Annotated in this window: 44 protein-coding genes and 1 pseudogene (1 of these 45 only partly in view); 26 read left to right on the forward strand and 19 right to left on the reverse strand. The window is 58.9% G+C overall.

Features of this window, described 5'->3' with window-relative positions; all coding sequences use genetic code 11:
* The 5 genes and pseudogenes from GSQ93_RS38380 to GSQ93_RS28330 form a co-directional block, all read right to left on the reverse strand.
* Positions 1–608: FAD-binding oxidoreductase (locus GSQ93_RS38380; RefSeq protein ID WP_254074110.1), on the reverse strand; the 608-nt coding region annotated here is incomplete at its 3' end.
* Positions 609–640: 32 nt separating this feature from the next.
* Entirely contained in the window at positions 641–1,939 is a 1,299-nt protein-coding gene (locus GSQ93_RS28320; protein ID WP_158938956.1) for an MFS transporter, read from the reverse strand.
* 96 nt (positions 1,940–2,035) lie between these two features.
* Complete coding sequence (locus tag GSQ93_RS28325; RefSeq protein ID WP_158938957.1) at positions 2,036–2,647, reverse strand: XRE family transcriptional regulator; 612 nt, start codon at positions 2,645–2,647, stop codon at positions 2,036–2,038.
* Between the two features lie 181 nt (positions 2,648–2,828).
* Positions 2,829–2,968 (reverse strand): annotated as a pseudogene (locus GSQ93_RS37660) (IS6 family transposase); the annotation flags it as partial.
* A gap of 116 nt (positions 2,969–3,084) precedes the next feature.
* On the reverse strand, positions 3,085–4,230 hold the full coding sequence (locus GSQ93_RS28330; RefSeq protein ID WP_158938958.1) for a porin: 1,146 nt from the start codon (positions 4,228–4,230) through the stop codon (positions 3,085–3,087).
* Positions 4,231–4,890: 660 nt separating this feature from the next.
* Between GSQ93_RS28330 and GSQ93_RS28335 the strand changes: the two genes are divergently transcribed.
* The 5 genes from GSQ93_RS28335 to GSQ93_RS28355 all read left to right on the forward strand — a co-directional run bounded on the left by GSQ93_RS28335 (position 4,891) and on the right by GSQ93_RS28355 (position 8,746).
* Entirely contained in the window at positions 4,891–5,202 is a 312-nt protein-coding gene (locus tag GSQ93_RS28335) for a DUF4148 domain-containing protein (protein WP_158938959.1), read from the forward strand.
* A gap of 279 nt (positions 5,203–5,481) precedes the next feature.
* Positions 5,482–5,694, forward strand: a complete 213-nt coding sequence (locus GSQ93_RS28340; protein ID WP_158938960.1) for a DUF4148 domain-containing protein — start codon at positions 5,482–5,484, stop codon at positions 5,692–5,694.
* A gap of 134 nt (positions 5,695–5,828) precedes the next feature.
* Positions 5,829–6,509 carry a response regulator transcription factor gene (locus GSQ93_RS28345; RefSeq protein ID WP_158938961.1) on the forward strand — a complete coding sequence of 227 codons (681 nt, stop codon included), beginning with the start codon at positions 5,829–5,831 and terminating at the stop codon, positions 6,507–6,509.
* Positions 6,510–6,566: 57 nt separating this feature from the next.
* Positions 6,567–7,946 carry a HAMP domain-containing sensor histidine kinase gene (locus GSQ93_RS28350; protein ID WP_158939058.1) on the forward strand — a complete coding sequence of 460 codons (1,380 nt, stop codon included), beginning with the start codon at positions 6,567–6,569 and terminating at the stop codon, positions 7,944–7,946.
* An 86-nt stretch (positions 7,947–8,032) separates the two neighbouring features.
* Complete coding sequence (locus GSQ93_RS28355; RefSeq protein ID WP_158938962.1) at positions 8,033–8,746, forward strand: response regulator transcription factor; 714 nt, start codon at positions 8,033–8,035, stop codon at positions 8,744–8,746.
* A gap of 431 nt (positions 8,747–9,177) precedes the next feature.
* Here GSQ93_RS28355 and GSQ93_RS28360 read toward each other — a convergent pair whose 3' ends face one another.
* On the reverse strand, positions 9,178–9,435 hold the full coding sequence (locus GSQ93_RS28360) for a DUF4148 domain-containing protein (RefSeq protein ID WP_158938963.1): 258 nt from the start codon (positions 9,433–9,435) through the stop codon (positions 9,178–9,180).
* A gap of 370 nt (positions 9,436–9,805) precedes the next feature.
* Here GSQ93_RS28360 and GSQ93_RS28365 point away from each other — a divergent pair, with 370 nt between their 5' ends.
* Positions 9,806–10,984 carry a porin gene (locus GSQ93_RS28365; RefSeq protein WP_158938964.1) on the forward strand — a complete coding sequence of 393 codons (1,179 nt, stop codon included), beginning with the start codon at positions 9,806–9,808 and terminating at the stop codon, positions 10,982–10,984.
* Between the two features lie 90 nt (positions 10,985–11,074).
* On the opposite strand, the gene GSQ93_RS28370 is transcribed toward GSQ93_RS28365, so the two are convergent.
* The 5 genes from GSQ93_RS28370 to GSQ93_RS28390 all read right to left on the reverse strand — a co-directional run bounded on the left by GSQ93_RS28370 (position 11,075) and on the right by GSQ93_RS28390 (position 18,809).
* Positions 11,075–12,490, reverse strand: a complete 1,416-nt coding sequence (locus GSQ93_RS28370; RefSeq protein WP_158938965.1) for an efflux transporter outer membrane subunit — start codon at positions 12,488–12,490, stop codon at positions 11,075–11,077.
* The gene (locus GSQ93_RS28375) at positions 12,483–13,682 is read right to left on the reverse strand and encodes an efflux RND transporter periplasmic adaptor subunit (RefSeq protein WP_158938966.1); all 1,200 of its coding nucleotides are present in this window, start codon (positions 13,680–13,682) and stop codon (positions 12,483–12,485) included. Before GSQ93_RS28375 ends, GSQ93_RS28370 begins: the two co-directional genes overlap by 8 nt.
* A complete protein-coding gene (locus GSQ93_RS28380) occupies positions 13,672–16,902 on the reverse strand; it encodes an efflux RND transporter permease subunit (RefSeq protein ID WP_158938967.1) in 3,231 nt (1,076 codons plus the stop codon). Before GSQ93_RS28380 ends, GSQ93_RS28375 begins: the two co-directional genes overlap by 11 nt.
* A gap of 269 nt (positions 16,903–17,171) precedes the next feature.
* Entirely contained in the window at positions 17,172–17,846 is a 675-nt protein-coding gene (locus GSQ93_RS28385) for a response regulator transcription factor (RefSeq protein WP_158938968.1), read from the reverse strand.
* Between the two features lie 39 nt (positions 17,847–17,885).
* Positions 17,886–18,809 carry a LysR family transcriptional regulator gene (locus GSQ93_RS28390; RefSeq protein ID WP_158938969.1) on the reverse strand — a complete coding sequence of 308 codons (924 nt, stop codon included), beginning with the start codon at positions 18,807–18,809 and terminating at the stop codon, positions 17,886–17,888.
* A gap of 444 nt (positions 18,810–19,253) precedes the next feature.
* Here GSQ93_RS28390 and GSQ93_RS28395 point away from each other — a divergent pair, with 444 nt between their 5' ends.
* Together GSQ93_RS28395 and GSQ93_RS28400 are read left to right on the forward strand one after the other, a co-directional pair.
* Positions 19,254–20,420 (forward strand): porin, encoded by a 1,167-nt coding sequence (locus GSQ93_RS28395; RefSeq protein WP_158938970.1) that lies wholly within the window; start codon positions 19,254–19,256, stop codon positions 20,418–20,420.
* Positions 20,421–20,560: 140 nt separating this feature from the next.
* Positions 20,561–20,800, forward strand: coding sequence for a hypothetical protein (locus GSQ93_RS28400; protein WP_158938971.1), 240 nt, complete (start codon positions 20,561–20,563; stop codon positions 20,798–20,800).
* 99 nt (positions 20,801–20,899) lie between these two features.
* On the opposite strand, the gene GSQ93_RS28405 is transcribed toward GSQ93_RS28400, so the two are convergent.
* On the reverse strand, positions 20,900–21,274 hold the full coding sequence (locus tag GSQ93_RS28405) for a hypothetical protein (RefSeq protein ID WP_158938972.1): 375 nt from the start codon (positions 21,272–21,274) through the stop codon (positions 20,900–20,902).
* Positions 21,275–22,022: 748 nt separating this feature from the next.
* Here GSQ93_RS28405 and GSQ93_RS28410 point away from each other — a divergent pair.
* From GSQ93_RS28410 to GSQ93_RS28425, 4 genes are all read left to right on the forward strand, one after another.
* Complete coding sequence (locus GSQ93_RS28410; protein WP_158938973.1) at positions 22,023–23,585, forward strand: NADH-quinone oxidoreductase subunit M; 1,563 nt, start codon at positions 22,023–22,025, stop codon at positions 23,583–23,585.
* A gap of 388 nt (positions 23,586–23,973) precedes the next feature.
* Complete coding sequence (locus tag GSQ93_RS28415) at positions 23,974–24,708, forward strand: gluconate 2-dehydrogenase subunit 3 family protein (RefSeq protein WP_158938974.1); 735 nt, start codon at positions 23,974–23,976, stop codon at positions 24,706–24,708.
* A complete protein-coding gene (locus GSQ93_RS28420) occupies positions 24,708–26,486 on the forward strand; it encodes a GMC family oxidoreductase (RefSeq protein ID WP_158938975.1) in 1,779 nt (592 codons plus the stop codon). Before GSQ93_RS28415 ends, GSQ93_RS28420 begins: the two co-directional genes overlap by 1 nt.
* Positions 26,483–27,862 (forward strand): cytochrome c, encoded by a 1,380-nt coding sequence (locus tag GSQ93_RS28425; RefSeq protein WP_158938976.1) that lies wholly within the window; start codon positions 26,483–26,485, stop codon positions 27,860–27,862. The genes GSQ93_RS28420 and GSQ93_RS28425 overlap by 4 nt, the downstream gene beginning before the upstream one ends.
* Positions 27,863–27,924: 62 nt before the next feature.
* On the opposite strand, the gene GSQ93_RS28430 is transcribed toward GSQ93_RS28425, so the two are convergent.
* The 4 genes from GSQ93_RS28430 to GSQ93_RS28445 all read right to left on the reverse strand — a co-directional run bounded on the left by GSQ93_RS28430 (position 27,925) and on the right by GSQ93_RS28445 (position 33,472).
* On the reverse strand, positions 27,925–29,805 hold the full coding sequence (locus tag GSQ93_RS28430) for an ABC transporter ATP-binding protein (protein WP_158938977.1): 1,881 nt from the start codon (positions 29,803–29,805) through the stop codon (positions 27,925–27,927).
* Between the two features lie 438 nt (positions 29,806–30,243).
* Positions 30,244–31,065, reverse strand: coding sequence for an oxaloacetate decarboxylase (locus tag GSQ93_RS28435; RefSeq protein WP_158938978.1), 822 nt, complete (start codon positions 31,063–31,065; stop codon positions 30,244–30,246).
* 218 nt (positions 31,066–31,283) lie between these two features.
* The gene (locus GSQ93_RS28440; protein ID WP_158938979.1) at positions 31,284–32,408 is read right to left on the reverse strand and encodes a PLP-dependent cysteine synthase family protein; all 1,125 of its coding nucleotides are present in this window, start codon (positions 32,406–32,408) and stop codon (positions 31,284–31,286) included.
* 218 nt (positions 32,409–32,626) lie between these two features.
* Positions 32,627–33,472, reverse strand: coding sequence for an oxidoreductase (locus tag GSQ93_RS28445; RefSeq protein WP_158938980.1), 846 nt, complete (start codon positions 33,470–33,472; stop codon positions 32,627–32,629).
* A 259-nt stretch (positions 33,473–33,731) separates the two neighbouring features.
* Here GSQ93_RS28445 and GSQ93_RS28450 point away from each other — a divergent pair, with 259 nt between their 5' ends.
* The 6 genes from GSQ93_RS28450 to GSQ93_RS28475 all read left to right on the forward strand — a co-directional run bounded on the left by GSQ93_RS28450 (position 33,732) and on the right by GSQ93_RS28475 (position 42,628).
* Positions 33,732–34,658, forward strand: a complete 927-nt coding sequence (locus GSQ93_RS28450) for an AraC family transcriptional regulator (protein ID WP_158938981.1) — start codon at positions 33,732–33,734, stop codon at positions 34,656–34,658.
* Between the two features lie 459 nt (positions 34,659–35,117).
* Complete coding sequence (locus GSQ93_RS28455; protein ID WP_158938982.1) at positions 35,118–36,179, forward strand: NAD(P)-dependent alcohol dehydrogenase; 1,062 nt, start codon at positions 35,118–35,120, stop codon at positions 36,177–36,179.
* 849 nt (positions 36,180–37,028) lie between these two features.
* Positions 37,029–38,711: a hypothetical protein gene (locus GSQ93_RS28460; RefSeq protein WP_158938983.1), complete on the forward strand. Its 1,683-nt coding sequence runs from the start codon at positions 37,029–37,031 to the stop codon at positions 38,709–38,711.
* Between the two features lie 58 nt (positions 38,712–38,769).
* Positions 38,770–39,393 carry a twin-arginine translocation signal domain-containing protein gene (locus GSQ93_RS28465; RefSeq protein WP_158938984.1) on the forward strand — a complete coding sequence of 208 codons (624 nt, stop codon included), beginning with the start codon at positions 38,770–38,772 and terminating at the stop codon, positions 39,391–39,393.
* An 85-nt stretch (positions 39,394–39,478) separates the two neighbouring features.
* Positions 39,479–41,260 carry a GMC oxidoreductase gene (locus GSQ93_RS28470; protein WP_216857688.1) on the forward strand — a complete coding sequence of 594 codons (1,782 nt, stop codon included), beginning with the start codon at positions 39,479–39,481 and terminating at the stop codon, positions 41,258–41,260.
* 123 nt (positions 41,261–41,383) lie between these two features.
* Complete coding sequence (locus GSQ93_RS28475; protein WP_158938986.1) at positions 41,384–42,628, forward strand: nucleoside deaminase; 1,245 nt, start codon at positions 41,384–41,386, stop codon at positions 42,626–42,628.
* 111 nt (positions 42,629–42,739) lie between these two features.
* On the opposite strand, the gene GSQ93_RS28480 is transcribed toward GSQ93_RS28475, so the two are convergent.
* Together GSQ93_RS28480 and GSQ93_RS28485 are read right to left on the reverse strand one after the other, a co-directional pair.
* The gene (locus GSQ93_RS28480) at positions 42,740–47,401 is read right to left on the reverse strand and encodes a molybdopterin cofactor-binding domain-containing protein (protein ID WP_158938987.1); all 4,662 of its coding nucleotides are present in this window, start codon (positions 47,399–47,401) and stop codon (positions 42,740–42,742) included.
* Between the two features lie 128 nt (positions 47,402–47,529).
* On the reverse strand, positions 47,530–48,651 hold the full coding sequence (locus GSQ93_RS28485; protein ID WP_158938988.1) for a porin: 1,122 nt from the start codon (positions 48,649–48,651) through the stop codon (positions 47,530–47,532).
* Positions 48,652–49,013: 362 nt separating this feature from the next.
* Here GSQ93_RS28485 and GSQ93_RS28490 point away from each other — a divergent pair, with 362 nt between their 5' ends.
* From GSQ93_RS28490 to GSQ93_RS28520, 7 genes are all read left to right on the forward strand, one after another.
* The gene (locus GSQ93_RS28490; protein ID WP_254074102.1) at positions 49,014–50,027 is read left to right on the forward strand and encodes an ABC transporter substrate-binding protein; all 1,014 of its coding nucleotides are present in this window, start codon (positions 49,014–49,016) and stop codon (positions 50,025–50,027) included.
* Positions 50,024–50,866: an ABC transporter ATP-binding protein gene (locus tag GSQ93_RS28495; RefSeq protein ID WP_254074103.1), complete on the forward strand. Its 843-nt coding sequence runs from the start codon at positions 50,024–50,026 to the stop codon at positions 50,864–50,866. Before GSQ93_RS28490 ends, GSQ93_RS28495 begins: the two co-directional genes overlap by 4 nt.
* Positions 50,866–51,699: an ABC transporter permease gene (locus tag GSQ93_RS28500; RefSeq protein ID WP_158938990.1), complete on the forward strand. Its 834-nt coding sequence runs from the start codon at positions 50,866–50,868 to the stop codon at positions 51,697–51,699. Before GSQ93_RS28495 ends, GSQ93_RS28500 begins: the two co-directional genes overlap by 1 nt.
* Positions 51,700–51,735: 36 nt before the next feature.
* Entirely contained in the window at positions 51,736–53,118 is a 1,383-nt protein-coding gene (locus GSQ93_RS28505; RefSeq protein WP_158938991.1) for an FAD-dependent oxidoreductase, read from the forward strand.
* Entirely contained in the window at positions 53,115–54,281 is a 1,167-nt protein-coding gene (locus GSQ93_RS28510) for a CaiB/BaiF CoA-transferase family protein (protein WP_158938992.1), read from the forward strand. Before GSQ93_RS28505 ends, GSQ93_RS28510 begins: the two co-directional genes overlap by 4 nt.
* A 13-nt stretch (positions 54,282–54,294) precedes the next feature.
* Entirely contained in the window at positions 54,295–55,068 is a 774-nt protein-coding gene (locus GSQ93_RS28515; protein ID WP_158938993.1) for an enoyl-CoA hydratase-related protein, read from the forward strand.
* Between the two features lie 180 nt (positions 55,069–55,248).
* On the forward strand, positions 55,249–56,166 hold the full coding sequence (locus GSQ93_RS28520; RefSeq protein ID WP_158938994.1) for a LysR family transcriptional regulator: 918 nt from the start codon (positions 55,249–55,251) through the stop codon (positions 56,164–56,166).
* On the opposite strand, the gene GSQ93_RS28525 is transcribed toward GSQ93_RS28520, so the two are convergent.
* Positions 56,163–56,507, reverse strand: a complete 345-nt coding sequence (locus GSQ93_RS28525) for a hypothetical protein (protein WP_158938995.1) — start codon at positions 56,505–56,507, stop codon at positions 56,163–56,165. The genes GSQ93_RS28520 and GSQ93_RS28525 overlap by 4 nt on opposite strands.
* Positions 56,508–56,592: 85 nt before the next feature.
* Between GSQ93_RS28525 and GSQ93_RS28530 the strand changes: the two genes are divergently transcribed.
* Positions 56,593–57,671 carry the 5' portion of a sigma-54 dependent transcriptional regulator gene (locus GSQ93_RS28530; protein WP_158938996.1) on the forward strand. Its footprint extends 328 nt past the window's final position, so only the first 1,079 of its 1,407 coding nucleotides appear in the window; it begins with the start codon at positions 56,593–56,595; the stop codon falls past the right edge of the window.

Genomic DNA, 57,671 nt, shown 5'->3' on the forward strand with positions numbered 1-57,671 from the left:
CCTGCCAACACCACCGACGCACACTTCACTACGCCAAGTTCGGTGACGACCGCCGACGTTCTCCCCGCGCTGGTCTCCATCCCCCGAACCGCACATTGTTCGAACACCATCGCACCGGCGTCGGTCGCGAGTCTGGCGATTGCGGCGGTAGCGATCGCGGGTTCGGCAACACCATCGCCCGCACTGTACAAGGCGCCAATCCACGGCCGGTTCGAGGCGGGAATAAGCCGCGTCAGTTCGTCTCGTCCCAGCAAGCTTCCTTCTGTGCCTGTGTCTTTAGCTGAGTCGAGCCACGCTTGATGACGGGCCATCTCCTTGTCCGTTTCCGCCAGATAGGCGAGGCCGGTGCGCCGATATCCCACGTTGATGCGCGCCTGGATGTCTGCCCACATATCGTTCGCTATAGCAGATAGCGGCAACTCCCTTGGATCGCGCCCGACCGTACGAATCCATTCCCAGTTACGCGATGATTGTTCGCCCGCGACCGTGCCTTTTTCGAATACCGCTGCACGTACTCCCTTGCGTGCCAATGCAAGCGCAGTGCTGATACCAATGATGCCGCCCCCGACGATCGCAACGTCGATCTCCGCAGGCAATGTCGAACGCATGTTATGTCCTTGAAGGTAGGCGATTGTTGAGGTCAATGAGCGCGGCTTCGGCTAGCCGACAAACCCACCAGCGCAACCACGCCTATCACGATCACGTAATAAGCCGGCGACATGATGCTGCCCGTCTGCGCAACAAGGAAGCCAACCACGAGCGGGGTGACGCCGCCAAAAAATGTCTGCGATGCCACGTAGGCGATCGACACACCGGTAGTCCGGCACGATGTTGGCAAGAGCTGCGACAGCAGCGAGCCGACCGGCGCGTAATAGAAGCTGTAGAACACCAGCGACATCGCGCATTGAAACAAGATCAGCGACTGGAACGAGGGCGTATGCGTCAGCATGAAGAACATGGGAAAGATCATGATCAGGCCGGCGATCAACGCAATTCGCATGACCTTGATGGTGCCGAAACGGTCGGCAGCCAGTCCGCCGAAGATCGGAAAGATCGTGCTGACAAGACCACTGAAGATTGATGCAATGAATGCAGAGTCCTTAGCTATGCCGAGGTTATTGATGGCGAACGTCGGCATGTAGATGTTGAGGAAACTTGCCACATTGCCCGCCGCCACAACTGCTGCGCCCATCAGCAGGAAGCGCTTGTGAAAGGTAAAGACCTCTGCAAGTGGCCGATGCGGTTTGTCCGCGACTTCCTCGAACTCGTGCGTTTCATTGATCTTGGTGCGGATATACAGTCCCACCGGACCGATCAGGCAGCCGAAGATGAACGGCGTGCGCCATCCCCACGAATCGACTTGCTCTTGCGAAAGATAGTGATTGATCAGGTAAGCGAACAGCGAGGCGGTCAGCACCGCGAGACCCGAGGTCGAGAACTGCAGGCTGGCGAAGAACGCTTTTGTGCGCGAGTTTTGCTCGGTCAGGTAAGAATTCGCGCAGCCGAATTCACCGCCTACCGAGAACCCCTGCAGCAGGCGTCCGAACACGAGCAACGCAGGCGCCCAAGCACCAATCACCCGATACGTCGGGATCACGGCCATGAGGAACGTGCCGCACAGCATCAGGAACGCAGCGATGGTCAGCGCGGCACGGCGGCCGCGTTTATCGGCGTAGATGCCCAGCACAACCGCACCAACGGGCCGTACGACATACGCACTCGCGAAGGTAAGCAGGCTGTATAACAAGGCCGACTGCGGATTGCCAGTGGGGAAAAACAGGTGCGAGATGGTGATCGCGAACATGGCGTAGACGAGCAGGTCGAACCACTCGAAGAACGTGCCCACGTTTGCCGCCACCACGTCACGAAACTTGTGCGCGGATGCCTGCCTGGATGATGGAATGTCGCCCGGGCCGATACCGCCGATCGCCTGTTTCATCTCTGCGTCCTGTGTAGTGAGCACCGGCCGGTCATGGCTCGGTGTGTCCAGTACAGCTAAGTAGGCGCACAAAACTGGCCACGCCCGGGCGAAAATCTAAACGTAGAAATGATTGCTGTTGATGACGAGAATGGTGGTGGGCGATTCCCAGCCGTTCTCCCATCTATACCGGTGGCCTGACGGAAAACCATATATGTCCCCGGCTTCCAGCAGCATGTCCTGGTCATCGACGAACAGGCGCAGCTTGCCGCGCACGATATAACCAATCTTGTCGCCGGTCTGCAAGACGAAGTTCACGTCGGACACAGCGCCTGCGCCGATCTCCATGAGGAACCCTTCCATGACCGAGCAGCCCGCGGGTGTCACCCGATATTTAGTGACGCCGCCAACGCTCACTGGCTTGCGGTCCGCGAGCCGCACGACAAAGTCCGCGCCTGTGCCGTCTTGCGGAGCGGGCGTATCGCGCTCGTCGAACAACGCGGCGCCATCGACGCCCAGCGCATGACAGATGTTGCGAAGCACGCGAATGGACGGCGAACTGATGCCGCGCTCGATCTGGCTGAGCATGCTGACGGACAGGCCGGCCTGCTCGGCCACGTGTTTGAGGCGCAGGTCCTGCGCCTTGCGCATGGCGCGCAAGCGGCCGCCGATGACCACGTCTTGCTCGTGCGCGGGGGCGTTCATCAGCGGCAAGGAGTCTTCGGACACGGGTTTCTCTTTGCAGGATCTTAGGGGAGCGTGCAGTGAAAATTACACTGTGATGAAGTTTCTGTCAAAAAATTCTTCTTCTCAAGCAAACAATAAGGATTGGGTGAAATTTTTGGCTGAATTAGCTGGACAAGGCATGTCATGGCCGACAACGGATGAACGGAATTGATCAGATGATTTACACGCAGCGGAGATTGAGATGCTTGAATCCCAGCACGGGTCGAGCGCGGCGCTTGATCGCCCGATGGTCCTGGTCGACGAGGTTGTTGGGAGAGTAGATCGACGGATCTTGATTGGCGTTTCGCGCTCGCCATTAGCGGCGTTAGCGCAACTACCGCCAGTAAGGGCCGCTCGCACTGTGCGCCAGCGTTGAAGGTGGTTTTGGCGGGTGGGCTAAAGGGGGCGGCACGTGAGCACCGCCCTTTTAGTGCGAGCGATCAGAACCGGTGCGTCATCGCCAACCGCGCCATCATCTGATTGCCGGTTGAAGAAATCCCCGATGAACCCGGAATATCCGCATTGTCGAATTGCGTCCCCGTGTTGCCATTCACGTGTTGATAGGCCCCTTGAATATAGACCGACGTACGCGTGCTAAGGTCATAGTCAAGCATCAAGGAGAATTGATTGTACTTAGGCATCGAGCGCCCGGTCGTAGCGGAAATGTGAGCGAACGTATAAGTGTAGGCAGCCGCCATCCAGAAATCAGGCTTGAAGAAGTACTGTCCGTTGACTTCGAAGTTGTCGAACTTCCACGAGTTCTGCGTACCCGCTACCGGCTGATCCGTAAAGTACGCGTTGCCGGTCGGGTTGTAGACATCCACATGCGAATACGCGAACGCTAACATCGCCTTGTTCGAGAACGTGTACGACACGCCAGCGTCAATGTTCTGCTGCGAGTCAGCCGAAAACACCGTTGTGTCGTTCGACACGGCGCCCGACGCATTGGCTCCGCCACTATTGGTCTTCATGTACGCGAGAGCTGCAGCAAAGCCTCCCATCTTGTAGGTACCTGCTGCGCTGTACATGCGATTCGTCGCGAACCCGCCCGCCTGGTTGCTGAATCCATACATGGCTTCGCCAGTAAAGCCACTATAGGTCGGCGACACATACTTGACCGAGTTCTGGATACGATAATCCCAGTCCGAGTTATCGTTGTCGAACGGATGCGCCGCCAGATCGCCAATGGTGTTGCCCGCAGCGGTGAAGCCGCTCCACATGTCGATGGTGGGATCGTACTGACGACCCATGGTGAACGTACCATATTGAGCTGACGACAAGCCAACGTAAGCCTGACGGCCAAACTCAAGACCGCCTTGACCGAGTTGTCCGTTGTTCGTGTTGAAGCCATTCTCCAACAGGAAGATTCCCTTCAGTCCATTGCCCAGGTCCTCACTGCCTTTCAAGCCCCAGCGGCTGCCCACGGTGTCGCCGCTGACCATTTCATAACCGCGATGGCCTTGACCATTACTCGTAAAGTCAAACCCTTCGTCGATCAGGCCATAGAGCGTGACGCTGCTTTGCGCATGCGCGAGGGTGCTCAGGAAAATTGCCGGAATCGCAGCGGCTAGCAAGGTTTTCTTCATGATTCTTCAATCCCAATGGTTATAGATTCAGACGCGTGTGTGGCGCTTGATGTCGGTTCTTGCCGCGCGAACGTATGACGTACCTAACGACGAACATAAGACTTCATGAAAGCGCCCACGAAGGTTAATGAGCCGTTATTCATCGCTGTGGCGACTAACTGAAATTCAGACTTTCAGGCACTGGAAGAGACGTGGCCAAAGAGCGCCGCGGCTTGCTGGCGAGGGGACGGTGTACCGCGTGGAGCATCAGGCAGGGACGAGGAAGGACGATGCGTGTCGTGAATCCGATACAGCTAACTTCCAAACAATTCGAAACGATGTATTGGGATCTTGCACGTCGCTTCGCAGCGGCCGCGTGCGCGCAGAAAAAGGAGGGGCGTGAAAGTATGGCCTAGCCAACAGGCGGGTCAGTGTGAGCTGTGAAATGTGGTTTGTAAGCGAACAAAGTCGAATCAAACTTCAGGCAAGCGGCATGTCAACGCCACGCCATCATTCGCAAGGCCTCTGCGCTGATCGAAACGAACCTTAAATTACTCTTCATGTAACAGCGGACTTTCCGTTGTAATCGGTTCGCTATCCTGAATCTCGTCACCTGTCGCTAGACAAAACCAGCCATGCGAAGGCGACTACTCACGACCGATATCTTTACGGAGAACATCCATGAAACGCCTTTCCGCTGCATTGATTACGTTTTCACTTGCCCTTACCAGCGCATCGGCCTTGGCCGCCCCAAGTCTCACGCAGGCCGAGTGTCATGACTATCCGTTCACTCCGCTCAAGCACACTGTCACGCATAAACAATTGATGCAGGAGTTGAGCGAGCTGGAAGCGGTCGGATATCAGCCGACTTCCGACGACAACGAATATCCGGACGAGCTGCAAACTGCCGAAGCGAAGCTGCATCAGGAGTTCCGTCACGACTGCATGCCGGCGCAGGTTGCAGGCGATCCCGCCAGTCCGTCCGCGAACTAAGACCTGAGCTTATCCACGAATGACGCATGAATGACTTTGTCCGTGGACGAAGCAAGCCCCGTGGACAAAGCAAGCCGGCAATTCGACACGTCGCGCCAAGCAATGGTTCACAAAAATTTCGATGGTGTCTTAGAGGCTTTGCCCTAAGCGCATTTCAGTAAATATCTTTTCATGAAGCGGATGACGGACCGTTAAGGGTGCCCGCGTAGTCTTAACACCATCGCAACGCCATTCGCGGACCGCGACACCAAATTCACCAGGATCATCAGGATTATCGACATGAAAAAACTTTTTTTCGTAGCCAGTCTGCTCTCATGCGCAGTGTGTTCGTCGGCATTTGCCCAGTCACCGGCGAAACCTGCTCAAGACCAATCGTGGAAGCCGCCCGTCTCGACGCTCACCCGCGCGCAGGTTGAGCGCTCGCTTGTTCACGCTGAAAAAGACGGTCAGCTTAATTACCTGGATACGGTGGTTTATCGCGGCGGCCACTAAGGTCAGGTACCTTTCTGATGCCTGTCCGTCCACTCCATTCACCGATCTCATCGAGTCGGTTGTGGCATCATTTACCCTCTGGCAGTGCAGACGGTAGCCGGTTTTTCGCCGGTGCCGACTTGGGATTGGGAACAATGACGACACGAGTGCTTACGGTAGAGGACGATCCGCTAGCAGCGAATGAGATTGTGGCAGAGCTTGAAAAATGCGGGTTCGAGGTGGACTGGGTAGATAACGGACCCGACGGTCTTGCCCGAGCGATGAGCGGCGAGTATGACGTGATCATGCTCGACCGCATGCTCCCGGGGCTTGATGGCCTGACTATCCTCACCACCTTGCGAACGGTTGGCGTACAGGCGCCCGTGCTGATGCTAAGCGCGCTTGGCGACGTAGATGAGCGCATTCGCGGTCTGCGTGCAGGCGGTGACGACTACCTGACCAAACCGTTTAATTCAGACGAACTCACAGCACGTCTCGAAGTGCTGCTGCGACGCCGGCGCGAAACGCCAGCACGCAATGAAACAACGCTGAATGCCGGACCGCTCCTTATCGATCTGATCTCGCGCAAGGTGACGCGCGACGGCATTGAAGTGCAGCTGCTGCCAACCGAATACCGCATCCTGGAGTTCATGATGCGGCACGCGGGTCAAACCATCACTCGGACCATGCTGTTCGAAGCGGTGTGGGGTTATCACTTCGATCCCGGTACGAATCTGATCGACGTTCACATGGGACGCTTGCGCAAGAAGATCGATCCCCCCGGTGCCAAAGCAACCATTCAGACCGTGCGCGGTTCGGGCTATATCCTGACGTGATCCATCTTTTATAAGAACACCTTGGCTGACTCAACGAATCGAACGCATCCCGTGGAAATGGGGCGCCGCTGGCATAACACGACCTTCAGGTGGCTTTCAGTCTACGCGGTCATCTTCGCGCTGTCGGTCATGGTCCTGATCGGATTTATCGGCTGGTCGGCGACCACGCGCATGGAGTTCGATGCGGACTCAGTGTTGCATTGGCAGATCTTCTACTTCGGGTCCATCGAGGATCAGGCACTGCCGGCGACCATTTACCGGCGCACGGAAGGCGAACACCTGAATACCAATTACTTCGGGCTGTTTGCCCCCGACGGCACCCATCTCGCCGGCGATATCCGCGTGTTGCCTGCGGACCTGCCGCTCGATCGTCAAGGTCATACACTCAACGGTAGCCTGATCGTCGCCAATCAGGCTAAGTCGCCGGTGGTCCGGGCAATGGGCGTACGCCGGCACAGCGGCGAACAGATCGTGGTGGCCCGCGATCTCACGCACGTGCTGGCGGTTCGCGAGACGATGATCAACGCGCTGGTTGGCGGGGGCTTGCTCTGCTTGTTAGTGAGCATAGCCAGCGGCTTGTTGCTCAATCTGCGGCAGATGCGGCGTGTACGCGATATTCGCAACGTCACCTTGCGGATCGCAGAGGGTGACCTTAACCGGCGTCTGCCCATTGGAGGACGAGACGAGCTGGATATGCTCGCGCATCTCGTGAATCACATGCTCGAGGAAATCGAACGGCTGATGACGGAGGTCAAGAGCGCATGCGACGGAATAGCGCATGACTTGCGAACCCCGGCCGCGCATATCCGCACTTTGCTTGCCAACGTGGCTGAACGCATGCATGTGATCCAGGACGACGGCGTCGCCCAAATGCTCGACCGTGCGCGCATCGAGGCCGATATTCTGCTCGACCGGTTCGGCGCGATGCTCCGCATTTCGGAGATTGGCGCATTGAAGCGGCGTGGCGGGTTTTCGTCAGTGGACCTCACTACACTGGTTCACGAATTGGGCGAACTGTATGAACCGCTTGCCGAGGACCGGGGAATTAGCTGGGCGGTTGTGGTCGAACAGGTTCCCGCGGTGCATGGCGATCGGGCGTTGCTATTCGAAGCATTCAGCAACTTGCTCGACAACGCGATCAAGTTCGCTCCGGACAATGGGGCCGTGCGTATCGAACTCACAGATCATCCGCAGGGCGCGCTACTGGTCATTTCGGACAACGGTCCGGGTATTCCGGAGCGCGAGCGGGAAGCGGTGTTGCAACGCTTCTACAGAGCCGATCAGACGCGTCATCTGGCAGGCTCGGGACTGGGCCTCAGCATTGTGTCGGCCGTGATGCGGCTGCACGATTTCGCGCTTCGTGTGGGCGCCAATGGGACCGGTACCAACCCCGGCACGACAATGACAGTTGAATGCTGGCCCCACGCGCTCGAATGATGCGCATGCTGATTGCCTGACTTTAACAACGACTAACCGATTAACCGACTAACCGACTAACCGATCAATCGAGTAAGAGCCACCCTATGCGAGTTCTGCTCATTTCCACCGTCTGCACTGAAGGCGCCTATCTGCATAAGGCTTTACGTGAAAGCGCGCACAGCCTGCACATGACCGACGATCTTCGCGACGGGCTTCATCTCGCGTCGCAGGACACCTTTGACGCGGTGCTGATCGTCGCCGTCGATACTGAGTCCATCTGCAACCTCGCTACGCTATTGTCCGACTTCGCGTGTTTGCCGGGTTCGCCCGCGATCCTGGTCGTGCTCGGACGCGCGACGCCTGTAGAAAGAGCGCGCATGCTGCGCGCGGGTGCGGACGCCTGCTTCGTGCAGCCGTATTCGTTTATCGAAATGCAGGAACGCATGCTGGCGTTGCATCGTTCGTCGATGCAGGGCTTGGGCGACCCGACGCTTGACCTTGCGCTGAAGCTGGATCCGCTTACGCGGGAGCTGGTGGAAGGAGACAAGCGTTTCCCTCTGACCAAGCGCGAGTTCCTGTTGATTGAGTCGCTGCTGCGCCAGCCCGACGCGCCCGTCGCACGCGATCAGTTGATTCGGTATGCGTGGCCTGACAAGGACGTCGTGGACCCGTCGAGCGTGAATCTGGTTGTCTCGCGCCTGCGCCGCAAGCTTGAGTTGCATACCTTCGGTGCGCGCCTTGAAACCGTCAGCCGATTCGGTTATCAGATCATCACGACACACCTGCCTCCGGCTCTTGCCCTTTCCGTTTCTCGATAGAACGTTGGAAATGCGTCACGCGCGATGCTCCCGCGCAGGGAGTTCGCGCTCTCACACTCTCGTTACGCAGGTATCAGGTGAGATCAGGAACCGAAGAAGGGCTGGCAGTAATCCACCGGACCGACACAAGCGTTAGGATCGGTCGATGCACCTTGCATCGATGCACAACCGGCTAATGAAAGGCCCAACGCCAGCGCGCACAGCGGCAATCGTAAGGCAGAGAGGATGCGTCTTAAGCGGCTCATGGCATTACCTTGGCGAACCCGCCTGTCAATCGAATCTATGTTTTGAACGTTCGCATTGCGGCGAATCAGGATGTGCGCCCGGAGTGAGTGACGGAAGGCGCGAAGCTGCTGCGGCGGAACCGGGAAGGGTCGTCACACACAAGCTCATTCCATCCGTCACGGCAAGCGGCGATTGAGGCGTCATGCCTAGTGATGCCAGTACAACGTGCGGTTCAGGTAATCGAGCTGGCCGTCCTGCTCTGACTTCACGAGGTCCTGATAAACCTCCGCGCGTGTTTTAGGCGCAATGGTCTGTCCATCCGGAGGTACCCATTGTCCTGACTGTGCAAGGGTGACGGGGGCAGGCGCTTGAGCAGGTGACTGTGCGGGCGCCGTACTTTGGGCAAAGGCTGAGCCCGTGGCGGTCAGGCCTGCAAACGCGAGGGCGATCATCGTGGTCTTCATGGTGCTTTCCTAAAGGTCCGTTTAGCGAATGACCGGGCTTCGATGCAGGAGGGTGATCGTTGCCCGGTGAATGTAGATTAACGAGTCGGCCCTATCGGGAAAGACGCTCAAACGTGAAAAGTTGTTCATCTAGGGCAGTTCATGAAACGCGAATAAAACAGTCAAATAACATCGGATAACTAAGTTAAATATTTTGTATCTGCTTTATAAATTATTCTTCATGAAGTAACGCGATTCCGACACGTCCACGTCATGCCCGCCGCCTAAATTTGCCCCGGTCCGCATGGCGAGTCGGGCGGCTGCACTTCGCCATCCTGTCTCCGCCGTGCGGGGAGCGGAACAGCAGCCGCATCATTCTGGAATTGCACACATGAATAAAGCGTTGATCGCCTCCTTGAGCCTGATCGCGGCCGCGGTCTCTCAAGCCGCGAACGCACAAAGCAGCGTTACCCTGTACGGCACGCTTGATACGGGTATCGACTATATTTCCAACCAGAAAGCCACAACGGGCGGCAATGCAGCGTGGGGCGTACAAAGCGGCAACGTGAGTACGAACCGGTGGGGCTTGAAAGGCACGGAGGATCTGGGTGGTGGGCTGGCCGCCGTGTTCGACCTCGAGAACGGTTTTAACATTGACAGCGGCAAGTTCTCGAATGGCGGCGACGAGTTCGGCCGTCAGGCATGGGTCGGTATTTCAAGCTCCGCTTACGGAACGGTTACGCTGGGACGCCAGTACGATTCCATGGTGGACTTCGTGGCGCCGTTGTCGGCAACCGGTTCGGGCTTCGGCGGCAACATAGCCGATCACCCCTTCGACAACGACAACCTGAACAACGACTTCCGCATGAACAATGCGGTGAAGTTTCGCAGCGTGAACTACGGCGGGCTCGTGTTTGGCGGTGCGTACGCGTTCAGCAATTCATCGAATGGCTTCAGCAACAACAACGCCTATACGGCGGGCGCGTCATATAACAACGGTCCCTTGAGTCTTGCCGCAGCGTACTTCCAGGCTAACAATCCGGGCGGCGTCACGGCACCGGCCAACACCGGTGGCGCGCTTTCGAGCGGTGACGGAGATGCAACCCTGGTCGGCGGACGCCAGCGCATCATGGGTGCGGGCGCGCGTTACGTCATTGGTGCGGCGACCGTCGGCGCGGTGTTCACGCGCACGACGCTCGACGATCCGAGCGAGATCTCGCAGGGTGGTTCATACACTGCGCTGTCGGGCAACAAGCTCACGTTCAACAACTATGAGTTGAACGCCCGCTATGCGTTGACGCCGGCACTGACCCTGGGCGGCTCGTACACATTCACCGACGGCAAGTTCGACGCCGCCACGTCGAGCCTCTCGCCGAAGTGGAACGCGTTCATGCTGCAAGCGGACTACGCGCTGAGCCGCCGTACCGATGTCTATCTCGAAGGCGTCTACCAGCACGCGACCGGAGCAACAGGCGTGAATGCGTTGGGCAATGCGTCGATCTATAGCCTGGCCGCGTCGTCGACCGGCAAGCAGGCGGTTGTCGCAGCGGGAGTGCGTCTCCACTTCTGAACCTGTCCGAGCAGGGTTTGACGTAAAAACGCCGCCGAGGCCAAGAAATGGACCCCGGCGGCGTTTTCACTTCTACGGCTGAAATAAGCCTCAGGCGGGTTTCGCGGTCCATCCACCGCCCAGCGCCAGGATCAGGGACACCGAGGCCGTCAGCTGCCGCGTACGCAGGTTCAGTGAAGAGATTTGTGCAGTCAACTCCGTGGTTTGGGCCGTGACGACATCCAGATAGCTCACCACGCCGTCTCGATACTGCGATGTCGCCAGCGCGAGCGTCTGTTGCGCGGCGCTCAGCGCCTGATCTTCGTTGACTGATTCATCGCCGAGATGGTGCAGTTGCGCAAGACCGTCTTCGACCTGCTGAAACGCCACAAGCACGGCCTGCCGATACTTCGCACCATTCTCGGCGAGTTGCGCCCGCGAGTTCGCCACGGCTGCGCTGCGCTTGCCGCCATCGAAGATCGTGAACAGCAATTGCGGTCCCACCGACCAGATTTCATTGGGCGCCGCGAGCCAGGGCGAGAATGTATCGCTTTGATATCCGCCATCCAGGCCAAGTGAAATGTCAGGGTAGAACGCGGCCTTCGCCACGCCGATATTCGCGTTCGCCGCCGCCACGCGCCGCTCCGCCGCCGCAACATCGGGCCTGCGTTGTAAAAGCGTTGAAGGCAATCCGAGGGGTACGTGAGGCAGATAGTTGAACGCAACGTCCGGTGGCAACGAGAATGACGAAGCCGGTGTTCCTGTGAGTGTGGCAATTGCATGTTCAAGGAGCGCGCGGCTCGCCTGGGTATCGTCGGCGGCGGCGCGCGCGGAAGCGAGTTGCGTTTGCGCCCGCGACACATCCATGCCGGATGCCAGGCCGCCGTCGTGACGGCTCACAGTCAGCTTCAGCGCACGCTTATATGTGTCGATGGTGTCGTTGAGCAGCTTCGCGCGTTGATCGAGTCCGCGCAGTTCGAAATAGGTCGACGCGAGGCTTGACTGAAGGCTGAGGCGCAGCGACTCGAGATCGTCGGCGCTGGCCTCTTCTTGCGAGCGGCCCGCGCTAACCTGATTGCGCACCTTGCCCCACAAATCAAGGTCATAACCAATACCTACGCCAGCGTCTGCCGTGTTGTAAGTTGAAGGCTGATCCGTGCCACGCAACGGCCGGTTATCCGACTGCCGTTGCCGCGAGACATCGGCTTCGGCGCCAATAGTGGGAAACAGCCCGGAACGCGCTTCCTGAAGGTAAGCGCTGGCTTCGTCATGCCGGGCAACCGCTGCCGCGACATTCGGATTAGCCGTGGCGATCTTCGCTTCGAGCCCGCTCAATACCGGGTCGCGATACATGGTCCACCAGCTATCACGCGGAATGCGATCAGCGGGTTTCGCCGGTTGCCACGGACCGGCTTCCTTGAAGGTGGTGGGAATCGCCGTGGCGGGCACGGTGTAGGTGGGCGCGAACGAACACGCGTTCAGTGCAACAGCGCAGGCTGCCACTATCAGAAGACGGCGCTTAACCATGCTCATGCTCCGGCTGTCCGGTCGCCGCGGTGGCCACGGCCGTCGCGGCGCTGCGCACGAGTTCGCCTTCGGCAAGCGAGTCCGGCGGGTTGTCGATGATCGTGTCGCTCGCCGACAATCCCGATGCAATCAGCACATGAGTGCCGAGGTCGGTCGCGATCTTCACGTCTTTCAGATGCACGTGGTTATTCGGATCGATGACCGCGACCTGCATGTTGTCAGTTCGGAAGATCAGCGTGCTCGCCGGAACGAGCAACGCGCTGCCGGTGTTCGGCAGCGCGAAGTGAACCTGCGTGTATTCTCCCGGCAGCAGCAAGCCCGATGCATTGTCCACCGACAACTGCACCAGCAACGTGCCGGATGCTGGCGTAATCGCGTCGTCCGTGTCGACAAGCTTCGCGTCGAAGGTCATGCCCGGACGCTCCGGCACGGTCAGCTTGGCGGTGAGTCCAGGCTTGATCGCCGCCGCGTCGCTTTGCGGCACGTTCACATAGAGCCGGAGGCGGCGTGCGTCGGAGACGGCGAACAACTCCGGGCCGGTGCCGCCGCCCGCATCGATCAATGCACCAATATCGGTTTTGCGGGCCGTGACGATACCGTCAAACGGGGCCGTGATGCGCTTGAACGACTCGAGCGCTTCGAGGCGCGCGACATTGGCGCGGCTGGCTTCGACCGTGGCCTGCTTCGCGGTCAGGTCGCTGGTCTTTTCATCGGCGTCCTGTTGCGAGACCGAGTCCTGCTTCAGCATCTGCGTCCAGCGTTTCGCGGTGGTTGCCGCGAGGTTTTCGTTCGCTACCGTATTGGCGAGGTCGGCTCGTGCCTGTTGCAATTGCTGATCGAGATCAGGCGTATCGATCAAGCCGAGCAACTGGCCCGCCTTCACGTGCGTGCCGATGTCGGCGGACCACGTTTGCAGATAGCCGGACACGCGGGCATAGATGGGTGCATTGACGAAGGCCGCGAGCTGCCCCGGCAATTCCAGCGACTGCTCGGCCGCAGGCAACTGGGGCGTGACGGTGGCCACGGTCGGCACGGCTTGCGCGTCGGTCCAGGTCGTCAGTTCGTGCTCCGCGTGCGAGCGGCTGATGATGCCGTTGGTCACCACGCCCGCGGCAATCAACGCGATGATCACGCTGACCAGCTTCAGATGACGCAAGCGCTTAGGGGAATTGATTTCAATTTCAGTGGACATGCGATTCTCCTGATCCGGAAAGTGGGTGATCCTCTTGAGCTTTTTCATTTCGATGCACGAGGCTGAACACAACAGGCACGAATAGCAGCGTGGCAATGGTGGCGCACATCAGGCCGCCAATCACCGCCCGCCCGAGCGGGGCGTTCTGTTCGCCGCCGTCGCCGAGACCCAGTGCCATCGGCAACATGCCGATGATCATCGCAAGTGCGGTCATCAGCACCGGGCGAAACCGCGTGAACCCTGCTTCCATCGCGGCGACCAGCGCGTTGCCTGTAATGACCAGCCGTTCGCGGGCGAAGGTGACGACCAAAATCGAGTTCGCGGTCGCCACCCCCATACAGAGGATCGCGCCCGTCAGCGCAGGGACGGATAGGGGCGTGTGCGTCACGAACAGCATCCAGACGATGCCCGCGAGCGCTGCCGGCAACGCAGTCACGATCACGAACGCATCACTCCACGAATGAAAGTTCACCACGATCAGCAGGTAGATCAGCACGATTGCCGCGATCAGGCCGAGGCCCAGTTCCATGAACGCGCTGTTCATGGTCTGAACCTGGCCTCGCACGGTCACTTGCGAGCCCTTCGGTACGTCCTTGGCGGTCTGGTGCACGATCGAGTTGATCTGCGCGGCAACGGCGCCCAGATCCCGGCCTTGCGTGGTGGCGTAGATATCGAACAGGGGTTCGATGTTGTAGTGCGAGACGACCGCGTTACCGACGCCGCGCTTGATCGTTGCGATGCCGCCCAGAATCTGCGCCTCGCCAGTTTTGCCGGTGACCATCAGATTGCCGAGGTCGTTGAGCGAGGTCATGCGGTATTGCGGCGTCTGCGCGACGACTGCGTACGACACGCCGTTGCGCGGGTTAAGCCAGTAGGTCGGGGCAACCTGGCTCGTGCCCGAGAGATTGGCGACGACCGAGTTGGTCACGTCGCCCTCCGTGATGCCCAGTTCAGCGGCACGGGTCCGGTCAACCGACACGGTGAATTGAGGGTAGGTCGTCGCCTGTTGAATACGCGTGTCGGCAATGCCCGGAATCAGCTGTACCTTGCGCAGCAGTTGCTGGGCATACGCATAGTTGCCGGCCTGATTCGGACCGGCGACCTGGATATCGATCGGAGCCGGTGAGCCGAAGTTAAGAATTTGCGAAATGATGTCGGCAGGCAGGAACGAGAAGGTCACGCCCGGATATGCACGCGGCAGCAGCCGACGCAGTTTCTTGACGTACTCGGCCGTTGGCGCGTGGTCCTCGCCGAGCGAGATCAGGATGTCGCCGTCCGATGGTCCCATCGTGCCGCTGTTGTTATAGGTCAGGTTAATACCGCTGTTGGGCAAGCCGATGTTGTCGATGACAGCTCGCAACTGATTCGGTGGAATCGTCCGGCGAACGGTGTTCTCGACATGATCGAAGAGGTTCGCGGTCTGCTCGATCCGCAAGCCGACCGGACCCCGCACATGCAACGCGATCTCACCCGAGTCGATGTTCGGAAAGAAGTTGCGCCCGAGAAACGGCGACAGTAAAAAAGACGCCGCGACCACCGCCAGGAAGCCGACGATGAACTGCTTGCGGCTGCTGAGCGCCATCCCTAGCAGGATGCGGTACATGCCGCGAAAGCGCCCGAACAGTTGCTCAAAGCTGCGCTGGAATCGGACCAGGGGATTTTTTGAAGGCGTGTGATGCGTCATGCCGTGCGGGTCCATGCTCGCGGCAAGCTCGCCGGATGCATGCCCCCCTGACGCGTGAGGCCGCAGCAGGTATTGCGCCATCATCGGCACGAAGGTTCGTGAGAGTACGAACGAGGCGATCATGGCGAAGATCACGGCCTCGGCCATGGGCACGAACAGGAACCGTGCAATGCCGTCGAGCAGCAGCATGGGCACGAACACAATGCAGATGCACAGCAGCGAGACGAGAGCGGGCGTCACAATCTGCGCGGCGCCGTCAAGAATCGCGTCCTTGACCGGCTTGCCCTGTTCCAGATGCCAGTTGATATTTTCAATGGTCACAGTTGCGTCGTCGACGAGAATACCCACCGCAAGCGCAAGCCCTCCAAGCGTCATGACGTTGAGCGTCTCGCCCATCGCCGACAGGGCTGCTATCGCGGCCAGAACCGCAAGCGGGATGGACGACGCAATGATCAGCGTGGAGCGCCAGCTTCCCAGGAACAACAGGATCATCAGCGAGGTCAGGGCAGCGGCAATGATGCCTTCACGCGCCACGCCGCTCACCGCGCCCTTCACGAATACGGATTGATCGCCCATGGTCACGAGCTTGAGGCCAGGGGGCAGGGTCTCGCGAATCAGCGGTAGCTTCGCCTTGACGCCCGCGATGATGTCGAGCGTTGAAGCCGAGCCGTTCTTCAGAATACTCATCAACACGGCGCGATGGCCGTCGAGACGCACGATATTGCTCTGCGGCGGATTGCCGTCGCGCACGTGTGCTATATCGCGGATATAGATGGTTGCGCCGTTGATCGTCTTGACGGGCAGGTTGTTGAGTTGATCAAGCGCGAGCGGGCTGTTGTTCAGCTTGATGTTGTATTCGAAGTCGCCAATTTTCTCGGTCCCCGCCGGCACGATCTGATTCTGCTGCGCCAATGCGTTCGCCACGTCCGTAGCGGACAGCCGGTCCGCCTGCAAAGCGTGCGGATCCAGGTCGATCTGCACTTCGCGCGTCTTGCCGCCGTAAGGCGTCGGGATCGCCACACCGGGTACGCTCAGCAGCGCAGGCCGAATAAAGTTGGTCGCGTAATCGGCCAGCTTCTGCTCATCGAGCGTGTTGCTGGTGAGCGCAATCTGAAGGACTGGAACCGTCGATGCGTTGTAGTTCAGGATCTGTGGCGGCGTAATGCCCGGGGGCATTTGCTTGAGCACGGTCTGGGAGACTGAAGTGACCTGAGCGGTGGCCGTCCGGATATCGACGGTCGGCTGGAAGAAGATCTTGACGATGCCATAGCCCCGGAACGACTGCGATTCAATATGCTGAACGTCATTGACGGTCGTACCGAGTGTACGTTCGTAGTACGTGACAATCCGGCCCGACATGTCGTCCGGTTGAAGCCCTGCGTAGTTCCAGATGACACTGATGACGGGAATGCGGATATCGGGAAAGATGTCCGTCGGCGTACGGAGTGCCGCGAGCGGACCGATCAACACGATCAGCATCGCCAGCACGATGAACGTATAGGGCCGAGTCAAAGCTAATCGGACAATTTTCAACATTGAGAACGGCTCCGTTCAGGGTGCGCATGGTTCGCGCTGACTTAGTGACTTAGTGACTTAGTGACTTAGTGACTTAACAACATCAGGACATCGGACTGATTGCGCAATGACAGCGCCGGTGTCAGTCATTCTGGAAGGATCGGGTTAACACCCGCGCACGGGAAAAATGAAACTAGTTTTAGTTTCGAGAAGGCAAGGGGGGCGTGACGAAAGTCGAGCGCAGCCACAAGATGCGAAACACCTTGTGGCTGCGTCCAGTGATGAAGAAATTAGTCCAGCAAATAGCCGGAGCCGCGAATGGTGCGGATTGCCGGCCGGCCACTGGAGTCATCCACTTTCTTTCTCAGGCGGCCGACATGGACATCGATCAGGTTGGTGCCCGGATCGAAACGGCAGCCCCATACGCCTTCGAAAATCATGGTGCGCGTGAGCACCTGGCCTACATGACGCATCATGAATTCGAGCACGCGAAACTCGGTCGGCTGCAGGTCGAGCACGCGACCGTGAAGCGTGACGCGGCGACGTACGAGATTAAGCTCGAGGCCATGCACACGCAAGACCGTTTCGTCGGATGCGGGTCCGGCCTTGCGTCGAAGCAAGGCTTCCACGCGGGCGCGCATTTCATCGTGAGAGAAGGGCTTGGTGAGATAGTCGTCACCGCCGGCCCGCAGTCCGCGCACGCGGTCATCCACATGGCTCATTGAACTGACAATCAGCACAGGGGTGTCTATGCCGACGCCTCGCATGGTCGTCACGATCGTGAGGCCATCCAGGTCCGGCAACATGCGATCAAGCGTGACGATGTCATAACCGCCGCCAATGGCTTTGGCAATGCCATCGCGGCCGGTGCGCGCAACCTGGACCGTATAGCCCGGTGCTGACAATGCGCGCGACACTTCCTGCGCCATGAGTTCGTCGTCTTCTATGGCAAGTACTTTCGGCATTACAACGCGCTCCAGAGTGGGGGATGCACGGAATGCACGTCAGGCCGCGGCACGCAGTCCTACCGCATTGTCAGGGGCACGGTACTGGCTTACCGAGAAGTCGATGAAATGCCGGACCTTCGCGGAGAGGTAGTTGCGACCCGTGTAGAGAATCGAAACCTGACGTACGCCACCCGTTATCTGGAACTGGCCGAGTATGGGAAGCAAAAAGCCTTTCGCCATATCGTCCTTGACCAGCGGTGCCGGTAGCAACGCGATCCCCATGTCCGCCAGCGCCGCCGAACGAACCGTTGCACTGCTGGTTGCATGCAGCGCGTTGCCGGTTGCCACGCGATACACGCCGTTCTGATCCGAGAATTCCCAATTGCGCGCAGAGCCGTCGGAGATCGACAGCAGATGATGATGCGCGAGCGCCGCAGGATTCACGGGCGTGCCGTTCTGGGACAGATAACCGGGCGAGGCGACTGCAACCTCTTTGAACGCTGTCAGGTGACGGCACACCAGCGACGAGTTAGGCAGATTGCGATCGGCAGAAAAACCGACATCGAAACCGCCTTCTATTAACTCTATAGGCGAGTCGTAGGTTGTTACGTCAAAGCCAATGCGCGGATACGCTGCGCGATACGCCGCGAGCAGATTGCTCAGGCCGCACGCGGCATAGGTAGTCGATGCCGCCACGCGTAATGTTCCGCTGAGATCACGGGTCGAACGTACGAGGCTCTCTTCAATTGTATCGAGCTGCTCAATGATCGTTCGGCAGCCATCCACGTAAGCCTGTCCTGCTTCGGTCAGCGAGAGGCGGCGCGTGGAGCGGTTCAGGAGGCGCATGTTCAGGTGCGCTTCCAGCATGCTGATGCTACGGGTGACTGCCGCGGCCGACATGCCGAGTTGCTTGGCGGCCAGACTGAAGCTGGTGAGATCGACCACGCGGGTGAAAACGCGCATTGCTTGTAGCTGATTCATGATGGGCAGCCTGTATCGATTTGACTGCCAGCATGATCTGCTACGTGACGTAACAAGGACGCGCCTGCTTTATTAAGTCTTTTTTAACTTTGTTGGCGGTTCTTAAGACAACCATAAATCAACGGCGTGGCGCATTCGATACAGGCAAACCCTCAACGATGGAAATGCCACAACACGTGCATATCGCTCAAACCTAGCGTACGTCTGCGTTCGCGCCGATCCCACGGGTCTCGCTTGCGGATATTGAAAATCTGTCATTCAGTTCAGCCACGGTGTTTGCATCGCCTCGCTCCGTAGACTGCGATCCTCTGAGGTCAGGGCCGCACTCAACGCTGCATGTCCTCACGCTCGAAGCGTTGTCTGCTTCGATAGCGCACGGCTAAAGTCACGCAGCGTTGCAAGATGCTTCCTGACCCGGAACCCGTTATCTATGTGGAGTTCAAGATGAAGAAAGTTCTGTTGGCTGCAACTATTTCCAGCCTGTTCGCAGTAGCCGCTCACGCGCAAAGCAGCGTCACGCTGTATGGCGTGATCGATGCCGGCGTGGTGTACGCGAACAACTCGCACACGCCGGGTTCGGCCTCGTCGGGTCAATCGTGGGGTGTGGGTAGCGGCAACGTCAGCGACACGCTGTGGGGCTTGAAGGGCAGCGAGGACCTGGGTGGCGGCATGCACGCCATCTTCAAGTTGGAAGATGGCTTTAACGTGAACAATGGCGCGTTCTCGCAGTCGAACGAGATCTTCGGCCGTCAGGCATACGTTGGTCTGCAATCGAACCAGTACGGTACGGTGACGCTCGGCAAGCAATACGATTCCACGGTTGATTATCTGGCGCCACTGTCGGAAGCCGGCCAGGGCCTGGGCAACAACCTTGCCGCCCATCCGTTCGATAACGACAATCTGGACAATAGCTTCAGCATCAGCAACTCGGTGAAGTTCGCGAGCATTGATTACGCCGGTTTCAAGTTCGGCGGTTTGTACGGCTTTTCGAACAAGGCGGGCGCGTTCTCGGACAATCGCGCTTATAGCGCTGGCGCGTCTTACTCCAATGGCCCGTTGAGCTTCGCTGCGTCGTATTTGCAGATCAACAATCCCGGCCAGGGCGACAACGCGAATGGTGCAGTGTCGGGAGCGAATAACACATCAACGTTCGTCGCAGCGCGGCAGCGCACGTTCGGCGGTGGCGTCAACTACGCATTCGGCCCGGCCACGGTTGGCTTCGTGTATACCCACACGAAGCTTGACGGTCTCGATGCGATCAACATGAACGACGGTTATACGGCCTTGTCGGGTAACAGTCTGCGTCTGGACAACTACGAAGTGAATACGCGTTACGCGTTGACACCGGCGATGAGTCTCGAAGGCGCGTACACCTTCACGAACGGCTCGTTCAATACGGCTGCCGGCGATGCCAAGCCGAAGTATCACCAGTTCTCGTTGCTTGCTGACTATAGCCTGAGCAAACGCACGGACGTGTATGCGGAAGGGGTGTTTCAACATGCGTCCGGTGGCGACGGTACGGTTCTGGGCGATGCAGCTATTAACGGCCTAAGCCCGTCGACAACGGACAAGCAAGTGGCTGTGACGGTTGGCATGCGTCACCGGTTCTAAGTTGCAGGGTTTGAGTTGGTAATGATCGACGCCGCGTGGTTTCATGCGGCGTCGTTTTTTTGGCTTGTGGTTTTATTGAGGTGGACGAGTTCAATTGCGGGTTAGCGTTGGTCCGTTGCAACCAAAGGAGACACGTCTGGATGACAACGGAATTGACGCGTTATAACGGCAATCGGTACGTGCTGCGCAAAGGGCAAAGCGTCACCGATGACGCTGACCAAGACTATATCGATGCAGCCGCCAAGCTCGAAAAAACCTACTGGGGGCACGAGCTAAAGGGCAAGCAGATAGCGTTTCTATCCGCGTCGCTAGGCGCGGAAATGTATATCGAATACGACTCCGTGAGGAAGCTTACGAACAACATGCGAACCACGGAGTAGCGGTTTCAGTTTAACGCGTCGCCGCTCGCTTGGAGCGTATCAGTGCCTACTGCCTCTGTGATAGACAACACAAATTCGTTGATGGTGGGTAACCCCCTATCAACTCGGTATCTGGCTCACTTCAAACGACTGCGGCACCGGCTTGACGATAGCGTCTTGCAGGCGTTCCAAACTGGATTGAGGAATCGCAAAGCCTGCCCAACCGAGCCCGGTATGACGCAGCAGCAGGACGACCCCGTCGAACAATGGATTCTTGTCCAGGTACCAGCACGGATCAATCTCGATCACATAGTTATGCGTGCGCGACGGTTCGTGCGGCAGAGCCGGGGACAGTCCTGAACGGATATGGCTGAGACGTTCGATCAGCAGGTCGACGTCGTCGACATCGAGAATTGCCGCGTTCGATCCAATATCGAAGCGTACTGCCTGACGGCCGGAATCGTGGACCGCCTCGACTAATAATGTTTGGTACATCGCGAAACTCCCAATGTGTAATCGGTCCATTCATTATGGAATTCTGTGACTTGGGAAATCTGAAACAACGCTATCGAAGGATGAAGTTTTTTTTAGAATTGACTGAATCGCCGGTGCTCCGGCAGTCGCTTCAGACCGCTAGCCGAACAACGAGCGGGCGAATCACTCGATTAAATACATAGCAATACGAATTAATTAGCGCTGAAGATTCGGCTCAAAATGACCGCTCCCCAACAAACTCGGCCCGTCGTTTTCGTAGCACGTCCGATTCCCATCCTGCAGCGTAGCGGTGCTTCACCTAAACCGACGTTGAGTGGAACTCGCCGCTCGTGACAGGAAAACGAAAGCATAGATGTAAGAAATGTTCGAGTGGATTCAGCAGGCTACCGACCCGTCAGACACTCATCGAGATGTCCCATATTTCGGGCTTTAATCCCAAAAAGGATTGTGCAGACGCACATTTTTACCTTCAATCGATTGTCATTAAACACTTTTGAATCAAGCCACAAGCGCTGATCACGAAAAATTCATCGCTGTTGCGCTGCAAAATATTTGTGGCTGAATTATGCTCGTTAACCCTTAGCAGGGGTGCTCGTACTCGCTGGCGAGCTTTCGGTTGCTTACGTCTGTGGTTTAACGGCGGACCGAAGAAAGACAGGCTAACGATTGACTTTCATTCTTTCACTCTTAGTAGCGGCTTTGCCCCAGGCAATGCCGATTAGCGCTCTAACAAGGTCTTATCTCAGCGATGTCATCCTTACCGCTTCTCAGTCTTGCCATTTGGCTTCCGATCATCTTTGGCGTCGCGATCCTCAGGATTGGGTCGGACCGCAACCCGATGCCTGCGCGCTGGCTCGCGCTTACCGGGTCGGCCGTCTGCTTTGTTATCACGCTGCCGCTGGTCACCGGATTTGAAACCCATTCTGCTGCGATGCAGTTCGTCGAACGCGTGAACTGGTTGCCGGCTTTCGACATCTCGTATCACCTTGGTGTCGACGGCATCTCGATGTGGCTCACAGTGCTCACCGCGTTCACGACGCTGATCGTGACCATTGCTTCGTGGAACGTAATCACGGTGCGTGTTGCTCAATATCTCGCGTCGTTCATGTTTCTGTCGGGCCTGATGATCGGGACCTTCGCGTCGCTCGACGGCATGCTGTTCTTCGTGTTTTTCGAAGCGACGCTGATCCCCATGTATCTGCTGATCGGCTCTTGGGGAGGCACCGGACGCGTGCTTGCGGCCGTCAAGTTCTTCTTCTTTTCGCTGGTCGGCTCGCTGATGATGCTGATGGCGATGTTGTATCTGTACCAGCAATCGCACACCTTCGACCTCGCCAGTTGGCAGGCGCTGCCCATGGGCTTCGCGCCGCAGGTGCTGGTGTTCATCGCGTTCTTTGCGGCCTTTGCCGTCAAGGTTCCGATGTGGCCGATCCATACATGGCTGCCGCAAGTCCACCTTGAAGCACCCACGGGCGCCTCGGTCGTGCTCGGCATGTTGAAGCTCGGCGGATATGGTTTCCTCCGGTTCGCGTTGCCCGTCACACCGGACGCGGCGCATTTCTTTTCGCCGGTGATCATCGTGCTGTCGTTGATCGCGGTGATCCATGCAAGCCTGGTCGCGCTGGCGCAAACGGACATGAGCAAGCTGCTCGCGTACTCGGCCATCGCGCACATGGGGCTCGTCACGCTGGGACTGTTCCTCTTCAACGACATCGGTATGGACGGCGCGATCGTCCAGATGATTTCGTACGGCTTCGTCTCGGGCGCGATGTTTCTTTGCATCGGCATTCTGTGGGAGCGAATGCACACCCGTTCCATGGATGCCTACGGTGGCGTTGCCAACGTGATGCCGCGGTTCGCGGTCTTCGCCATGCTGTTCTCCATGGCTAACGTGGGCTTGCCCGGGACCTCGGGCTTTGTCGGCGAATTCATGGTCATCATGGGCGCGGTCAAGTTCAACTTCTGGATCGGAGCGCTGGCTTGCACGACCCTGATCCTGAGCGCTTCGTACACGCTGTGGATGTACAAGCGAACCATCTACGGACCGGTCGGCAATGCGGGCGTAGCCGGTCTCGGCGATCTCGGCAAACGCGAGTTCGGTATGCTGGGTGCACTCGCGGTGCTGGTGCTGGCGATCGGCGTTTATCCGAAACCGCTGACCGATTCTATCGATGCATCCGCTGCCAATCTGCTCAAGCAAGCTGACGACTCGAAGCAACCGCACACAGACTATCTCCCCGGGCCAGACACAGGGCTGCGCGCGTCGATTCACTCGCCGGCACCGTTCCTGGTTCGTGCAAAAGGGTTTTAATGTTTGATCGACCTTCCGGGATATCGCACTCCAGGTGGCGAGTCCTTGCTTCCCGCGAGGGCTTTCTGTGAGGCGTACTCGAACAACATGCACCGGCATAACTTTGCAGACTTCGCCGAGCAAGCATGCAGCAAGCGCTGCTGCACCGGACATAACGGGTGGTAAAGGGTGGTGAAGGGTGGTGAAGGCCGCGAGCAGTTTGCGGTCCCCAACCATGTGCCCGGGCTTCCTGGCTTGCTCATCGCCGGCGGTCGGTTCATTGTTCATGAAATTCCAGCCAACTCAGCGGCTCGCCAAGCAATAATGCACGCGATTAAGCTGGCGACTAAGCTGGCAATGAAGCTGGCAGTAAATAGGCTCCCCAAGAATAATTAAAGGAAACTTTCCCATGCTCAAGTTTCTCAGCGTCAAGCAATCGAGTGACAGCAGGCGCACTTTCCTGCGCAAGTCCGTCGCCCTGGTGCCAATCGCAAGCATCGCCGGTTGCGACCTCACTGCGACCACTCCGTCCAACACAGGTACTCCCGCAACGCAAGCAGGCGCGTCGCCTTATACCCCCGTTTTCTTCGACGCCAAAGAGTGGGCATTCGTAGGCGCGGCCGTCGACCGCCTGATTCCTGCCGACGCCAACGGACCCGGGGCAATCGATGCGGGCGTGCCTGAATTCATAGACCGCCAGATGGATACGCCTTATGCGCACGGTGCGCTCTGGTATATGCAGGGTCCGTTTCAAGAAGGCCCGCCCGAGCTCGGCTATCAGTTGAAACTCGTACCGCGCGACGTGTACCGCATGGGTATTGCGGCTGTTGACCAGTACTGCAGCAAGACCTACAGCAAGACCTTTGCGGCGCTCGACACCACCACCCGCGACACCGTGCTTGGCCAGCTCGAAGCCAACAAGATCGAGCTCGACGAGGTCCCCGCCGGCACCTTCTTCGCGCAGTTGCTGCAAAACACCCGCGAGGGTTTCTTCTGTGATCCGGTGCACGGCGGCAACCGCAACATGGTCGGCTGGAAGACCATCGGTTTTCCGGGTGCACGCGCCGACTTCATGGACTTCGTCAACCAGGATGGCAAGCCTTATCCGTATGGACCGGTTTCGATCAAAGGGGAGCGCACCTGATGGCTGCACAGAAAAAGCCGCACGTCGATGCGGTGATCGTCGGTTTTGGCTGGACGGGCGCGATCCTCGCGAAAGAGCTGACCGAAGCCGGATTGAAAGTGGTGGCGCTCGAGCGCGGCGAGTATCGCGACACCTATCCCGACGGCGCGTATCCGAACACGATCGACGAGCTCACCTACAGCGTGCGCAAGAAGCTGTTCATCGACCTGTCGAAAAACACCGTCTCCATCCGCCATGGCGTGAATGACACGGCGCTGCCGTATCGCCAGCTCGCGGCGTTCACGCCGGGCGAGGGCGTGGGCGGAGCGGGCTTGCACTGGTCGGGCGTGCACTTTCGCGTGGCGCCTGAAGAGCTGCGTCTGCGCAGTCATTATGAGGAGCGCTACGGCAAAAAATTCATTCCTGAAGGCATGACGATCCAGGATGCCGGCGTGAGCTACGAGGAACTTGAACCGCACTTCGATTTCGCCGAGAAGGTATTCGGAACCTCGGGGCAAGCGTACAAGGTGAAGGACCAGATTGTTGGCGACGGCAATATTTTCGACGCTCCGCGAAGCGATCATTTCCCGCTGCCCGCGCAACTGAACACGTATTCCGCCGAGCGGTTCGGGCGTGCTGCCAAGGAACTGGGGCTGCATCCCTACCGCTTGCCGTCGGCGAATACGTCGGGGCCGTACACCAATCCGTATGGCGTGCAGATGGGACCCTGCAACTTCTGCGGTTTTTGCAGCGGTTACGCGTGCTACATGTACTCGAAGGCATCGCCTAACCTGAATATCCTGCCGGCGCTGAAACAGACGCCGAACTTCGAGCTACGCGTGAAGTGTCACGTACTGCGCGTCAATCTCGACGATACAAAAAAGCGCGCCACAGGCGTGACTTATCTCGACGCGGCCGGCCGCGAAGTTGAGCAGCCCGCCGACCTGGTGATCGTCGCGGCGTTCCAGTATCACAACGTCCGGCTACTGCTGCTCTCGGGCATCGGCAAGCCCTACGACCCGGTCTCGGGAGAGGGTGTCGTCGGCAAGAATTTCGCGTACCAGAACCTGTCGACCATCACCGCATTCTTCGACAAGGACACATACACCAATCCGTATATTGGCGCGGGCGGCAACGGTGTTGCGGTGGACGACTTCAACGCCGACAACTTCGACCACGGGCCGCTAGGCTTCGTCGGCGGATCGCCCTGCTGGGTCAACCAGGCGGGCACCAAGCCGATCAGCGGTATTGCGACCCCCTCGGGTACGCCGAACTGGGGCAGCGCATGGAAGCAGTCGGTGAAGGACAACTACCTGCATACGGTATCCATGGACGCACATGGATCGAACATGACGTATCGCGATGTCTATCTCGACCTGGATCCGACTTATCAGGACCCTTACGGGCAACCGCTCCTGCGCATGACCTTCGACTGGAAAGACAACGACATCAAGATGGCGCGCTACGTAACGGGGCAGATGCACAAGATTGCCGAGGCGATGGGGCCGGTCGCCATCAACGTCTACACGCGCGAGTTCGGCGCTCACTTCGACACGCGTCGCTACCAGACCACGCATCTCGTGGGTGGCGCGATCATGGGGACAGACCCGAAGACCAGTGTGCTGAATCGTTATCTGCAAAGCTGGGATGTGCACAACGTGTTCGTGATGGGGTCGTCGGCGTTTCCGCAGGGGATCGGCTATAACCCGACCGGCCTCGTGGCGGCGCTGGCCTATTGGTCGGCCAAGGCGATCCGCGAACAGTATCTGAAGAACCCCGGCCCGCTGGTGAGCGCATGAGGACAATTAAAATATCGGCGGCTGCCGCGCTGTTCGCCCTTGCATCGCTGGCTCAAGCTCAATCTCAGGCTCAATCCAATCAAGCCCAGTCTCGAGCAGATTCCGCGATGATTGCCCGCGGCGAATACATCGCCCGTGCATCGGATTGCATCGCGTGTCATACAGCGGTGAACGGCAAGCCGTTTGCGGGCGGTCTGAAGCTGGACACGCCGATCGGGCCGATTTATTCGAGCAACATCACGCCTGACGCCAGCACGGGTATTGGTTCGTACACCGTCGAGGAATTCGACCGGACCCTGCGTGAAGGGGTTAAAAAGAACGGCGACACCCTGTATCCGGCTATGCCGTATCCCTCGTATTCGCGCTTGTCGGATGACGACGTGCATGCGCTTTACGCCTATTTCATGCATGGCGTAAGCCCGGTTCAGCAAAGCAATCGCGCGACCGGAATCGTCTGGCCGCTGTCAATGCGATGGCCGCTCGCACTATGGCGCACGGCGTTTGCGCCCAAGCCTCAACCGTTCACGGCACCGGCCGGAACGGACCCCGTTTTGGCGCGTGGCGCTTATCTAGTGCAGGGCGCGGGCCATTGCGGCGCCTGTCATACGCCCCGTGCCGTGACCATGCAGGAAAAAGCGCTGACCGATGCCGACGGCCTCGACTATCTGTCTGGTGGGGCACCTGTCGACGGCTGGGTGCCGGCAAGCTTGCGTGGCGAGCAGAGGACGGGCATTGGCATGTGGAGCGAGAGCGATATTGTTCAATTCCTGAAGACGGGACGCTCCCCGCACACGGCGGCTTTTGGCGGCATGACTGACGTGGTCGCCCACAGCATGCAGTTCATGAGCGACGCCGATCTTAGCGCGATCGCCCGTTATTTGAAGAGCCTGCCGCCCAAGCTTCAGGGGCAAACGCCGTACGTCTACGACGACACGGTTGCCAAAGCGTTACGTACAGGCAATGTCGGGAAGCCGGGCGCTGCCGTGTACCGCGATAACTGCATGGGGTGCCATCGCAGCGATGGGACGGGTTACACGCGCGTGTTTCCAGCGCTCGGCGGCAATCCTGTGGTGCAGGGTGAAGACGCGAGTTCGCTGATTCACGTAGTGCTCTCGGGGAATACGCTGCCGGGCGTTCATACGGCGCCCTCGTCGTTCACCATGCCGCCGTTGGGATGGCGTCTCTCCGATCAGGAAGTGGCCGACGTCTCGAACTTCGTGCGCACGAGCTGGGGCAATACCGGTTCGGTGGTGACAGCGGAGCAGGTCGCGAAAATGAGGAAGCTGGTGAAACCGCCGGGCATGCCGCCGATTGCCGGCAGCGCGGAGGTAGAGGCGAACGGAATGAATGGAACGAACGGGCAGGCCAGCCATTAGAGGCGGTAGAACGGCCGTTGTAACGTGGCCAACGGTCCGGGCGCTGTGCCCGAACCGTTGCATCACGTGCTGGTGCTCAACGAGGGATCGTCGGCATAACCGCCTGGACGGCGGCTGGCTCGCGCCGTCTTTTCCGGCTCCGCACGATCAGTCGTCAAGCCGAGCGCCTGCCGTTCGAACAACCGCCGATACAAGCCGTTGTGAAGTTGGATCAGCTTTTCATGGCTGCCTTCCTCCGCAATCCTGCCCTTGTCGAGCACCAGCAGCCGGTCCAGCGCCCGTACCGTTGAAAGCCGATGCGCAACCACCAGCGTCGTGCGGCCGACCATCAGCCGCTCCATTGCCTGCTGGATCAGCACTTCGCTCTCGCTGTCGAGGCTCGACGTTGCTTCGTCGAGGATCAGGATGGGCGCATTCGCGAGGAACGCCCGGGCAATCGCCACACGCTGGCGTTCGCCGCCCGACAACTTGATACCGCGCTCACCCACGAGCGTTTCATAACCCTGGGGCAACGCCGCGATGAAATCGTGAGCGCTGGCCTGCCTCGCGGCCCGCTCGATTTCCGCGCGGGTAGCTCCTGGCCGGGCGTACGCAATGTTCTCCGCGAGCGAACGATGGAACAGCACCGGCTCTTGCTGAACGATCGCGATCTGACCGCGCAACGACGCTTGAGCGACATCGGCAATGTTCTGCCCGTCGATCATGATCCTGCCGCCCGAGATGTCGTAAAGCCGCTGGATCAGCTTGATCAACGTCGTCTTGCCGGACCCCGAGTGCCCGATCAACCCCACGCGCTCTCCCGGCGCAATCCGCACCGAAAAGTCGTTATAGAGCGGCTTCGCGTGACCGTCGTAGCTGAAGGTCACATGCTCGAAGCGGATCTCGCCTTCACGGATCGCGATAGGCCCAGCGTCGGGCTTGTCTTCCACGCCGAGAGGCTGACCTTCAAGCGATACCAGCTCTTCCATGTCGTTGACCGAGCGCTGCAAATTGCGCACGTGCATCCCGACTTCGCGCAGATAACCCTGCAACATGAAGAACATGGTCAGCGTGAACGTGATGTCGCCCACGCTGGCCTTGTCGGCTTCCCACAGCAACAACGCAGCACCCAGGATTGCCGCCTGCATGACCACCAGCATGCCGCCTTGCACACCGCCGTTGATCGTGCCGCGTGCCCATGTGCGCCGCGTCCGGTGACGCCACTTGCCGATCACGCGGGCAAGCCGCGCTTCCTCGCGCGTTTCCGCACCGAAGGCCTTGACCACGGTGTTGCAGCTCACGGCGTCTGCGAGCGCACCGCCCATGCGGGTGTCCCATGCGTTGCCCAGACGAGCGGCCGGTGCAACAAAGCCGAGCGACAGGCCGACCGTCACCCCGATATAAAGCAGCGACCCGACGCCCACGACCACGCCCATGATGGTCCAGTGCATACCGAGCAACACGGTTGCGCCGACCAGCATCACCAGTGATGGAAGCAGGGCGATGAGCAGCGTGTCGTTGAGCAGGTCGAGCGCCCACATGCCGCGCGTGATCTTGCGGACAGTCGAACCGGCGAAGCTGTTGCCGTGCCAGTCAGCGGAAAACCGTTGCACGCGGTGAAATGCGTTGGCGGCAATTTCACTCATCATCTTTAGCGTCAATACGATGATGTTCATGAAAACGAGCTGACGCAGCAACGTGCCTGCCAGCCCAAGGCAAGCCAGGATGCCGAACGCGGTTGTGGCTGCACGCCATGCCAGCTCCTTGCCGGCCGCGCCGGCGGCGAGTGCGTCCACGAGCCGGCCTGCGAAGAGCGGCGTGAGGACATCGGCCAGTGCCGACAGCAGCGCGAGCACAACAATGGCTACGATGCGCCACGGTTGTTTGCCCCAGTGAGCCACAGTGAAACCGAGAACGTCTTTGAACGCCCGTCCGCCGAAGTCGAGTTTTTTTGTGTAAGCCATTTGCCACAGCCCGTAGCGGCAAGCGCGACGAAGCTATCCGGTCGAGAGAAATTAGAGCGACAGCCAAAGCACGCCTGCATGAGCGGGCGAACTGACAACGGACTGTCTGGAAATCGCGCAGGCTGCTGTGCCCGCGCTGACGGCGACCTAAACTGGCCGGCGCATCGAGTAAGGGACGGCGCTGCTGAATGTGATCATCTTTTCGCCTCCCTTTGAGAAATGAAACCTGAGTGACGTGGGACCGGGCGGCCATCCACGTCTCAATATTATCAGGCACTTATGGAGCTTGCCAACCTCTTTCGGCCACGCACATGTTAAGGCGCCGATACAGCGCGAGCGACGCACCATAGCGCACTGCGCTATCGATCCCGATGCACGAATGTCTCTGCGCTGCAGGGACATTCGTGAAAAGACCGGGCTCGCGCCGGGCACTCAGGCTCAGGCGAATCCGCCGAAAACATCGTTCAATTGCTTGCTTGATGCGGCGCTGGCGAGGCCATCGAACGACCCCGCTTTCATTTGTTCAGCGGCCGTTAGCATGGCTTGCCACGCAACCCGCGCCAATCCTCCACCAACACTGATTCGACGCACGCCAAGGTCGGCCAGTTCGGCGACGCTCAGGCCGGGCCGCATCATCAGAACGTTGAGCGGCTTGGGCGCTACGGCGCGAACCATGACCGCTATGTCGTCTTTATTGACCACGCCCGGCGCATACAAACAATCGGCACCTTCAGCCGCGAAGGCCACGAGTTTATCGATGGACTGGCTGAGCGCGCTCGGATCACTGAGCAGGATCTCGGTGCGCGCGACCAGGATGACGTCATCGCCGGAACGGTCGATCGCCGCACGGGCCGCACGCACACGCTCGACGGCAAGAGCGGTCTCGTAGAGTCCGAACGGCGCGTCCACGTCGCGATCTTCAATCGATAAACCCGCTACGCCCGTCTGGATTGCAAGGGTGACGTTGGCCGCGAGCGTAGCGGGGTCGGAAGCGAAACCAGACTCGAAATCGGCGTTCACCGGCAGGTCTACAGCTTCGCAGAGGGCGCCCAGATGTTGCAGGACATCGGAACAGGTCACCGCGTAGTCGGGCCGGCCTGTGGTCCACGCGAAGCCTGAACTCGTCGATGCCAGCGCGGCAAAGCCAAGGTGCTGCAGCATCCGCGCGCTGCCTGCGTCCCATGGGTTGGGCAGCACGAAACAGCCTTGCTGGTGAAGCGCGCGAAAGGCAGCGCGTTTTTCGGCGACGGTACGGGTCATCGGAACCTCATGGTGAGTGGGCTAACAAATCGGAGTTGCAAATACGAGTCCGTTCAAGCAGCGTTGGGCGCGGGTAACTTCCTGATTCATCTACCGCGGACCGCGTTCGTACGGACAGGGTTACGAAAGCAAAAATGTTGATACGCAATCTCATACGAGCGGGTCAGATCCAGGACGACGCTCGTGACATTCACGCATAAGCTCAAACGCACCACGCTTTATATTCCCGCTCCCGCAGCCTCCAACCCCGCAATGTTTTGCGGGGTCAGCACCGCTTCGCCCGCGACCGCGCGAGCAATCAGCGCATCGGGCTGCGCAACCGGAATTCCCTGCACCTCGTACCAGGCATCGGCATAGTAGGTGTTGCTGTAACGTTCGCCGCTATCGCACAGCAGGCTGACGATGGAACCCTGCTCGCCCGCCTGCTTCATGCGCTCGGCCAGATACAGCACGCCCACAAAATTGGTCCCTGTCGAACCGCCGACGCGACGCCCAAACGCCCCTGCCAGATAGCGCATGGCAGCAAAGGACAACGCGTCGGGCACCTTGAGCATCGCATCGATACATGTCGGAATGAAGGAGCGTTCAACACGCGGACGGCCGATGCCTTCAATCTTCGATCCCACATCGAGCGTCAGGCTGCTGTCCGGCGTGCCCGCGAGCGTGCTTTTGAAGTAATCGAAAAATACCGAATTCTCGGGATCGGCGCAAAGAATGCGCGTGGTGTGCCGCCGGTACGCTACGTAGCGGCCCAATGTGGCTATCGTGCCGCCGGTGCCGCCGCTGGACACGAGCCACGCCGGAACGGGGTGCTCCTCGTCGCCCATCTGCTTGAAGATGGACTCGGCGATATTGTTGTTGGCCCGCCAATCGGTCGCACGTTCGGCGTAGGTGAACTGATCCATGAAATGCCCGCCGGTTTCCGCCGCGAGCCGATGCGATTCCGTGTAGATGTCCGCCGGGTTCGCGACCAGATGACAGCGCCCGCCGTAGAATTCGATCGCCTCGATTTTCATGCGGGATGTGCCCGCTGGAATCACCGCGACAAACGGCAGGCCGAGCAGTCGCGCGAAATATGCTTCGGAAATGGCCGTTGATCCGCTGGACGCTTCAACAATCGTGCTTTGCTCGCGCAGCCAGCCATTGCAAAGCGCATAGAGAAACAAGGATCGCGCCAACCGATGTTTCAGGCTACCGGTCGGATGGCTCGATTCGTCCTTGAAATAGAAACGGATAGACGGATAACCGGGCAGGTCGAGTGGAATCAGGTGGGTATCGGCGGAACGGTTGAAGTCCGCTTCAATCTTGCGAATCGCTTCACGGGTCCAGTCGGAACGCGGCATGAAAATCCCCACCCAGTGACGGCTAACAGCGGATCGGCGCGCGAATTCGGGCTCACGCACGCGGGCTATGGCAGCGTGCTCGCGGCATGGCGCCGTCTGTCACGCTCGGCTTGGCCGGGGCTCGATGTGAAGCCATCGTACACGAGAGCGGCCGCCCGGTTTTCACAATCGCAACGGGCTGCCGTAGGGGTTTTCGTGATTGCCGGGTCATGAAGGCGTCACGCGAAGTCCGTCGAGCGCGATACCTTTTCCCACGTTTCAATCTCGGTGGTGAGGGCCGCCAGCTTGTCCCTGACCAGGTTGAGCGCGTCGGTGCCGAGCAGCAGATGTACCGGCGGATTTTTTGCCTCAATCACCTCCAGCAGCACCTGCGCTGCCTTGACCGGGTCGCCCGCCTGCTTGCCGCTTTTCGCCTCCCGCGCCTGACGGATCGGGGTGAACAGCGCATCGTAGTCCGCGATGCTGCGACCCGCGCGCACCATCGAGCGGCCAGCCCAATCCGTGCGGAACGAGCCGGGTGCAACCGCCGTTACCTTAACGCCGAAACCCGCGACTTCTTTCGCCAGCGTTTCAGAGATGCCTTCGAGCGCGAACTTGCTGCCGCAGTAGTAAGAAATGCCCGGCATGGTGACGAAGCCGCCCATCGACGTGATGTTGATGATATGACCCGACCGGCGTTCGCGCATGGCGGGAAGCACGGCTTGGATCATCGCGACGGCGCCGAATACGTTGGCGTCGAACTGTCGGCGCAGGTCTTCAAGCGGAGACTCCTCAAGCACGCCTTCGTAGCCATATCCCGCGTTGTTGACCAGCACATCGATCGCTCTTATTTTGTCCGTTATCGTCGCGACAGCCGGGCCGATCGCCGCGAAATCGGTCACGTCGAGCACAATCGCGTGTGCACGACCGGCTGCGAGCGCCTCGAATGTTGGGATGTCGGCATCGCGGCGCACCGTACCCACGACTACGTGTCCGGCATTCAACGCGGCTTCGGCGAACGCGCGGCCGAAACCCGAGCTCACGCCGGTAATCAGGAAAGTCTTCTTGCCCTGGATGGGGTTCATGGTGCTGCACTCCTTGTTGATAGTCATGGACAGGCTGCGTGTCGGGATGCGTCGCCGATGACACACGCGACCTCAGCAACGATTGCATGTTAGGAGTGCATCGTCAGAACGCGAATGCCGGTTCATCTGTTGTGTTTGCCTAATCCTATGAGCCGGTGGATTTCGGCTCGGGCACGTGGCACATTGCAAGCTGGCTGCAAAACTGACGAGACCGGACGTGACCCCTGAACGCGATCAACACGCTGAAAACGATAATCAGATGACAGCGCAGCAACGCATGGTCGCGTTGCTGGCAGTCTTGGCGCCTGTGGAGGGGTACAACCTGACGGCGCTGCCCGGCGTGCGATTCCTGCGTTCGAACCGCCCGCTGAGCCGCACGCCGGTGCTGTACGACCCGGGTATTGTGATTGTCTGCCAGGGACGCAAGCGCGGATTTCTGGGCGACGACGTTTATGTGTATGACGCGCAGCACTATCTTGCGGTATCGGTGCCGGTGCCGTTTTCGATGGAAACCGAGGCAAGCGAAGCCGAGCCCATGCTGGCGATCTATTTTCGCCTTGACTTCAACATGGCGGCTGACCTGATGCTGCAACTCGACGAACGGGCGGGCGGTGTTCCAGCAAAGCCCAAAGGGATGATGTCGACTCCGCTCGACGCCCGCCTCGCGGCATCGGTACTGCGCTTTCTGGAGACGATGAGTTCGCCGCTGGAGGCCGAGATTCTCGGCCTTGGACTCGTGCGTGAAATTTACTATCGGGTGCTGACGGGCGAGCAGGGCGGGTCGATGCGCGCAGCACTCACGCGGCAAGGGCATTTCGGCAAGATCGCGAAGGCGCTCCGAAAGATCCATCTGTCGTTCCGCGAACCGCTGGACGTCGAGCGGCTGGCTTCCGAGGCGAGCATGAGCGTGCCGTCGTTTCATTCGCACTTCAAAGCGGTGACCAATACTTCGCCGATGCAATATCTGAAGTCGACGCGGCTTCATCAGGCCCGCCTGCTAATGGTGAGAAACGACGTGACGGCGGCGGTTGCATGCGCTCAGGTTGGGTATGAAAGCTCGTCGCAGTTCAGCCGCGAATTCAAGCGGCTATTCGGGCGTAGTCCGATAGAAGAAGCGGCCCGGATGAAAAAGACCTTCGCGGTTCCTCAAGCCGGACCCGACTCCATCTACGTTGCATCGCATTGACCCATGCATGATGATGCGTGATCCGCGTTGATCGCGATCAAGCGATGTGCAAACCGGGCGCCTCGATTCTGCAAATAACGTCCTGATATCAATCCTCGAATTGCTGCAACACGACATTCCATTAATTGGAATTGTGAAATCGCAATATTTCCATTGAGCGGTTTGTCCAGAATTCGCATACTGCTCGGTGAAGGGGCGCTCGATCATCCGGGCGATGTCGATCGATGTCGACGCACGTGAAGTTGGATTAAATTTTGGCGCGGTTCCAGACGTCGTCAAGTCCAATAAGCCCTCTTTATCAAGCTTGTTGCCTACCGATCCGGCCGTTGTGACGCAGGGTGCCAGAGTTGCCTGTCGACGCGGATTTCCGCGGTTCTTTGAACGGACAGCGCGCCCCGGTATCGAAGAACCAAGCAACGATCAAGCAACGAACCAACGAATCATTTCAAGGACCACACCATGTACAAGACCTATGGCTATGCCGCGCATTCCGCCGATACGCCGTTTGCTCCTTTCGCCTTCGATCGTCGCGACACCGGTCCGCACGACGTCCGCATCGAGATTCTCTATTGCGGCGTGTGCCATTCGGACCTGCATACCGCGCGCAGTGAATGGGCGGGTACGGTGTACCCGAACGTGCCGGGACATGAAATTGTCGGCCGGGTGACCGAGGTTGGCTCTGAAGTCACGAAGTTCAAGGTGGGCTCGCTGGCGGGTGTCGGCTGCATGGTGGATTCGTGCCGGACTTGCCCGTCTTGCCAGGAAGGCCTCGAGCAGTATTGCGAAGGCAGCGGTTTTGTCGGCACCTACAATGCGCCCGACAAGCACACGGGTGGCGTGACCTACGGCGGCTATTCCAAGTCGATCGTCGTGGACGAAGCCTTCACACTGCTCGTGCCCGAGAACCTTGAACTGGCCGCCGTCGCGCCGTTGTTGTGCGCGGGGATCACGACGTACTCGCCGCTGCGTCACTGGAATGTTCAGGCCGGACAGAAGGTCGGGATTGTTGGACTGGGCGGCCTGGGTCATATGGGCGTGAAGCTCGCGGCAGCGTTTGGCGCGCACGTGGTGCTGTTCACCACGTCGGCTGGCAAGATCGAAGACGCGAAGCGGCTTGGTGCGCATGAGGTCGTGATTTCGAAGGATCCGGAGCAGATGGCGAAACACGTCAACTCGTTCGATTTCATTCTGAACACCGTCGCCGCCTCGCACGACCTCGATCAGTTCACCGCGCTGCTCAAGCGCGACGGAACGATGACGCTCGTCGGCGTGCCGGAGCATGCGCATCCGTCGCCGTCTGTCGGCAACCTGATTTTCAAGCGCCGTACGCTGGCGGGTTCGTTGATCGGCGGTATTGCGGAAACGCAGGAAATGCTCGATTTTTGCGGCAAGCATGGCATCACGTCGGACATCGAGATGATCCGCATGGACGAGATCGACAAGGCCTACGAGCGCATGGTCAAAAGCGATGTGAAATATCGCTTCGTGATCGACATGGCTTCGTTGAAAGAAGCCGCCTGAGAAGCCGGCTGAAAAGCCGCCTGAGCTGAGGACTAGCGAATCCTGGCCAAAACCGGTGGCCTTTCGGCTTGCCTGTTTCGGTTACTGCGCATCCTCAGAAATGAGGATGCGCAGTGCATTCGAATCAGTTAAGTTGTTAACCAGAGCCGGGGGGCTTCACGTCTACACCGCACTCCGATGGCAAAGCGAACGTGCCAAAGAATGCCCGCGCGTTCAGCCATACGAAACTGAGAGACTAAGACCCGCCTTGTGCGGGTCTTTTTTTGGTTTTTTCCTATGCGTCAATGCCGCGAACGCGGGTCTTAACGCCAGCCGCTGGCCTCCCGGTCTTCCTGCGACAAAACCTCTTCGTTCTTCACCCCACCCGGTTCGATCAAAGCAGACGACCATTGCGGAAAATGAGCGTGATCTCTTTTTTAGTGCACCCTCTAGCAATAATTGTCCTTACCGCACAAATTTTTATATGAAAATATAACGGGATCAACGAGCGGGCTTGAACGTAAAGCTGCCGATTGATCTGACCACCTTCTATGCATACCGGACGGTATCCGCCAAGAAAAAGGTCGGCCCCTTACGAGGGCATTGGATTCACCCGCTACTCAACAAGTGTGCACAAGCGCGTGCCGGCATCGTACTTTCCGAGCGGCTGGATGCCGTGTGGTCTATTTATCGAGCACGGTGGCAAACGCAATGATTGATGTGGTACTAGCATCTGGCAAGGCCATTCCGGATGTGATTGCGATGTAATTGCGCATGGTTGACGGTTGAAGTCTCTCGCTCGGGAAAATCCGGTCCAGACCGGATCCGGGGACCAGCCCGGGCGAGTTCTTGATGTAGAGAGAAAAATAAATGGTTGCAATCGCGAGGCGTCACGTCATCTTGTTGCTGGCTTTTGGCCTGCTCGCTATTTTCAGACCCGATGTGGCGAACGCCGGAGGTTGCTGGACCGCACCGTACAGCTGTCATCCAGGCGGCGACATCAACCCATCCACCGCCGCCACTTACGAAGCCAGATATATCGCCTACGCGGAGTTGGCCTGGCGGGACTTCATCGCGTTGAACTTTCCGGCCGAAACAAGCCCGCAGGGAAAGCCGGAGCCGATTCCAAGCAAGGCGCACGGACTGGACTATCACGCCGGGGACTACACCGCCGTCTGGCAAACCTGGCCGGAGGCACGGGACATCTTCTTGCAGGGGGCAGCGGCGCCCGCTGCGTTCGGCACGGGTCACCAGACGCCGGCAGACTGTCTCAGGAAAGATGCATCGGGGCGAGTCGAACTCACTGACAAGATCGTGCTCGACGAGTATGTGCAGGCCAACCAGATGGGACCCGTGATCGATAAGCAGGGGCAGTATGTCAGGTACGGCTTGAGCTTCAACAAACCGATGCTGGACTACATCACGGCTCACCAGCTCTATTCCACCGAAGGCCAGGCCGCGATGGATGCGAACAACCCGGACCGCGACAAGCAGACGATCCAGTTCCCGGCCGGCCACTATTCCGACAACGACGATCCGGAAATGACAGGAGCCATTTTTGTCAAATCGTCCTGGAAGATACTGGACGCTTCGGACAATAAGTCGAGCTTCTACCGGACGCAGGCCTATGTGTACGATCAGGCCGGCGGCGCATTCGCCGATGAACCCGCGGTAAAGGAGCAGTGCTCGCTGAAACCGATCGGACTTGTCGGCTTTCATATCGTCCACCTGACCAGGTCGGCGCCGCAATGGGTATGGGCCACATTCGAACATGTCGATAACGGACCCTGGCTCAACGATTTCACCTCTAAGCTCAAGCGTGGCTACACTTTTTTCGATGCTGCCAAGTGCCCGGCATCAGGTGGCGTGCCGAGCTGCGCGTTCGATACCGTACCGGCTGCGCCGTGGAATCCGCAACGGGCCGGCCAGACGCCGACGCAGCTTGTGCGCCTGGCTGCCCCGGGCAAGCTCGCGCTGGCCGTCAACGAGCAATACAACAACCGGATCAAGAGGACCTATCCGGATAGCGTCTGGGCTAACTATTTCCTGGTCGATGTCCAGTTCCCCACCAACGTAAAGACCACGGGCGAGCAGGGCGCAGCTGTACCGAATCCCGCCTACCCGGACGGCATGCCTGCCACCTCCTTCCTGTCGAACTCGACCATGGAGACGTATATCCCGGGGTTCTTCCACGGTGAGATCACGCCCAGCGGCAACCCGATTCCCCCGGACGACCAGATGCAGACCCTGCCGTCAACGGGGGCGGTGATGCCCTTTGTTTCTACAGGGCCTCATACCGTGTCGGGCGGTGCTGATCGTGCGACGTCGAGTTGCGTCAGTTGCCACGCGGATGCCGCCATGACCACCGGCTCGTCCAGCGACTTCGTCTTTTCGCTGAGCCGAGCGCAAAGTAAAGGCAAGCTCAACCTGAGCACGTTCGGCACTCAATCGGGCAGTGGTTCCAGCGCGAGGATACTCACACGGCACGAAGCGTCGTCAGTCGTCGAATACGTGATGGGGACCGGCAAGCCGGAGGAGTCGACCGGGAAATAGGTCGGGCGGAAATCGCGGGTGAACCTTAAATAACAGCAAGAGTGTCAAGGGACCATGCATGATAAAAATCAGTCGCAGAGACGTATTGAAAACCGTGGGTACGATCGGTGGCGCGCTGTTGGCGCCGGGGCTGCCGCTCTGGAGTCTTGCCGAGGCGGCGCCGCGCGAGAAGGCGCCCGCAGGCTTCGTCAATGTGTCATCGGCGCTCCTCGGGATTGACGCGGGCGTTCTGAATCCAGCGATCCGGCCGGATGATATATCGATGGCAGACGTGTTTTATGGCCTCACCGTGCTGGCCGGACCGCGAAGCATTGCAAACCTGCTCGCCGCCTATGACGTGATGGAGAACCAGCACCTCAGGCCCGATCAAATTGCGCAAGCGTTGCTGGCCTCCGGGAATGGGCCCAATACCAGCCTGAACGGTGCATTTTCCCGCCTGATCACACTGATGTGGCTATACGGAACCTGGAACGGCCACACCGAGATAACGAATATCCCTACGTCGGCAAGCGGGATCGCCGCTGATTACCAAAAGGACTTCGTCATTTCCAGCCGCGCATACAAAAGCGGCTGGATCTGGCGCATCGCCCAGACGCATCCAATGGGCTTCAGCCAGTTCAGCTTCGGTAGCTGGGCAAGTACCCCGCGGTCGCTCACCGATTACGGAATCACTCTGGCGTAATCGCGGCGCCGTCTTTAAACATGGGGAATCGAAGATGCCTGAGTATGACGTGATAATTGTCGGGACCGGTCACGCGGGTGCCTTCATGGCTTACGAACTGGGAAGCAAGGGAAAGAAGGTGCTGCTGCTCGAGGCGGGTCCTGCCACGCCGCGGCATCGGGAAGACTACATGGAGTCCTTCTATCTTGCCGGATTCAAGTCGCCGGAATCGCCGTATCCGCCGGACGCCAATAACAATCAGCCGCGAAAGACGAATGCGCCGCATCCGACGATCCAGCAACTGGTCTTCGGCTGGGACAATCCGGCGATTTCCTATCTGACCTACACCCCGGGTTCCCTGCCGTTCGGCAGTACCTATCTGAAGCTTGCGGGCGGTACCGGCAACCACTGGCAGGGCACGACACTGCGAATGAGCAAAAATGATTTCATGCTGCGGCGGAAATACCAGCATGGACTCGACTGGCCGATCGCGCAGGACGAACTGGATAACCATTACGCAAAGGTCGAAGCGTTCATGGGCGTTGCCGGCAGCACGGCGGAACAGCTCGCGGCCCGCGACGACATTCCGCCGGACTACCAGTTCCCCATGCCTCCGATCCCGCTGTCACTGAGTGACAAGTACATAAAGGCTCGCTTAGATGGCGAACCATTAACCAATGAGGATTACTTTACAAACCAGAAAACGGTTGTCACGAAGACGCCGCAAGCACGGAATTCCGTGCCTTATGACAATCGCAGGGTATGTCATGGCAACACCAACTGCGTGCCAATTTGTCCGATCCAGGCGAAATACGACGCTGCGTATGCGTTGGGAAAGGCGCTGGCTACCGGGTCCGTCACCGTCAAGTATAAAACCGTGGTGGACAAGATCACGGTCGGCGAGGACGGAAAAATCAGCGGCCTGCATTACCTGACCTACGACGATATTTCAGTGCCGGCCAAGTCGGGACAGACCGGGCAAGGTACCGCTGTCGGCACAGTGTTCGTGCTGGCGGCCAGCGCGATCGAAAACGCCAGGATTTTGCTGAACTCGCCGTGGAAAACGGACCTGACGGTCGCGAACAGCAGCGACCAGGTTGGCAGGAACCTGATGGACCACGCCACGTATCTGGCCTGGGGGCTAATGCCCGTCAACGCACCGGCGTACAGCTATCGCGGCCCGCTTGCAACCAGCGGGATCGAATCGCTGCGTGACGGACCGTTCAGAAGCACGCGCGCGTCCTGGCGGCTGGAACTCGGCAACGAAGGATGGAACTGGGCGAAAGGCGAGCCGTACGCGATCGGCCCGGATTTCCTGTACGGCACGAACCACGGCGGGCTGAACAACGGCGGCCCGAACGGGAGCGCGCAGGTGCTCGGCAACAAGAACCTGCTGAAGACACTGAATGGTTATCTGACACGGCAATTCAGGATTGCCTTCCTGGTCGAACAGGACGCCGAGCAGACCAACCGCGTGCAATTGTCGCCGACGGAGACCGACAACCTGGGCATCCCGAGGCCGCTCATCACGTACAACCTGTCCGACTACACGCGCAAGGGTTTTGTCTCGGCCAAGCTCGCCACCACCGAATTCATGAGCCGGGTAGGCGCGCAGGAATACACCCAATTCGATGCCGGCAACGCCAAGCAATTTACCTGCGACGGGGAGTCATTCAACTATTACGGCGCCGGGCACGTGTGCGGGACTCATGTAATGGGTGCGAGCCACCAGGCCTCGGTGGTCAACTATCACCAGCAAAGCTGGGACCATTCGAACCTGTATATCGTGGGCTGCGGATCAATGCCTAGTATCAGTTCCCAGAACCCGACGCTGACCATGCTCGCGATCACGTCAATGACCGTGGACCATATTCTGACGAGGGTTTGATGGGGGAGGGAGGTGACTTTCAATTTCCGTGATTGCCGGATCCAGATCCGGATGGTCATCAGCAGTCATGTCGATTGAGAAATTTGCGTATCCAGAATCACAATTTCCATATGGGTGGTCGAAATGACAAAAGTAACAACCGTGGAGCAGGCGATGGAAATCGCCGCGGATCAAACGCTCATCGCCAGTTGTGCGAAGACCTTCTCGGTCGGTGGCCTGCTGGTCGACGACGAGGGTAAGGTCCTGCACGCGATGCCGAACCAGGTGATCAAGGACGGCTATACCTCCGACCCGACCGCTCATGGAGAGAGGCAACTTACCGACTGGTACTACGCAAATAGCAAAGGCCTTCCTGAGCCGGGTCAGATCACCGTCGTCACGTCTCTCGATCCGTGCTGCATGTGCACGGGTGCGATCCTGACGGCGGGATTCAAGGTTTTGACCGCTGCCTATGACACGTATTCCGGCATCAACTACGACACGAAGTCCGACTTCCCTTCGTTGACGCCCGGCATGGCGAAAAGAGCGAAGGAGCGATTCGGTTATCCCGAGGTCGTTGACGGTGTTTGCTATAACCGCCTGGCGAAGGGGCCGGAGAATAACGTTCCGGCATTCACCGCGAAGACCATCCAGGGCCGTACCGTCGCATTGTGCGAAAGCATTTTCCAGGCGACGCTCGCGACCGTGCGTAACCAGATCAACGATGATCTGCCGTTCGATCAACTCGGGGACATCCTGTCGCTGCCTTCGACGGATCCGATCCGCGTTGCGCTATCCAGCAAGTATGCCCAGGCCCTGCAATACCGGTCGCAGGCGCCGTTCACACCGGACGAGGGGCTGGTGCCGTACCTGAAGCCCATGATGCAGCATGACATCACCCTGGGCGGCAAGGGACAGGCTGTTGCGCTGCTCGACCACCATGGCAATTTGCTGCTTTGCAAGTCGGGGGCGGAGTCCATGTCATCGATCCGGACCGCGTTCATGGAAGTGACCCGCACCTATGCCGGATTGCGCCGGCAACTTCAAATGGATGGAATCAAGGACACGCGGAAATACTTGCCCCATCCGAAGTACTGCACCTTTGTTTTCGCCTTGGGACCGATGCTGGACGACGTACCCCCGGAGCGTCCGGACATCGGCCCGCTTAGCCAGACGCAAAGCTTCATGGAACTGGGCGCCTACGGCTCGACAATGGAAGGTGCGCTCGATACCGTCAACAACCCGTCGCCCTATCAATACGTCCGCTCGCGGATGAGCGCCGACACCTTGGCGACCTTCTGCACGAAGATGCCGCCGTTGTATAGCGGGGAGATCAAGGTCAACCCGATTCAGGTGACGAACCAGGCATTGATCGATGGGATCGGCTGATCCGTTTGAAACCCGCTTGAGCGGTACATGACCGGTACATGAGCGGTACATGAGCCGTACATAAGCCGTACATGCGCCACGGGCGTTTCCCAACCGGAACCCCGTGGCTTTTCACGCATGCAGGACGAACGCTTCTTTCCCCACCTCGCACGCGCGCCGCACCTCCTGTACCGTTGCCGGCGCATCCAGGAAGAACAGCGGCGTGAGGTTGCGCTCGACGCGCGACGCACGGATCGCCGCCTTGATGGCAAAGAAAACGCTGTTGGCGAGCACCATCGGCGGTTCGCCGGCCTCTTTGGACGAGTAGATACCGTGCTCGTCGGTGGTCGGCACACCCGAGACTGAGGGGTCGTTTCGCGGGAACAGGTGCACGTTCATCTCCAGCGGAATGGATGCATGCGCGGGGACTTTATAACGCCACGTATTGAGGGTGTTCAGGCGGCCCTTTTCGTCGCCGTCCGGCTCGAACACAAGCTCTTCGGAAATCAGATAGCCGACGCCTTGCACAAACGCTCCTTCGACCTGGCCGATATCAATGGCCGGATTCATGCTCCATCCCATGTCGTAGGCAATATCCGCACTGATGATCTTGACCTCGCCGGTCAGGATATCCACCTCGACGACCGAGCATGCCGCGGAGTAGGTGAAGCCGACGAAACAGTCCACTGTACCGCCGGGCTGCGCACTTTCGTCAACGTCGATACCCGGTATCCGGGGTTGCTGGTCCAGCGGCTTGAAGGTCTTCCATGGTACGGATTCCTCACCACCGGATACCTGTACCGTGAAACTCGCTACCAGATTCACCCTTGCTACATAGGCGTAGTGAATCAGGTTCTGCCAGATCAATGCGGTTTGCCCGTGTGCGAAGACTTCTTGCGCCCAGCCGGTTTCTTTGTAATCCCAGTAGTTAATGCCATTGTCCTTGCACCATTGTTCGCCTTTCTCGACTCTCAGCTGCTGCCCAAATTCCCGGAGACGTTTAGCGAGGTCTGTGCAGACAGCTTTGGCCACTTCGCAGTTGTATTGCGTTCCGGTCGAGGCTCCGGTGCTGGTCGGATTTGGCGTAACACTGGTCTTCGGGCTTTCAATATGGATCATCTCCATCGGGATGTTGAGCACATAAGCGGCGACTTGCAGGACCTGGGTGATCAGGCCCTGTCCCATCTCCACGCCGCTCTGATGAATCGTCACCGTTCCGTCCGCTTGATTGACCACCGCGATCCCCGCGGCCTGCTCCAATTGCAGAAGGTTATATCCTGAGCCGTACTTCACCGGGATCATCGCGATACCGCGTTTGCGCCATGTGTTGTCGCGGTTGAATTGCTCCACCGCACGCGACTTGTCTTCGAAAGAGCAGGTGGTTTTCAGCCAGTTCCACACCTGCCTGATATAGCAGCCGTCCAGCACCTGTCCAAACGGAGTCACGTCGCCAGGGTTATAAAAGTTGGCTTCCCTGAGTTGCTCGGACGGTATGCCGAGTGCGACAGCGGCATCGTCGATCGCATTCTCGATGATGTTCTTTCCCTGCAGGTCGCCGAATGCACGCATGGCCGTGCTGGGGGCGGTGTTCGTCCGGCACACGTCGATCTGGCTCTGGTAATTCGGCACTTTATAGACGTTGTCGGCCCGTAGCTGGATGCAGTTTGAAACGATAAACGAACAGTCGTAGTAAGCACCGCCGTCTCCCCACATCTGGGTCCAGAAGCCCTTGATCTGGAGAGTCGTGCGGTCGACGGCAATCTGGCACTGGCCAAAAAATGCGTGCCGCTTGCCGATCATCCGGGTATCCACATCTCTTGGCAGTACCACCCGTACCGGACGGTTGAGCCGGTATGCGGCCACAACCGCGGGTCCGGTGACGAATCGCGCCTGTTCGGTTTTCCCGCCAAAACCGCCGCCAAGCGGTGCGACGCGGATATCCAGCCGATTGTAGGGAACCCCGATCGCCATCGCCGACGTTTGATGCATTTCCATCGGGCTCTGCGAGGACGGGTGGACGATAAACCGGCCTTCATCCTGTGGTACGACCAGGCAAGCCTGAGTTTCCATATAAAAATGGATCTGGCCGCCGTTGCGTTGGCTGTTCGCCAGCCGGATACAGTTGGCAAAGGCCTGATCCGGCACACCGGACAGGTCGGTTAGCTCGATGCTTCGATCAAGCGGTTCACGGCTCGAATTCATCCAGTCGAACGTGCTGTCCGGTCGCGTGATCTTCCAGATATGCGTCACGTAGTTCGCCGTACTCGGGGCATCCGGGAAAATGCTGTTTCTCGCGATAGCGTCCTCAATGCTCAGTACCGGTTCGTTCCACTGCGCGGGCCAGCTTCCGTCCCATGTGATCGTTCTATAGCCAATGCAGGAGCGGGTCGCATACTCGGCTATGTCAGTGGCTGCCTGTTCGTCTCGGGCCAGTACCATCGCAATCGTCTGGCCGGGGTAATGAACGCCGCGCTTCGCAAACAGCGGCTGGTCCAGCGCTTTTCCCTGTAAATTGAGGCCGTGGGGTGGAACACTGTCGCTCGTCAGGACATCGGTGAATTGATTGGGGAACGTTGCGGCGAGATGGGCCTTGAGCTGTTCGCGCGTGATTTCCGTATCGGCAGAACCCGGCAGGCAAAAATAGAACCCGGCCAATGCACGCAGGCTTTGAACGAAGGCGCCATGCAGGGTCCTTGGAGGGATCGCCAGCTCGTGCGTATAGTGCATTTCGCCGAGGGCCTGGTAGATAGCCGTATTCTTGATATACGGCAAGCCCACCGGATGGCGGTCGACCGGCGGAACGGCGTATGACTGGCGTCCTGAACTGACACCCCAGTTACCCCATGGGATATCGCCTGCCGAGGCTATCGCCGGGCTAACTGGCACGCCCCGGTGTACCAGCGCGTTGATCAACGCTTTGTAGAACAGGGACAAGGCCAGGGCCACCCGGTAGTCGTCGGAGAAGCCCTCGTCCGGCAGCCTTGCCCGAAACGACGCCCATTTCTCAAGCTCTTGCGTGACTTCCCGCTCCAGTATGGTCAGGCTTTCCGTGAGGTCCTCCGTCGTCAGCGGCCGCCCCAGACCACTCAGGAATGTTTCCGTCCGTTCGGCCGGCCATGGCGCATCAGAAATCCCGCCGAATACGAGGCTTGCCGTCTGAATATAGTTATTGGAAGATTCTCCGCCCGCCGTTGCCCACACCGTATCGCTGGTCATATTGACAATAGCGTGAGCGTTCACCTCTCTCAGTGCGGTCTTCTGAGACAGGACAACCTGATTGGCCCTTGCAAGCGGAATCCTGTACGACACAATCAGCGTGGCTTCACCGGCCTTCCCGCCGAGGTCCTGAAAGAATGTGACTGCCTCTTTCACGGACATCACGTAAGTGGTGGTGCTGGACGGCGGGTCGACAGGAGATGGCCGCAGCATGACAAAGGTGATTTCCGCACCGATCGCGGCCAGTACCGTCAGCGTGTCGGAGGGGAAAGGCTCACCACCGTATCCCGGATGTGCCTCGTCCCGCGAGAAGAGGTGTTTCATCACCAGCATCGTATTGCCGCCCAAGGTTGCGGCATTGCGGACTATGCGGCCTGCGGTCCTGCGGGCCATACCGTGCAATGCGGCCAGGGGACTGACCGCGGACTGGTCATATTCCGCCATCACCGTGTCGAGAAGCGCGATCAGGTCGCTGAAGGTAATGCCTGCGCTGACCGTCAGCCACTCGGCATCCACGCTGTGCGGCCGGTTTAATTCCGGTACGCGGCGCACATCAATAGATGCGCGCGACTCAAGACACTCGTCCTTATAGATGCCGAATGAGGTGTGGCCGTTGACAAACTGGTAGGGAATCGCCTGGGCCTGGCACTGAAAAGCATACTCGAACGCTTCGTTCCACGAGGTCGCCGTGTACCAGCGCTTGCCCGCGTGATGAGACCCGCGAGACCCGCCAATGGTGACCGGCCGCGGCACGGCCCGGGCCGCCTCCGGAAACGGAATCGTGACGCTGGCCGCCGGCAATTGCCCGGTCTGGCCGCGCTCCAGCAGGCACTTCATCCGCTCCTTCTCGTCCTCGCGGGTGTAGTCGCATGCGAAGGTCTTCATGCCGGTCAGGATCGGACGATAGCCCGTGCACCGGCAGATATTTCCATCGAAGATATCTTCAATCTGCTGCTTGGTCGGATGCGGATTATTGACGATGAATTCGGACATGTTCATCACGAACCCGACCGTGCAGTAGCCACACTGACTGCCATTGTTTGCCGCCAGCCGCTGCGCGACAGGATTGATGCGGGGCAGGTTGTCGGCGGCTTGCAGAGCCGCGTCGCCATGGTCGGGCAGGCTGGCCGTGGCCAAAAAATCCGCTAATTTCGTTGTACCGGATGCGAACCTTGTCATGCGTGATCGCATCGCGGCTTGCCGGACCGCCGGCGGTGGCGTCCAGTTGAGCGGGGCGAAGCCCGAAGTCGGCGCGTGCATGGGGTAGCGTGCGGGCAACGTGCCGGGTGTTCCCGTTCCCTCGACTGTCGTGACGACGAGGCCGCTCAGTGCGCAAACTGGCCGAAGACAGGCGTTGATGGCGCGGTGTTCCTCGCGGTTGTCCTTCCAACTGGACAGGATCACGGTACACGAGCCGCATCCACCTTGTCCGCACGCCTTCTTGGGTCCGGCGAGACCGATATCGGAGGAACGCAGAAAGTCGATCAACAGGAAATCCGGACTGGGATTCTCGATGCTGACGGGTTCTCCATTCAGGAAAAAGTCGACACGATTGACGTATTGGGTTTCACCGCTCATATGAAGCCTTCCGCAGGTATATTTTTAAGCCCTCTTCATGGAAGTGCCGCTTATTTTCGGCATCTGGCTTTATAAATTCGACCGGAGTAAACCGGCTAGGTGTTCAGGCTCGCTACACGTCTTTGTGTTCAGAAGCTTTGAGTCATGCCAATCCGGACATCGACCTGCTTGTTTGTGGTGGACGGGGAGAATGCATAGCCAATAGCGGCGCGCGTACCCGCATTCGCAAGCAAATAATCCGCACCGGCGTAAACCGAGGTGCGTTTGGAAAACAAATAATTAATGCCGGTCGAAAACCGGCTCCATCTTGATTCTTCAAACCGCGTACGTTGATAATCGAAAATGCCAAATAGATCAGGTGCGAAATAGTATTGCGTGCCGCCCTGGTAGACTTGCATGGTCGAACTGGTTCCGTAACCCTTGACGTTAATATTGTTATAAAGAACATTCAACTGAAGCTTACCGATTACATAAAGAGCGCCGGCGCCGAAAACGCCTTTACTGTCGACCTGCATGCCGCTTGGAAAAAGGTCGGTGGCGACCCCTGTCGCCGGATTGATGGTGGCGACTCTCTGGCCCAAAAACGTTGTTACGCCCAACTGCGCGTAAGGATCGAACCCTTGTCTGCCAGTCGGGTTATTGATTTTTGTATAGACAATTGCCGTGCTGAATGCGCTGCGTTTAAAGGCGCCGCCGACGCTCCAGGCGCTACCTTGATGAAAATTCCCCGCGACATTACCAAATTCATACATCCCGCCAAATCGGGCGCCACCAAAGTTGGCACTCGAAAACTTGACAGCATTATTGAGGCGATCTGCCCCGGAGTACCCGTCGAAGTCGCCCTGGTGGCTGCTATATCCCGTCCCTTCGGATGCGAGGTTGAATCCACCCAGATTCAGATAATCCCATACGAAATCGTATTGATTACCCAAAGTAAATGCGCCCCATTTGCTGTTCAATCCAACAAAAGCCTGTCGCCCGAACAGTGCGCCGTTTTGAAAGGCTTTCCCGGTTCCCAATGAAAAACCATTTTCAAGAGTGAAGATTGCGCTCAAGCCGCCACCTAAATCTTCGACTCCCTTGAATCCCCACCGGTTACCGTACCAGATGCCGTCTTCAAACCGATAGGCACTGCTTCCGGCATAATTCGATACATAGGTTATTCCGGCGTCGAGCCGGCCGTACAGTGTTACGCTACTTTGTGCCCGTACGAAGAGTGGAACAAGCAATGCGGCTATGGCGCCAAGCATGTGAACCGCTCTTTTATTATACATATCTTCCCAGTTTTAAAAAACTAATTGATCTTATGGCAATTCGGGCTGCTTGGCGTCCGGGCCAATGGGTCGATGCCGAGATCTTTTGATAAAAAAATTGGTGTTGCAAGTACAAAATTTATGTGTATGTGCCCACAAAATCAGAACGCCCCAATAGGAAAAAGGCTCTCAAGGGAGTCGGGAGGGGTGGACTAATTTTAGCAACATACCTGGGCAAAATTTGATCTTGTGGTGGGCGAGTTTAGATGTTTTCATTGCAGCGAATAGAGCATGTCGCTGTCCGACGACCTGTTTTTCTTACATTTGGGGATGATGTCCTGATGCATTGCCGATTCAGCTTGCCGAGACGAAAGCTTGTACTGGGGTCCCTTGCGACACTCGGCGTTACGGCGACGGGTTCTCTTGCGACAGTCCAGGCTTTGGGCGCGGAGGATGGGCTTATCAATCTGCAACTTGGTTATATAGCCGGCGCCGATCAAATTGCCGAGGTAACGGCGCGGGCCATGGGGTATTTCAAAGATGAAGGACTGACGCTGGCGATCCAGCCGGGCGGCCCGAGTGTTGACGGCCTCGCTGTCGTGGCGTCGGGCCGGTTTGAAGTAGGGGAGATATCCTCCAGCCCATCAATCATGCTGGCAACGTCTCAAGGCATTCCGATCCAGTCTTTCGCGGTGGGTCTTCAGCGGCACCCGTACGGTTACTTTTCTCTCAAGAAGAACCCCGTGCGTACACCGCAGGACTTCATCGGAAAACGCGTGGGTGTGGCGCCGACCGGCGTGGTCTTGCTACGCCTGTTGCTGGCCAAGAACAAGATCCCGGAAAGCCAGGTAACGATCGTTCCTATTGGCGGTGACATGTCGCCATTGCTGACCGGGCGAGTGGATGTCGTGACAGGCTGGCTCTCGAACACGTCTTCGCTGAGGGCGCTGGGCGACGAGCGAGTTGGCCTGACGTTATGGGACGCAGGCGTGCATCTGTATGCGTGGCCGTACTACGCAACCCAATCCACGCTCCAGACCCGTCCGGATCTTCTCGTGCGGTTCCTGCGGGCGACGGCGCGCGGCTGGCATGTCTGCAGGACGCAGCCGGATCGTGCCATTGACTATCTGATGAAAGATTATCCGCAGCTGAACCGTGAGGACGAGCGGGCGGCGCTGGCCATCAAGCTGCAGTGCGCGCTGGACGACGAAACGGTCGCGAACGGCTGGGGCACGATGAGCGCCGAACGCTGGCAGCAGCAGATCACGCAATTTGACCAGCTGGGTCAGTTTTCCGGTCACGTACCCGCGGTAAACGAAGTCATGACGACGGCCATCCTCGATAAGACCCGGTCAGTCCGGATGGCCGTATGAACGCAGAGACCGACATGACCGCAGCCCAATCTCCGGCGCGCGAATTGCGCGGTGCCGGCGCCGGCGACGCGGTCACCGGACATGCGATCAGTTGCCGCGACATCGTCGTTCGGTTTTTTTCCGAGCGCCGCAGCGTGACGGCCATTTCCGGGCTGTCGCTGGATGTGCGGGAGGGGGAATTCCTGACGCTGCTCGGTCCTTCCGGCTGCGGCAAGTCGACCTTCCTTCGGGTGGTAGCCGATCTCCTGCCGCCCAGCAGCGGTTCAATCACGGTTCTCGGCGGCAAGCCTTCGCGCGCCCGTGCCAACGGCGACGTTGCATTTGTCTTCCAGGATGCGGCCTTGATGCCGTGGCGAACCGTGCTGCAGAACATCGAGCTACCGCTTGAGATCGCTGGCAAAAGCCCGCGCAAGCATCGTGTCAGAACCATGGAGCTACTGGATCTCGTTGGGCTGAGGGGATCGGAAAACGCCTACCCGAATGAATTGTCCGGAGGAATGCGGCAGCGGGTTTCCATCGCGCGTGCATTGATAGGCAATCCCAAGGTCTTGCTGATGGACGAGCCTTTCGGCGCGCTCGACGAGATTGTGCGAGATCGTCTGAACGAAGAGATCCGCAGGATATGGAAGGAAACAAAGCTGACGATCCTGTTCGTGACCCACAGTATTTATGAGGCGGCTTATCTCGGTGAACGCGTGCTGGTCCTGAGCGCCAATCCCGGACGCGTGCGTGACATCGTCCCCGTTCCGCTGCCCTATGAACGCACGCTCGAAGCGCGGGAAACGCCCGAGTTCGTGTCGCTTGCCGCCAGGTTGCGCAGAACGCTGGAGACCTGCTGATGGACGTGTATTCGACTCCCATGAATGCGCCGGCGGCCTCTCTTGCGATCGACGAAGCGCGCTACCTGGCGGAGCAGCGCCGGCTCGCGCTTCAGCGGCGCATGCTGCCTGTGCTTGGCATCGTGGGCCTGCTGATCGCGTGGTGGGCCGTTATCGCCGGCTTCAACATCAAGCCCTTTATTGCGCCGTCTCCCTTGCTGGTGATGCAAACCATCATCAACAAAAGCGACATGCTGCTGCAGAACCTCGGCGTGACTGCACTGGAAGCACTGTTCGGCTTCATCCTCGGAAACCTCGTGGCGATCCTGGTGGCGTCCGTGTTCGTGCACAGCAAGATTCTCCAGTGGATATTCCTGCCGATCGCGGTCGCGGTCAATGCTATTCCTGTGGTCGCCAAGGCCCCGATCCTGGTGCTGATCATGGGCAACGGCATGGCGCCGAAAATCACGATCGCAGCGATGGTGTGCTTCTTCCCGACGCTGATCAACACCGTGCGCGGGCTGGAGGCGGTGAATCCGCAGATCATGGATCTGATGCGCATCCTGTCGGCAACGCGTATGCAGATCTATTTCAAACTCCGCTTGTTCAGCGCGCTGCCGTACCTGTTTTCCGCGTTGCGGATAGCCGCCTCGATGTGCGTGATCGGCGCCATCGTGGGTGAGTGGATCGGGTCGACCCAGGGTATCGGCGCCCAGATCATCCAGGCTACCTACAACTATGACTCGCCGTTGTTATATGCGGCCATCGTCATGAGCGCATTGTTATCGGGTCTCTTCTATGTGGTGATCGCGCTGTTGGAAAAGCGGATCGTGAAGTGGTCCGCGTCGCACTGAAACGGTTGATTCGTTGATACAGGCAGCAAGGAAAAAATGACTTTTAATAATTTTCTGCATGAACCGGCTCGCGACACGAAGATCGTTGCCAAAGCCGACGTGGTGGTCGTCGGCGGTGGCCCCGCAGGCGTGGCCGCTGCGCTGGCGGCGGCGCGCAATGGTGCGCAGACCATCCTCCTTGAGCGTTACAACCATCTCGGCGGCCTTGCATCCGGCGGTATGGTGCTGATACTGGACGACATGTGGGACGCGAGCCAACACGAAATTTCAGTGCGGGGCACGTGTCTGCAATTCATTGAGCGGTTGTCGCATCGAGGCCTGGCTGTCTATCCGGACTCGACCGAGTGGCGGCAGAGCGAAGAGGCTTACCGAAAGTGGGCTCGCTGGGGAACGTTCGATTTTCATAGCCACCAGAAGCCGCGTCCGGTTTGTTTCGCGGTGGCGTTCGACCCCGATGGCTGGAAACGCGTGTCGCTCGAGCTCGTCAAGGAGACCGGAGTTCAACTGCGCCTGCATTCGTGGTTTTCCAGCACGATCGTCGAAGACGGGGTGGTCAAAGGAGTGGTGTGTGAGACCAAGAACGGACGTGAAGCCATTCTTGGAGATGTTGTGATCGACGCCACGGGTGACCTGGATGTCGCCGCGTCGGCAGGGGCTCCCTACATTGGCGGAAGCTACATCATGACGACCGTCTTCCGGATCGGCGGCGTGGATACCGACACCGCTGAACGGTTCGAGTTCGAAGACCCGGTGGCCTACGCCGCGCTGGACCGGACAATCAAACAGATGCTGGGCGGCGCATGGGCGTACTGGTGGCTCAAGACGCCACTGAAGGGCATCGTCTGGTGCAACTGCCCGCACTTGCCCGGCTATAACGGGATCGAGGTTGAAGACCTGACCCGGGTGGAGATGCTCGGGCGCGAGATTGTCCACGAAGTGCATGAATTTGCGAAGAAGAACTTCCCGGGTTTCCAGTCGAGCTACGTTGTGGATTTCGCCTCTCAGACCGGTGTCCGGCAAACGCGGCTGTTGCAGGGCGAGTATGTGATGACAAAGGACGACATCATGAAGCGGGTCCGTTTTCCGGACGCAATCGCGCGCGGACGTGACTACTACTATCCGTATCGCTCGCTGCTGCCGAAGAAAGTCGACAACCTGCTGATCGCGGGCCGCCATTACTCCTCGACCTCCCAGGCGCAAAAAATGTCGCGTGAAATCCCGCCGTGCATGGCAATGGGCGAGGCCGCAGGCGTCGCCGCGGTGCAGGCGCTCAACGCGGGCAAGAAGGTTCGCGATATCGATGTCGGTCTGCTGCAACGAACCTTGCGCGCACAAGGCGCAGACCCAGGAGACCAGATGAGTCCCAACCCTGACATTCCCGCACTGGCCGCAGGCCTGACAATTGGAGTGGCCGCATGAGTTCGGTCCCGTTCAATCAGTCTGCTGTGTCTGACCTCCCGCTGTCGGGAATCAAAGTCGTCGATTTCACGCAAGTGATGATGGGCCCCGTGTGCACCCAAATGCTGGCCGACTACGGTGCGGACGTGATCAAGATCGAGCGCCAAGGTGAAGGGGATCTGAGCCGCTCGACATTCCGGCCGGTTGCGGGTTCGGATAACCCGGTCTTCTGCAGCCTGAACCGCAACAAACGGAGCGCGACGCTCAATTTGCGCGACCCGGCACAGCTGGACGCCGTCAAGAAGCTCATTGCCGAGGCCGACGTCGTGACCAGTAATTTTCGCGCGGGGGTGATGGAGCGCATGGGCCTGGGCTACGAGGCGTGCAGGAAGCTCAACGAGCGGATCATCTTTGCGATTGGATCCGGCTTCGGTGAAACGGGACCCTATAGCGCGAAGGGCGGGCAGGATGTCTTGGCGCAGGCAATGTCGGGTGTCATGGCCCGGCGATCCGACGTGTCGGTGCCGCTGAACATCTATCCGACTACGCTCGCGGACTACTCCGCCGGCATGCATATGGTGCAGGGTATTTTGCTCGCGCTCCTGCAGCGCGACAGGACCGGGCTCGGCCAGAAAATATCCGTGTCGCTGTATGACTCAATGCTCGCCATCCAGATGCAGGAGGCGGCGATGCTGATGATGGAGGACTCCGAACTGAATTGGGCCGCAATGCCGTTGTCGTCGGTGTTTCACGCGAAGGATGCAGCGTTCGTGCTCGTGGGTGCGTTCAAGCAGAACCCGTTGCGCGACATCTGCGATGTGCTCGGAATCAACGACCTCTCGACTGACCCGCTCTACTGCAATCTCGGGCAGCAATTGCTGCACAAGGCTGAACTTCGCAGCATCCTGGCCGAGCGATTTCGCACGGAGACATGTGATCACTGGCTTCGCCTGCTGGAAGAAAAGGACTTGCTGTGCGCACCTGTCAAACATCTGCGCGAGGTGCTCGACGACGAACAGACGCATCACAACCAGATGATTTTGCAAGGGCAAGGAATAGGGCGGGAGTTGAAGCTGATCGGCAGCCCGATCCGGATGTCGGCGTCACCGGTTGAGCTGCGCCGGCCACCGCCCTCCCTTGGACAGCACACCGCCGAGATATTTGGCGACGACTTCGTCAAATGACAGGTGACATTCAATGGACGTAACTCTGGAACTGAACAGCGGTGTCGCATCGGTCACGATTTCGCGGCCCGAGGTGCTTAACGCACTCGATGCCGCCGCGCAGCAGGAATTGGAAGATATCTGGCAACGGATCGAACGGGACCCGAACGTCCGCGTGGTTGTGCTGACAGGCGCCGGCGAGCGCGCGTTCTGCAGCGGCGCGGATATAAAAGCTGCGGGTTCCAGCGGGCTCGATTACTGGGCGCATCCACTGCCAAAAGGTTTCGGCGGATTGCCGCTACGCGATACGTTGAACGTGCCGGTTATCGCGCGCGTCAATGGGTATGCGCTCGGCGGCGGACTGGAACTGATGCTCGGCTGCGATATCGCTGTTGCCTGCTACGAAGCTACATTTGCGCTGCCGGAACCGAAAGTGGGCAGGATGCCGCTCGACGGCGGCATGACGCTTCTCGCGCGTCAGATTCCCTACCGTCATGCGATGGGCATGCTGCTGACCGGACGCCACGTCAAAGCGACCGAAGCGTTCGAGATGGGACTCATCAACGAGGTCGTGCCGCGCGCGGATCTCGATGCGGCGGTCGAGCGCTGGGTCGGCGAGATATTGTCCTGCGCGCCGTTGTCGTTGCGCGCCATAAAGGCTTTCGTACGCTCGACGCAGGGACTGTCTCCATCGGCCGCGCAGGGCATGCGCGTGCCTGCGCTGGTCACCGCCCTGGAGTCAGAGGATGCCCTGGAGGGCGTCCTGGCATTCAAGGAGCATCGCAAGCCCGTCTGGAGGGGGCTCTGATGGCACACGTCATTGCCGGGGTTTGAAAAATATGAGCGGATCAATTCCGGATTCTTCGAGCCTGCCGTAACAGTGCCTGGCAGTCCCAGCGGAGCGCCTGACGCCGGTTCGACCGGCATCGATCATCCGGAAATCCGCAGCTATACGAGACAGTAATACGGGTAACGAGGTTAAATTCCCATGCATGCCAGCGTTCTTAAATATTTCACTGAAGTTGCCAGATGCGGTTCGATGCGCAAGGCGGCGCAACATTTATTCGTTGCCCCAAGCGCTATCAACCGGCAGATACGGAACCTCGAAGATGAACTGGCAGTCGAGCTGTTCGACCGCCTGCCGAGCGGGCTGAAACTGACGCCCGCCGGCGAACGTTTGCTCAAGCATATCCGCGAAACGCTAGATGGTTTTCATGCGATGCGCGCGGAGTTCGACGCCATGAAAGGCGAGCGGACCGGCCATATTTCCGTGATTGCAATGGATTCGGCCATGGAGAAACTATTGCCGGCGGTTATCGACGATTTTGGCGAGTCGTTTCCCGCCGTGACCTACGCGATCCAGTACGCATCGTTGTCCAAGGTAGCGGAGCGGGTGGCGTCGGGACAATTCGACATAGGTATCAGCTTTTGCCAGAAGGCGCCTGCCGGAACCCGGATCGCCGCCACCGCGACTTTCGCCAGCGGCGCTGTACTGTCGGCTTCTCATCCGCTGGCAAAGAAAGACATCGTGACGTTCGAGGAATGTCGTGAATATCCCATTTTTCAAACAGGTGTCGCCGATGAACTGCCGAGCCCGTTGTCGCTCGAGTACTCCCGCCACTGGGAGGAAACAAAGGTCCATATGCAGTCCAACTCCATCCGTGTGATCAAGTCCATGGTGGTTCGCGGGCGTGGGGTCGGGTTTTTTACGAAGCTGGGTTTTATCGACGAAATTGATCGGGACGAGGTCGTGTGGCGACCCATTGCAGGGGTGTCGGACAACACGCCGCCTGTGGCAATCCTGGTTCCCAGCCCGAAGGAACTGTCGCCAATCTGCGAGGAATTTTTAAGCTGTCTCATCCGTTTTTTCAAGCAATTCGAGGCTATGACAGAAAGCGGTCATTAACTACTACAGGGCGCAGTCCAGAGCCTGAGAGAAAAGCGTGTCGTGATCATGGGGGCGGACGCCGGCATCGGCGCCGCGACCGCCCTGGTGTGCGGCAATGCAGCAACGTGCGTGGTTGTGCGGGATTGCAGCAACGCGGAAGAGGCCGATAAGTAGTCCAGATGATCCGAGGGGCCGGCAGCCGTGCCGGGTGGTTTCACGCAGATGCGTGCGAGATCGTCGGAGTCGACAGGCCTTTGTCGGAGGTGCGTGCAGCCTTCGGCGAGATTGATGCGCTGATCTACAACGCCGGCGGCGTTGACAAGGCTCTCGCCGATCGTGGATGCGAGTGACGATGACATCGACGCCGTGTTCGCCTCAACGCCTGCGCGGTTGTTCAGCAGGGTTTGATGGCGGTGTTCACTTTAACTAACCGGTATGACTTTCATGGCTGCTTCTTCCCGACTTCCCAGGCATCTGTTTAGCGTTGGCAATCCTCTGACGCTCGAATTTCGTTCGCTCCTGGACACGCGCGGCTGGACCGTCAGTGCGCTGGAACTGGATCGCGACCCGGCGACTTTTTCATCGAAGCCCAGTGGTGGATTGCTTGATTTCTCCGCGCGAAACGTGCTGGCTAACCTTCGTCTGGCTGAAACATGGCTATCGATAAAGACAGTGGGCTGGGTGGCGCTCGTGTTGCCTGAGCAGCTTGAAGATCCCACTATCAGACGCCTCGTCCGCGATTTCTGCTTTGACTACGCCACGATCCCGGCACCGGGCGAGCGCATTCTGAACGCGCTGGGCCACGCTTACGGGATGACAGCGCTGCATGACAGCGCCGCACGGGAGATCGGCAACGGCAACGGCGATGGCGACGCGGAGGGTGAAATGATCGGCTCGTGCGATGCGATGCTTGCGCTCTTCCGAGCGATCCGCAAGGTGGCCGCGACCGACGCGCCCGTGTTTATCTCAGGCGAATCGGGAACGGGCAAGGAACTGACAGCGGTGGCTATTCATGCGCGTTCGGCGCGGCGTGATCAGCCCTTTGTTGCGATCAATTGCGGGGCAATTCCCCCGCATCTTTTGCAGTCCGAGTTGTTCGGGTACGAACGCGGCGCTTTCACCGGAGCGAACCAGCGCAAGATCGGCCGCGTGGAAGCGGCGAATGGCGGCACGCTGTTCCTCGATGAAATCGGTGACTTGCCGCTGGAGAGCCAGGCAAGCCTGCTGCGCTTCCTGCAGGAGCGCACGATCGAGCGCCTGGGCGGCCATGAGTCCATGCCCGTGGATGTGCGCATTGTCTCGGCGACCCACGTCGACATGCAGAGCGCGATGGCCGAAGGACGGTTTCGTGCTGACCTGTATCACCGTCTGTGCGTATTGCAAATCGATGAACCACCGCTGCGTGAACGTGGTAAGGATATCGAATTGTTGGCGAGAGAAATGCTTGATCGCTTCGAAAAGGACGCAAACCGGCGTCTTCGTGGGTTTGCACCCGATGCGATCGCCGCAATTCATAACTATCG

The organism is Burkholderia sp. S171, from assembly GCF_009766085.1.
Classification (GTDB): Bacteria; Pseudomonadota; Gammaproteobacteria; order Burkholderiales; family Burkholderiaceae; genus Caballeronia.

Bases quoted from the DNA above. Each gene is read 5' to 3' on its own strand.
- GSQ93_RS28485 (WP_158938988.1), bottom strand. From the start codon at position 48,651: ATGCTTGGCGCCATAGCCGCATTGCTTGTTCCACTCTTCGTACGGGCA.
- GSQ93_RS28480 (WP_158938987.1), bottom strand. From the start codon at position 47,401: ATGAGCGGTGAAACCCAATACGTCAATCGTGTCGACTTTTTCCTGAAT.
- GSQ93_RS28465 (WP_158938984.1), top strand. From the start codon at position 38,770: ATGATAAAAATCAGTCGCAGAGACGTATTGAAAACCGTGGGTACGATC.
- GSQ93_RS28445 (WP_158938980.1), bottom strand. From the start codon at position 33,472: ATGAACCCCATCCAGGGCAAGAAGACTTTCCTGATTACCGGCGTGAGC.
- GSQ93_RS28450 (WP_158938981.1), top strand. From the start codon at position 33,732: ATGACAGCGCAGCAACGCATGGTCGCGTTGCTGGCAGTCTTGGCGCCT.
- GSQ93_RS28405 (WP_158938972.1), bottom strand. From the start codon at position 21,274: ATGTACCAAACATTATTAGTCGAGGCGGTCCACGATTCCGGCCGTCAG.
- GSQ93_RS28340 (WP_158938960.1), top strand. From the start codon at position 5,482: ATGAAAAAACTTTTTTTCGTAGCCAGTCTGCTCTCATGCGCAGTGTGT.
- GSQ93_RS28460 (WP_158938983.1), top strand. From the start codon at position 37,029: ATGGTTGCAATCGCGAGGCGTCACGTCATCTTGTTGCTGGCTTTTGGC.
- GSQ93_RS28515 (WP_158938993.1), top strand. From the start codon at position 54,295: ATGGACGTAACTCTGGAACTGAACAGCGGTGTCGCATCGGTCACGATT.
- GSQ93_RS28475 (WP_158938986.1), top strand. From the start codon at position 41,384: ATGACAAAAGTAACAACCGTGGAGCAGGCGATGGAAATCGCCGCGGAT.
- GSQ93_RS28365 (WP_158938964.1), top strand. From the start codon at position 9,806: ATGAATAAAGCGTTGATCGCCTCCTTGAGCCTGATCGCGGCCGCGGTC.
- GSQ93_RS28380 (WP_158938967.1), bottom strand. From the start codon at position 16,902: ATGTTGAAAATTGTCCGATTAGCTTTGACTCGGCCCTATACGTTCATC.
- GSQ93_RS28505 (WP_158938991.1), top strand. From the start codon at position 51,736: ATGACTTTTAATAATTTTCTGCATGAACCGGCTCGCGACACGAAGATC.
- GSQ93_RS28400 (WP_158938971.1), top strand. From the start codon at position 20,561: ATGACAACGGAATTGACGCGTTATAACGGCAATCGGTACGTGCTGCGC.
- GSQ93_RS28350 (WP_158939058.1), top strand. From the start codon at position 6,567: ATGGGGCGCCGCTGGCATAACACGACCTTCAGGTGGCTTTCAGTCTAC.
- GSQ93_RS28455 (WP_158938982.1), top strand. From the start codon at position 35,118: ATGTACAAGACCTATGGCTATGCCGCGCATTCCGCCGATACGCCGTTT.
- GSQ93_RS28440 (WP_158938979.1), bottom strand. From the start codon at position 32,408: ATGCCGCGTTCCGACTGGACCCGTGAAGCGATTCGCAAGATTGAAGCG.
- GSQ93_RS28525 (WP_158938995.1), bottom strand. From the start codon at position 56,507: ATGTCATCGTCACTCGCATCCACGATCGGCGAGAGCCTTGTCAACGCC.
- GSQ93_RS28520 (WP_158938994.1), top strand. From the start codon at position 55,249: ATGCATGCCAGCGTTCTTAAATATTTCACTGAAGTTGCCAGATGCGGT.
- GSQ93_RS28360 (WP_158938963.1), bottom strand. From the start codon at position 9,435: ATGAAGACCACGATGATCGCCCTCGCGTTTGCAGGCCTGACCGCCACG.
- GSQ93_RS28425 (WP_158938976.1), top strand. From the start codon at position 26,483: ATGAGGACAATTAAAATATCGGCGGCTGCCGCGCTGTTCGCCCTTGCA.
- GSQ93_RS28510 (WP_158938992.1), top strand. From the start codon at position 53,115: ATGAGTTCGGTCCCGTTCAATCAGTCTGCTGTGTCTGACCTCCCGCTG.
- GSQ93_RS28435 (WP_158938978.1), bottom strand. From the start codon at position 31,065: ATGACCCGTACCGTCGCCGAAAAACGCGCTGCCTTTCGCGCGCTTCAC.
- GSQ93_RS28420 (WP_158938975.1), top strand. From the start codon at position 24,708: ATGGCTGCACAGAAAAAGCCGCACGTCGATGCGGTGATCGTCGGTTTT.
- GSQ93_RS28470 (WP_216857688.1), top strand. From the start codon at position 39,479: ATGGCTTACGAACTGGGAAGCAAGGGAAAGAAGGTGCTGCTGCTCGAG.
- GSQ93_RS28375 (WP_158938966.1), bottom strand. From the start codon at position 13,682: ATGTCCACTGAAATTGAAATCAATTCCCCTAAGCGCTTGCGTCATCTG.
- GSQ93_RS28395 (WP_158938970.1), top strand. From the start codon at position 19,254: ATGAAGAAAGTTCTGTTGGCTGCAACTATTTCCAGCCTGTTCGCAGTA.
- GSQ93_RS28355 (WP_158938962.1), top strand. From the start codon at position 8,033: ATGCGAGTTCTGCTCATTTCCACCGTCTGCACTGAAGGCGCCTATCTG.
- GSQ93_RS28415 (WP_158938974.1), top strand. From the start codon at position 23,974: ATGCTCAAGTTTCTCAGCGTCAAGCAATCGAGTGACAGCAGGCGCACT.
- GSQ93_RS28410 (WP_158938973.1), top strand. From the start codon at position 22,023: ATGTCATCCTTACCGCTTCTCAGTCTTGCCATTTGGCTTCCGATCATC.
- GSQ93_RS28390 (WP_158938969.1), bottom strand. From the start codon at position 18,809: ATGAATCAGCTACAAGCAATGCGCGTTTTCACCCGCGTGGTCGATCTC.
- GSQ93_RS28330 (WP_158938958.1), bottom strand. From the start codon at position 4,230: ATGAAGAAAACCTTGCTAGCCGCTGCGATTCCGGCAATTTTCCTGAGC.
- GSQ93_RS28320 (WP_158938956.1), bottom strand. From the start codon at position 1,939: ATGAAACAGGCGATCGGCGGTATCGGCCCGGGCGACATTCCATCATCC.
- GSQ93_RS28335 (WP_158938959.1), top strand. From the start codon at position 4,891: ATGAAACGCCTTTCCGCTGCATTGATTACGTTTTCACTTGCCCTTACC.
- GSQ93_RS28430 (WP_158938977.1), bottom strand. From the start codon at position 29,805: ATGGCTTACACAAAAAAACTCGACTTCGGCGGACGGGCGTTCAAAGAC.
- GSQ93_RS28385 (WP_158938968.1), bottom strand. From the start codon at position 17,846: ATGCCGAAAGTACTTGCCATAGAAGACGACGAACTCATGGCGCAGGAA.
- GSQ93_RS28495 (WP_254074103.1), top strand. From the start codon at position 50,024: ATGAACGCAGAGACCGACATGACCGCAGCCCAATCTCCGGCGCGCGAA.
- GSQ93_RS28345 (WP_158938961.1), top strand. From the start codon at position 5,829: ATGACGACACGAGTGCTTACGGTAGAGGACGATCCGCTAGCAGCGAAT.
- GSQ93_RS28500 (WP_158938990.1), top strand. From the start codon at position 50,866: ATGGACGTGTATTCGACTCCCATGAATGCGCCGGCGGCCTCTCTTGCG.
- GSQ93_RS28370 (WP_158938965.1), bottom strand. From the start codon at position 12,490: ATGGTTAAGCGCCGTCTTCTGATAGTGGCAGCCTGCGCTGTTGCACTG.